The sequence below is a fragment of the Aromatoleum evansii genome (genome assembly GCF_012910805.1).
In the GTDB taxonomy this organism is placed as follows: Bacteria; Pseudomonadota; Gammaproteobacteria; order Burkholderiales; family Rhodocyclaceae; genus Aromatoleum; species Aromatoleum evansii.
The window spans coordinates 1-57,179 of sequence record NZ_WTVK01000026.1 but is presented as its reverse complement, the minus strand read 5'-3'; the positions used below and the strand labels follow the sequence as shown (position 1 = coordinate 57,179).

Here is a 57,179-nt window from a genome sequence, read left to right as displayed (position 1 = left end):
GAGCGGACCTCCAGCGGCCGCTCCGCCGTGCGCGTCGTGCACATCGTCGGCGCACGTGCCCCGCTGCACACCACCGCCACCGGCAAGCTCTTCCTCGTCGAGGACGGCTCCGAGCGCGTGCGCGAGTATGCTCGGCGCACCGGCCTGCCCGGCTCGACGCCGGCCTCGATCACCGAGATCGGCATGCTCGAGAAGGAGCTCGACAAGGTCCGGCGCCACGGCGTGGCCTTCGACCTGGAAGAAGTGGAGATCGGGGTGCGCTGCATCGCAGCGGGCGTGCGCGACGACAGTGGCGAACTGATCGCCGGCCTGTCGGTGTCCACCCCCTCGGAGCGCTTCAGCCCCGACCGCGCCCCGCTCGTGCGCGAGGCCGCGGACGAGATTTCCCGTGCGCTGGGCTACGTCAAACGCCCCGCGCGCTGAGCGCCGCCCCGGCACTGCCGGGGGAGGCGCGTTCACGCAAGCTCAGATGTTTTCCTTGCCGGCCGCCGTCGCCACGCGCTGCGGGCCGGCGGCCTCGAGCCATTTCTTGATGCGCACCGCGTCCGCGGTGCGCGAGTAGCGGCCGTCGGAGTCCATCAGCACGATGATCACCGGCTGCTTCAACAGCCAAGCCTGCATCACGAGGCAGCGGCCCGCCTCGCGAATGTAGCCCGTCTTCTGGACGCCGATTTCCCAATCGGGGTTGCGCACGAGCGAATTGGTGTTGCCGAAGCGGTGCATGCGCGAACCGATCTGCACGTAACGCTCGGAAGTCGTCGAGAACTCGCGGATCAGCGGATACGTCGACGCCGCCGACACCATGCGCGCGAGGTCGTGCGGGCTCGACACGTTTTCCGGGGTAAGGCCGGTCGGATCGGCGAAATGCGTTTCGGTCAGGCCGATCATGCGCGCCTTGACGTTCATCGCCGCGATGAAGGCCGCCTCGCCCCCGGGATAGTGGCGCGCGAGTGCCGACGCAGCGCGGTTCTCCGACGACATCAGCGCGAGATGCAGCATCTCCTCGCGCGTCAGGCGGGTGCCCAGCGCGAGGCGCGAGCCCGTGCCCTTGAGCGTGTCGATGTCGCCTTCGGAAATCGTGATCTCCTCCGACAGGCTCTGGCCGGCATCGAGCACGACCATCGCCGTCATCAGCTTCGTGATCGACGCGATCGGCAGCACGGAATCACTCTTCCTCTCGAGGATCACATGGCCGGTGTTCTGGTTCATGACGAGGAAGGCCGAGGAGCGCAGATGCGGCAGGCCGGCGGCATCAAGCTGCAGCGGCGCACTGTCGATCGCCGCTTCGGGGATCACGGCATCACGACGCAACGACACCTTGACGCGGCGTGCTTCCTGACGCGCGACCGCCTTGCGGCTCACGCGCTTCTTCACCGTCTTCTTGGCCGGCGCGCTGACCGAGCGCTTCGCGGACTTCTTGACGGACTTCGTCACGGTTCCAGTCGAATCGGACCCGGCCGCCCGCGTGGCGGCGGAAGCGGGGAGAGTCCAGCCCGCCTGCATCATCGCGAGACTGACCATCGCGATCGCCAGATTACGGAATTTCATGTTGTGGCCTGAAACAAAAGTAACACGGAAGGGAACAACATCCGTCTCATTACTATTCTTATGCAAATTAAGCAGATATCAAGTCTTTTTGAAGTATTCCGCGAAAAATTTCTTACATCGCGTCACACGTCCGTCCAAACTAACAGTTTAGATGACCCTGCGCCGTACATGGCGAACGTTACACACGGAGGAAAGCCGCCACTTCGCTGCGCCGGTCCATCGTGTCCTTGTAACCGAGCTCGATGAGCGCCTGCGTGAAGGGCGGTTCGAACAGCAGGTAGGACAGCAGCGTCGATCCGTCGCGGCGCATCGCGCCGATGCCGCGCAGCACCGTGCGCAGCGCGAGCGGCAGGCTTTCGCGGTGGCGCCCGGCGATCGCATCGAGCCGCTGCGACGGTGAAATCACGAGGGTTTCGATCGGCCGCAGGTTGACGCCGGCTGCGGCGCGCTGTTCCGGACTCATCGCCCCGGCCGTGATGTTGATGCGCTGGAGCCGCTCGAGGTCCACGGACAGGCTGTCGAGGAAGATGCTCGACAGGGCATGGCCGGCGATCTGCGCGAGCGAAGGGTAGCCTTCGGAGCGCTGGCGCCCCTCCTCCGCCAGCCGCCCTGAGCCGATCACGAGGATGCGGTCGGCCCCTAGATGGATCGCGGGACTGACCGGCGCGAGCTGGCGCATGGAGCCGTCGCCGAACCATTCGCGGTTGATGCGCACCGGCGGAAACACGAATGGAATCGCGCTCGTCGCCAGCAGATGATCGACGCCGATCGACGCCCGCATGCCAAGCCGCTGCATGCGCCGCCACGCCTGCACCTCGGGCACGGCCTCGAAGAAGGTGAGGCTCTCGCCCGAGGAATAGCCCGATGCCGCCACGCTCACCGCGTGCAGGTGACCCTGCTCGATGCTGCGGCCGATGGCCGAGAAGTCCAGCACTTCGGTGAGCAGACGACGCAGCGGGGAATTGTCGAGCAGGGAGCGCGGCGTCTGGTGTATCGCCCAGCCCAGCGTCAGCGCCGACGCCCAGCGCAGGCCGTTCGCAAGCAGTGCCGCGGCGTCCGCACGATACACCTGGTCGACGTGGAACTGGCGCCAGATGCGCGCGAGCATGCGCACGCCGCGGGTGAAATCGCTGGAAAAGACCGCCAGCGCGACGGCGTTGATGCCGCCCGCCGAGGTGCCGCACAGGATTGGAAACGGATTGCCCGCCTGCCGCCCGCGGATCTCGCGGATCGCCGACAGCACCCCTACCTGGTAGGCGGCGCGCGCGCCGCCTCCCGTCAGTACCAGCGCAGCCTTGCCTTCAGCCATCGAGCCTCCGGTCGCTTGCGGACACTACCGGGAAAATCTTGCCACGCGGGTGCCGGCCGGGGAAGGCCCGCACCCGCGTTTTCACGGCCAGGTGCGTCAGATTTGACGCTGCGCCGCTTCGACGGCCGTCAGTGCGGTCATGTTGACGATCCGGCGCACGGTCGCCGAAGGCGTGAGGATATGCACCGGACGTGCCGCACCGAGCAGGATCGGGCCGACCGTCATGCCTTCACCCGCCGCCGTCTTGAGCAGGTTGAAGGCGATGTTGGCGGCGTCCAGCGTCGGGAAGATCAGCAGGTTGGCAGCATCGCGCATGCGCGCATTGGGGAAGATGCGCAGGCGCAGCTCGGCGTCGAGCGCCGCGTCGCCATGCATCTCGCCCTCGACCTCGAGCTCGGGGTGACGCTCGTGCAGCAGACGCAGCGCGGCGCGCATCTTCTCGGCAGTCGGCGAGTCGGCGCTACCGAAGGACGAGTGCGACAGCAGCGCGACCTTGGGCGAAATGCCGAAGCGCGCCATCTCCTCGGCCGCCAGCAAGGTCATCTCCACGATCTGTTCCGGCGACGGGTCATAGTTGATGTAGGTGTCGGCGAGGAACAGCGTGCGCTCGGGCAGGTTCACGACGTTGAGCGCATAGCAGTGCTTCACGCCCTCGCGCCGGCCGATGACCTTCTCGATGAAGTCGAGGTGCAGCCGGTGCATGCCGTAGGTGCCGCAGATCAGGCCGTCGCCATAGCCCTGCTTGAGCAGCAACGCGCCGATGAGCGTGGTGCGGCGGCGCACTTCCTTCTTCGCGTACTCGACCGAGACGCCCTCTCGCTCCATCAGGCCGTGGTAGTAGGTCCACAGCTCCTTGAAGCGCGGATCGGAATCCGGGTTTACGAGCTCGAAGTCATGGTCGGCGCGCATGCGCAGGCCGAAGCGCTCGATGTTCGCATTCACGACATCGGGGCGGCCGATCAGGATCGGGCGCGCGAGGCCTTCATCGACGACGGTCTGCACCGCGCGCAGCACGCGCTCGGACTCGCCTTCGGCGAAGATGATGCGCTGGTTCTGGCCGCGCGCTGCGGCGAACACGGGCTTCATGATGAGGCCCGAATGCCACACGAAGTTGTTGAGCTGGGTGCGGTAGGCATCCCAGTCGGTGATCGGGCGCGTCGCCACGCCCGAGGCCATGCCGGCCTCGGCCACCGCCGGGGCGATCTTGACGATCAGGCGCGGATCGAAGGGGCGCGGGATGATGTATTCGGGACCGAAGCCCGACACCTTCTCGCCGTAGGCGGCGGCGACGATGTCGCTCTGCTCGGCGCGCGCGAGCTCGGCAATCGCCTTCACCGCGGCGAGCTGCATCTCGTCGGTGATCGTCGTCGCGCCGACGTCGAGCGCGCCGCGGAAGATGAAGGGGAAGCACAGGACGTTATTGACCTGGTTCGGATAATCCGAACGGCCGGTGGCGATGATCGCGTCGTCGCGCACCGACTTCACCAGTTCCGGCAGGATCTCCGGGGTCGGATTCGCGAGCGCGAGGATCAGCGGCTTCGCCGCCATCTTCGCGACCATCTCGGGCTTGAGCACGCCGCCCGCCGACAGGCCCAGGAACACGTCCGCGCCCTCGATGACCTCGGCGAGCTTTCTCGCCTCGGTCTTCTTCGCGTAGCGCGCCTTGATCGGATCCATCAGGGCAGTGCGGCCTTCATACACGACGCCTTCGAGGTCGGTGACCCAGATGTTCTCGACCGGGATGCCGAGCTTCTCGAGCAGGCCCAGGCAGGCGAGCGCCGCAGCGCCCGCGCCGGAAGTGACGAGCTTGACCTTCTTCAGGTCCTTGCCCAGCAGGTGCAGGCCATTGAGGATCGCCGCGCCGACGACGATCGCCGTGCCGTGCTGGTCGTCGTGGAAGACCGGGATCTTCATGCGCTCGCGCAAGCGCGACTCGATGTAGAAGCACTCGGGGGCCTTGATGTCCTCGAGGTTGATGCCGCCGAAGGTGGGCTCGAGCGCAGCGATCATGTCGATCAGCTTGTCGGGGTCGTTCTCGGCGATCTCGAGGTCGAAGACGTCGATGCCGGCGAACTTCTTGAACAGCACCCCCTTGCCTTCCATGACCGGCTTGGCGGCGAGCGGGCCGATGTTGCCGAGACCGAGCACTGCCGTGCCGTTGGTGACCACGCCGATCAGGTTGCTGCGCGCGGTCAGGTTCGCGGCTTCCGCCGGTTCTTCCACGATCGCGTCGCACGCGGCGGCAACGCCGGGCGAATAGGCCAGCGACAGGTCGCGCTGGTTGGAAAGCACCTTCGTGGGGGTAACCGAGATCTTGCCCGGCCGCGGATAGCGGTGATAGTCGAGCGCCGCAGCGCGGATCAGTTCGTCCATGTGATGTCCCGTCATTGTTGTAATCAATCTCTCGCGGTCGTCGCCGACCGTCTCCCGAACCTGCAATGATGCCGCGGATTGCAGCCGGGAGACAGCCCCGCCGGAATGCGGCGGAACGACCGAACGCCGGGGAGCGAAGAAGCTGTTTTCCGTCGGCCCCGCTGGCGTGGCATAATATTAGGCTTTCGCCGACTGCGGTTTACCCTAGTAGTTTCCGCAAGGCCGGCACCACAAGAAGGTCCGAAGACCCGTTCAAAACCCCGCCAGGACGCGTGGCTGCGAGCTCCAGGTGGGTTACCGCTTTTGCTTCTGCAATCTGGAGAGCTTTTCACCATGACTCAACGCTTGTCCGCCGAGACCATCCTGGCCGGCGCGCCCGCTTACATCCGCCACGCCGGCCTGAAGAAGTGGGTCGCCGAAATCGCCGCACTGACCGAGCCCGACCGGGTCTACTGGTGCGACGGATCGGTCGAGGAATACGACCGCCTGTGCGCCGAAATGGTGGACGCGGGCATGCTGATCAAGCTCAATCCGGAAAAGCGCAAGAATTCCTACCTCGCGTGGTCCGACCCCTCGGACGTCGCGCGCGTCGAAGATCGCACCTACATCTGCTCGAAGAACAAGGACGACGCCGGTCCGACCAACAACTGGGAAGACCCGGCCACCATGCGCGAGACCCTCAACGGCCTGTTCAAGGGCTGCATGCGGGGTCGCACGCTGTACGTGGTGCCGTTCTCGATGGGCCCGCTCGGTTCGCCGATCGCGCACATCGGCGTGGAGATCTCCGACAGCCCCTACGTCGTCACCAACATGCGCACGATGACGCGCATGGGCAAGGCCGTGTATGACGTGCTCGGCACCGACGGCGAGTTCGTGCCCTGCATCCACTCGGTCGGCGCCCCGCTCGGGCCGGGCGAGAAGGATTCGCGCTGGCCGTGCAACCCGGACACCAAGTACATCGTCCATTACCCCGAGACGCGCGAGATCTGGTCCTACGGCTCGGGCTACGGCGGCAACGCGCTGCTGGGCAAGAAGTGCTTCGCGCTGCGCATCGCCTCGACGATGGCGCGCGACGAAGGCTGGCTCGCCGAGCACATGCTGATCCTCGGCGTCGAGTCGCCCGAAGGCGAGAAGACCTACGTCGCGGCGGCCTTCCCGTCGGCCTGCGGCAAGACCAACTTCGCCATGCTGATCCCGCCGAAGTCCTTCAACGGCTGGAAGATCTACACCGTCGGCGACGACATCGCATGGATCAAGCCGGGCAAGGACGGCAAGTTCTACGCCATCAACCCCGAAGCGGGCTTCTTCGGCGTCGCCCCGGGCACGTCGGAAAAGACCAACTACAACGCGATGGCGACGCTGAAGGAGAACATCATCTTCACCAACGTCGCGCTGACCGACGACGGCGATGTGTGGTGGGAAGGCATGAGCAAGGAAGCCCCCGCACACCTGATCGACTGGCAGGGCAAGGACTGGACGCCGGAGCTGGCCAAGGAAACCGGCCGCAAGGCGGCGCACCCGAACTCGCGCTTCACCGCGCCGGCAAGCCAGTGCCCGTCGATCGACCCCGCTTGGGAAGACCCCGCCGGCGTGCCGATCTCGGCCTTCATCTTCGGCGGTCGCCGCGCGACCACCGTGCCGCTGGCCTACCAGGCCTTCAACTGGAACTTCGGCGTGTACATGGCGGCGACCCTCGGCTCGGAGACCACCGCTGCCGCGTTCGGCGCGCAGGGCGTGGTGCGCCGCGACCCGTTCGCGATGCTGCCCTTCTGCGGCTACCACATGGGCGACTACTTCAACCACTGGCTGAAGATGGGCCACGTGGTCGAGAACACGCCGAAGATCTTCTGCGTGAACTGGTTCCGCATCAACGAGAAGGGCGAGTTCATGTGGCCCGGCTTCGGCGAGAACATGCGCGTGCTGAAGTGGATCGTCGACCGCGTGCGCGGCCGCATCGGCGCGAAGGAAACCTCGCTCGGCTGGATGCCCAAGTTCGAGGACATCGACTGGACCGGCTCCGACGTCACGAAGGAGGAGTTCGAGGCCCTGACCCAGGTCGACGCCGACGCCTGGAAGAAGGAACTGGAGCTGCACAAGGAATGGTTCGACAAGTTGCAGGATCGCCTGCCGCGCGCGCTGACGCTCAAGCGCGAGATGTTCGAACTGGCCTTGTCGGTCTGAGTTCTCCGGCCGGCCCAGGCCGGCTGAACGAGCAAAAGCGCCGAGTGTCGGCGCTTTTGTTTTTTCCGTCCCCTACAATTTCACACCGATCGCACCCGAGGATTCCGCATGAGCCCGCATCTCGCCCGCCGCACCGTCGACATCCAGCCGTTCCACGTGATGGAGCTGCTACGACGCGCACGCGAGCTCGAAGCGCAGGGGCGCGACATCATCCACATGGAAGTCGGCGAGCCGGACTTCGCGACGCCGCAGCCGATGATCGATGCGGCGACGCGCTTCCTCGCCGGCGGCGACGTGCATTACACCGCGGCCCTCGGCCTGCCGCCGCTGCGCGAGGCGATCGCACGCTTCTACCAGGAGCGCTTCGGCGCGGACGTCGCACCTGAGCGCATCATCGTGACGCCGGGGGCCTCCGGCGCGCTGATGCTGGCGCTGGCCGCCACGACCGACCCGGGCGACGAGTGGCTGCTGCCCGACCCCGGCTACCCGTCGAACCGCCACCTCGTGCGCAGTTTCGAGGGCGTGCCGCGCGCGCTGCCGGTGGGCGCGGAGACGCGCTACCAGCCGACACCCGACCAGGTGGCCGGCGCGTGGACGGCACGCACGCGCGGGCTGATCGTCGCCAGCCCGTCCAACCCCACCGGCACCCTGCTCGAGCAGGCCGAACTGGCCGCATTGCGGACGGCGGTGCTCGCGCGCGGGGGCACGCTGATCGTCGATGAGATCTACCAGGGCCTGACCTACGGCGTCGACGCGAGCACCGTGCTGAAGAGCATGGACGACGTGTTCGTCGTGAACAGCTTCTCCAAGTATTTCGGCATGACCGGGTGGCGCCTGGGCTGGCTGGTCGCTCCGCAGGCCTACGTGCGCGAGATCGAGAAGCTTGCACAGCACTTTTTCATCTCGCCCTCGACGCCAGCGCAGCACGCCGCGCTGGCCGCCTTCGCGCCCGCGACGATAGAAATCCTGGAGGCGCGCCGGCACGAGTTCGCGCAGCGCCGTGACACGCTGCTGCCAGCCCTGCGCGAACTGGGGTTCGTGGTTGCGGCGGAGCCGCAGGGGGCCTTCTACATCTACGCGGACGTGTCACGCCTCGCCGACGACAGCGAAGCGCTCGCGCAGCGCCTGATCGAGGAAGCCGGAGTGGCGGCGACGCCGGGGCTGGACTTCGGCGACAACCAGCCGCGCCGCCACCTGCGCATCGCCTACACGAACCGCAGTGAGCGCCTGCTGGAAGCGGCCGAACGCATCGCGCGCATGCTGGCCTGAGGAAGATCGGCGCGACGGGGAGACGCTCCCCTCCGCCGCGGATCAGACGCCGGTTTCGGTCTTGGCGCGGGATGCTGCCGCGACCAGGCGCTTCTTCATCGCCAGCACCTTGTTCGCGTAGCTCGCGTTCGGATCGCGGAGCGCGCCGCCGTAGTACTGCAGCGCGGTTTGCAGGGTGCCGAAGCGCTGCATGCCTTCGACGAGCACCATCGTGCCGACGCGGATGTTGAGCGTGGGGTCGAACAGTGCGTCCTCGCCGGCGTTGCGGCCGATCTTGTCCATATGGAAGCGCGGGATCACCTGCATCAGGCCCTGCGCGCCCATGTTGCTCTCGGCGAAGGGATTGAAGCTCGATTCGATCGCCATCACCGCGACGATCAGCAAGGGGTCGATGCCGAGCTTGCGGCCACTGAGTTCGGCTGCCGTAAGCAGCGGCTCGAGCGTGCGCGTCGAAACTTTGTAGCGCTGAGCGACAAAATCGCGCACGCCGCGCATCTCGATGGACAAGCCGCCTGCCGATGCGACGGACTTCGGCCGAGGTGTTTCGGTGGGCGCATGCGCGACCGGCGCCTGTGCCGCGTCGCCTGCTGCGACGGACTCCGACGCCCCCGCGGCGAGGTCAGCGTAGCTGACGGGATCCTTCTGCAGATAAGCCGCTCCGACGAACGCGACGAGCGCGAAGGCGGTGAGCATCAGACTGCCGTGGACGAAATGCACGAAGAACGCGGCCGCGCCGTGAGGCCTGCGGCCAGGACAAGTTGCGTGAGTCATCGGTACCTCCCTGCTGCGACCATGCTCCCCGACCGCGGCGCCAACAGCACGCCCAGGCAGACTTCGCCTGTCAGTCGGATGATCACGTCTTCAGTGGTTGTTCGAGCGCGCGATCGCAACCAGATCTCACGCCCGGCGAGGATGGGATGCGCTCTCCGGCGCTGCCCCAGGGCACCCGATTTCGCTGGAAATCGCGCACCGCCCCGCGTCCAATTATTGAAAAACCACGTTGCTGCACCGCAGCAACGACCCTACTTTATTGATTTGATTGGGCTTGGTCAACCAGGCACACGGCCTGGGAAGTCCCTCCGCCCTCCTCCTGGACGCGAAGTCTTGCACAGGCAGGCATTCGAAGGCTGCGGAAAAATTGTCACAAAAGATGTAACAACATCATTCGGAAGGGCTCAGACCGTCCCTGACGCCGGTCCGCAGGCGAGCTTCGGCAGGTCGAGCGCCAGCCGCAATCGCTGCCAGTCGAAGCACGGACCGGGGTCGGTCTTGCGCCCCGGAGCGATGTCCGAATGGCCGGTGACCGCCTCGACCGGGTAGTGCGCACACAGCACGCGCAGCAGCGCGGCGAGGCGGGTGTACTGCGCCGGCTCGAAGGGCTGGGTGTCGCAGCCTTCCAGCTCGATACCGATCGAGAAGTCGTTGCAGCGCTCGCACCCGTTCCAGCTCGACACGCCGGCATGCCATGCGCGCGCGTCCGTGGGCACGAACTGCATCAGGCGGCCGTCGCGGCGGATGAAGAAGTGCGCCGACACGCGCAGAGGGCTGATCGCAGCGTAGTATGGGTGTTCCGCGGGATCGAGGGCGTTCGTGAACAACTGCTCGACGCCCGGACCGCCGAACTCGTCCGGCGGCAGGCTGATCGCATGCACGACGATCAGCTTCACCTCGTTGCCGGCGGGGCGCGCATCGCAGTTCGGCGACGGACAGTGCTGCGCCCCTTCCAGCCATCCGCCCGCGAGCGGTCCGAGGCCGTCCTCGACCGGCTCGCGGAACATGAGCTCCGTCGTTGGCCTACGCATGGCGCTTGCCCGTGCGGGCGGGCTTGCCGCTCGCGGCCGCAGCGGAACGTGCCGGCGCACGCCCCGCCGGCGCACCACGGTTGCCTGCCGGCGCCGGCCTGCCGCCGGGCTGACGCTTGCCTGCCGGGCCTCCGGACGGCGGGCGCCCCGCGGATGCCGCAGGGCGCTCGGCCGCGCCCAGCGGCACGCCCGGCTGATGGCGCGGCACGAGGCAGTGCGGCCCGTTGCCGATCAGGTCGGCGCGCCCCATGTGCTGCAGCGCCTCGCGGATGAGCGGCCAGTTCTCCGGGTCGTGCCAGCGCAGCAGGGCCTTGTGCAGCTTGCGGACCTTGCCGGAGCGGGCGGTCTCGACGACCTCGGAGTCCGCCGATACCTTGCGCAATGGGTTGCGACGGCTGTGGTACATCGTCGTCGCCATCGCCATCGGCGTGGGCAGGAAGGTCTGCACCTGGTCGGGCCGGAAGCCCTGTTTCTTGAGCCATAGCGCGAGGTTCACCATGTCCTCGTCGGTCGTCCCGGGGTGCGCGGCGATGAAGTAGGGCACGAGGTGCTGCTTCTTGCCCGCCTCCTGCGAGTATTTCTCGAACATCGCGGCGAACTTCTCGTAGGTGCCGATGCCGGGCTTCATCATCTTCGACAGCGGTCCCTCCTCGGTATGCTCGGGCGCGATCTTGAGCAGCCCGCTGACGTGGTGCGTGACGAGCTCCTTCACGTACTCGGGCGATCGCACCGCGAGGTCGTAGCGCAGCCCCGAGCCGATGGTCACGCGCTTGACGCCGGGAATCGCGCGCGCCTTGCGGTACAGCGACACGAGCGGCGCGTGGTCGGTGCCGAGGTTCTCGCAGATGTCCGGGTACACGCAGGACAGGCGCCGGCACGAGGTCTCGATCTTCTTGTCCTTGCACGCGAGGCGGTACATGTTCGCGGTGGGGCCGCCAAGGTCGGTGATGTGACCCTTGAAGTCGGGCGTGCGGTCGCGGATCTCCTCGATCTCGCGCAGGATCGAGCCTTCGGAGCGGCTCTGGATGATGCGGCCCTCGTGCTCGGTGATCGAGCAGAAGGTGCAGCCGCCGAAACAGCCGCGCATGATGTTGATCGAGAACTTGATCATGTCCCAGGCCGGAATGCGCGTGTCGCCGTAGGCGGGGTGCGGGCGGCGCGCGTAGGGCAGGCCGTAGACGAAGTCCATCTCCGGCGTGGAGAGCGGGATCGGCGGCGGGTTGAGCCACACGTCGCGCCGGCCCGGCCCTTCGCCGTGCGCCTGCACGAGCGCCCGCGCGTTGCCCGGGTTGGACTCCAGGTGGAACACGCGCGAAGCGTGCGCGTACATCACCGGGTCGACGCTGACGGTCTCGTAGGAGGGCAGGCGGACGGCGGTCTTGCCGCGGGCGGCGCGGCGCGCGGCGACGCGCTCGGCGGCGGGAACGATGCGCACCGGCTGGGCACCATCGCCCGTGGGCTGCGCGGCCGGCGCAGTGCTCTTCTCCGCCTCCATTGCGTAGGGATCGGGATGCGGTTCGATGCGGCCGGGACGGTCCAGGCTCAGCGAGTCGATCTCGCTCCAGTCCTCCCCCGGCAGCCAGCCTGGCTTCACCATGAAGGCGGTGCCGCGCAGGTCGCGGATCGCTGCAATCGGCTCGCCGGCATCGAGGCGGCGAGCGAGATCGACGAGCGCACGCTCGGCATTGCCGAAAATCAGCAGGTCGGCCTTGGAGTCGGGCAGCACCGAGCGGCGCACCTTGTCGGACCAGTAATCGTAATGCGCGATGCGACGCAGCGAGGCCTCGATGCTGCCGATCACGACGTTCACATCCGGGAAAGCCTCTCGCGCGCGCTGCGCGTAGACGGTCACCGCGCGGTCGGGGCGCTTGCCGGCTTCGGCGCCGGGGGTGTAGGCGTCGTCGGAGCGGATCTTGCGGTCGGAGGTGTAGCGGTTGACCATCGAATCCATGTTGCCGGCGGTGATGCCGAAGAACAGGCGCGGCCGGCCGAGCGCGCGGAAGGGCTCGGCGCTCTTCCAGTCGGGCTGGCTGATGATGCCGACGCGAAAGCCCTGCGCCTCGAGCAGCCGCCCTATCAGGGCCATGCCGAAGCTGGGGTGGTCGATGTAGGCGTCGCCGGTCACGAGGATCACGTCGCACGCGTCCCAGCCGAGCGCCTTCATCTCGGCGCGGGACATCGGCAGGAAGGGCGAGGGACGGGCCGGCGGGCGGGCGCCCGCGGTGATGCTGGGGGGAGAATCGGGGATCATTGTCGCGTGCATTGTACTCGGACGCCCGGAGGCGCCATTCGGTTCAGTTCGACTCAATCGGCGAGCGCGGCCTGCGCATCGGCCAAGCGGATGGCGTCGCGGCGGGCCTCGTCCAGCAGCCAGTCGCGGAACGCGGCGACGTGGGCCCGCGGGGCCACAGCCTGCGGCGTCACGATGTAATAGGCAAAACGGCGCCGCAGGCTGATGCCGAAGGGCACGACGAGGCGGCCGGCGGCGACCTCCGCGGCAACCAGCGGTTTGGACACCAGCGCGACGCCCAACCCGTCGAGCGCCGCAGCGATGGCGAGGCCGGAGTCGCTGAAATGCAGGCCGGCATCGGCGCGCACCGCGGATGCCCCGGCCGCCTGCAACCACTCCGCCCAGGTCGGCCGCTCGCGCGTGTCGGGCACGGTATCGTCGTGGATCAGGCAATGCCGCCGCAGGTCGGACGGCTGGCGCAGCGGAATCTTCGCGCGCAGCAGCGCCGGGCTGCACACCGCGGTGTATTCGGGTTCGAGCAGCAGCTCGCAGCGATAGCCGGGATACGTGCCCGTGCCGAAGCGGATCCACAACTGGCCGCCCTCGGCGCGCGCGGTGAGCGGCTCGATACCCAGCCCCGCGGCGTCGCGGCCGTCGATGGCCTTGGTGGCGCTCGCCAGATGCAGCTCGACCTGCGGGTGCACTTCGGCGAAACGTTGCAGGCGCGGGACCAGCCAGCGCGAGGCGAAGGATGGCGGGGCGACGACCGACAGGCGGCTCAACGGCCGCATCGCGCGGACGGCCTCGACCGACTCGGCGATCGCGCCCATCGCTTCGCGCAGCTTGGGCAGCATCGCCGCCCCCTCCGGGGTCAGTTCGAGCGCGCGCGTCAGGCGTCGGAACAGGGGCACGCCCAGATCCTTCTCGAGGCCGCGGATCTGGTGGCTGACAGCGGTCGGGGTAACGGACAGCTCCTCGGCGGCGCGCTTGAAGCTCAGGTGACGCGCCGCGACCTCGAAGGCGCGCAGGGCGTTGAGCGGCGGGAGACGGACGGCCATACGCGGACGATCACATGGATGAATTTTTCTAAGGCATCACATGATGAACGATCGTTTGTTGCGACGCAACAAGCTCCGTACAGTCGCGTCCATGCCCTCACGAAGGGCTGCAACGTCAAGGAGCCGCACGATGGACAAGGACTATCTCTTCTACCAAGGCCGAATCCGCGAAGCGCAGCGTCTGCGCAACGAAGCCCTGGGCCAGCTCCTGGCCGACGGCTGGCACGGCACGAAACGCGTGGTCACCCGCATTGCACGGGCCGCAGTCGGCCTGCTGCTGGGCGTGCGTTACCCCCAACCCCACTGAAACGCAATGCGCCTCACGAGGGCGCCGGTCACTCGCCCGCCCTGCGCCTCCGACGCAGGGCGACGATGCCGTACACGAGCACGTTGACCACCAGCACCAGCAGGCCGAGCACGAGCTGGACCCGCGGCGTGAGGCCCGCGGGATAGATCAGCGGGATCAGGTAATGCTCGATGAAGCCGCCGCGGTAATCCACACCGCCCGCAGCCAGGCGCAGCGTCTTCTCGAGCGGAGTCAGCGGACAGGTCCAGCCGATCAGTTCGATCGCCGCGCCGTAGGCGGCCACTGGCAGATGTGCCCACTTCGCGCGCGGCCAGCGCAGCGTCAATAGGCCGCCGAACACCACGAAGGCGATGAAGAGCGCGTGCACCAGCACGACGAGATCGGCCGCCATCAGCGCAAGCACGCTTTTCTCCTCAGGATCCGGTTGCGGCCGGCCGGAACACGCGCACCCCGAGCAGGACGCCCGCGACCAGCAGGACGATGCCGACGGCCTCGCCGAGGCCCGGCCAGCGGCCGTACCACAGGAAAGCATAGAGCAAGGCCGCCAGCGTTTCGAACACGATCAGCTGGCCAGCGAACGCCGGCGGCAGCAGGTGGCTTGCGCGGTTCCACAGCAGGGTGCCGAGCCACGATGCGGCAAGGCCCGTGAGCAGCATCAGGCCGACGAAGGCCAGGGGTCGAGGCCCGAACGGCCACTCGAATGCCGCGGCCGACGCAGTCGCGCCTTCCCACAGCGCGAAACCGGCGGCGGCGGCGAGCGCGAGCGGCAGCGTCACCAGACCCTGCGCAGTCGCCCAGGGACGCGCGAGGCCCGCACCGCGGGCACGCAGCCAGCGTGCGTTGCGAATCGGATACCAGGTCCACGACGCGACCGCGACGGCGGCCAGCAGCAGACCGGCCACGTAGCGCAAGCCGCCGCGGGCGCCCTCCTGCCCGCCCGCATCGGTCGCATGCGCGGCAGAGTCGAACTGCACGACCACGAGGCCGGCGAGGATCACCACCAGCGGCAAGGCGAGGCGCCGCCACGCGACGACGTCCGCGGCATTGCCGGCACGGCGCTCGGTGAGGTTCGCACAGATCGCGATCACGACCGGCAACGTGCCGATCATCAGCGTCGGCACCGGGGCGCCCGCGAGCTGGATCGCGCTCGCGAGCGTCGCGTAATAGAGGAGGTTGCCGACCAGCGCGAGCTTGCCGGCCTCGATCCAGTCGGCCCGCGCGAGCCTTGCCAGTGCCGCGCGGTCCATCCACGCGAGGGCGACGGCAAGGACGCCGAAGGCGATGTAGCGGCCGAACGCGAGCACGATGCCGGGGTATTCCCCGAGCATCAGCGGGACGACGAACACGAGCCCCCACAACATCCCCGCGCCGAGCGCCGCGAGCAAACCAGCCAGCATGGATTCCTTCCCCGTATCGAAGGCGCGCAGTGTGCCATGCAATGCCGATCCGGGGGTGCGGGGAAACCCTGAGCGTGCGCGATTCGGGCGCGGCAGCTGCTATGCTGACCAGGACATGAATCGGGCTCATCACAGGGCTGAAAATCCCTCGCTGCGCCCTGGCGCGGAGCTTGTTAACATCGCGCCACCTCGTTCCACACCATTTCCGAACAAGAACCGGAGACCTCCCTCATGACCGAATCGCCCACCCGCGGGCCGCGCGTCGGACTGTTCGCCACCTGCCTGATGAACGTGTTCCGCCCGAACGTCGGCTTCTCGGCGGTGAAACTCCTCGAAGACGCCGGCTGCACCGTCGAGGTGCCCGCAAACCAGACCTGCTGCGGCCAGCCCGGCTACAACAGCGGCGACTACGACGCGGCGCGCGCGCTCGCCCGCCAGGTGATCGAGGCCTTCGAGAACTACGACTACATCGTCGGACCGTCCGGTTCGTGCATGGCGACCATCCGCCACGACTACCCGGTGCTGTTCCAGGACGACCCGGTGTGGCTGCCGCGCGCGCAGGCGCTGTCGGAGAAAAGCTGGGAATTGCTGTCCTTCCTCGCCGACGTGCTGCATGCGGCGCCGTCCGACTCGCGCTACGAAGGCACGGTCACCTACCACGACTCCTGTTCGGGCTTGCGCGGCCTGGGCATCAAGGGCCAGCCGCGCGCGCTGCTCGGCGAGGTCGACGGCCTCAAGCTCAAGGAGATGGAGGACAGCGAGGTGTGCTGCGGCTTCGGCGGCACCTTCTGCGTGAAGTATCCGGAGATCTCCGAGAAGATGGTCGAGGACAAGGTCAGGAACGTCCTCGCGACGGGCGCCGACACGCTCGTCGGCGGCGACCTGGGCTGCCTGATGAACATCGCCGGGCGACTGAAGCGCGTCAATGCGCCGGTGAAGGTCTTCCACACTGCCGAAGTGCTCGCCGGCCTCGCCGACGGCCCCGGTCTCGCCGGCGCCGCGAAGGAGAGCGAGTGATGGAGATCCGTTCCAAGGAATTCAAGCAGCGCTCGGTCTTCGCGATCCACGACGCGAACCTGCAGACCGCGCTCGGCCGCGCGCGCTACGGCTTCGTTGGCAAGCGCGCGCTGCAGGTCGCCGAACTGCCGGAATTCGAGCGCCTGCGCGAGGAAGCGAAGAACACCAAGAATCACATCCTCGACAACCTCGACCATTACCTCGAGCGCTACGAGGCGGCCGTGACGGCCGCCGGCGGCCATGTGCACTGGGCGCGCGACGCCGAGGAGGCGAGGAAGATCATCCTCGACATCTGCAAGCGCGTCGACGCGAAGACCGTCACCAAGGGCAAGTCGATGGTATCCGAGGAGATCGGGCTCAACGAGGCGCTGATCGAGAACGGCATGGAAGTCGTCGAGACCGACCTCGGCGAATACATCATCCAGCTCGCGCACGAACCGCCCTCGCACATCATCGCGCCGGCCGTTCACAAGACCAAGGACCAGGTCTCCGACCTCTTCGAGGCCGCGCACGGCGGCCCGCGCAAGACCGAGGTGCCGGACCTCGTCAATGAGGCGCGCCTGGTGCTGCGCGACAAGTACTTCAAGGCCGACGTCGGCATCACCGGCGGCAACTTCCTCGTCGCCGAGACCGGCTCGTCGATCATCGTGACGAACGAGGGCAACGGCGACCTCACTCAGACGCTCGCGAAGGTGCATATTGTCACCTCCGGCATCGAGCGCGTGGTGCCGACGCTCGACGACGCGACGCTGTTCCTGCGCCTGCTGGCGCGCAGCGCCACCGGCCAGGAGACCGAGACCTACACGACGATCTCGACCGGCCCGCGCCGCGCCGAGGACCTCGACGGCCCCGAGGAGTACCACGTGGTGCTGGTCGACAACGGCCGCTCGAAGATGCTCGCCGGGCGCTTCAAGGAGATGCTGCGCTGCATCCGCTGCGGCGCGTGCATGAACCACTGCCCGGTGTATGGCGCGGTCGGCGGCCACGCCTACGGCTGGGTCTATCCGGGGCCGATGGGCTCGGTGCTCACGCCGCTGATAAAGGGCCTGGACAACGCCTACGACCTGCCCAACGCGTGCACGCTGAACGGCCGCTGCGCCTCGGTGTGCCCGGTGAAGATCCCGTTGCCGGACCTGTTGCGCGAGCTGCGCCACATGCAGCACCAGCAGGACATCACGCCGGTGATGCAGAAACGCGCGCTGAAAGTGTGGCGCTACGTCGCGACGCGGCCGAAGCTCTACCACGCGCTCGAACAGGTCGGCGCCCGCTTCCTGTCGGCGATCGCGAAGAACGGAAGCATCCGCCGCCTGCCGCTCGCGAGCGGCTGGACCGACGTGCGCGACCTGCCGGCACCGGCGGGCCGCACCTTCCTGGAACTGTGGCAAGGCAAGCGAGGCCAGAAATGACTGCAGCAGCGAACGCCCGCGAGGCGATCCTCAATTCCGTCCGCTCCGCGCTGCGGCGCGGACCGCTCGACGACGCACGACGCGCCGAACTCGACGCGCGCCGCCCGCAACACACCCGCCCGGCGCAGGACGAGGAACTCGTCGCGCGCTTCATCCGCAAGTTCGAGAGCCGCGCCGGCACCACCGCGCGCGTCGCGAGCCGTGCCGACGTGCCCGCTGCGGTCGAGGCCTATCGCGCCGACAAGGGCCTTCCCGCGCGCGCCGCGGTCGGCGCCGCACTGAACGACCTGGCGTTCGCGAGCCTCGAGACTCACCACGCCCCGGCCGGCATCGACGAGGCGATGGCCGTGTCTCAGGCCTTGTGCGGCATCGCCGAGCCGGGCAGCCTGATGATGGCCTCCGGTCCGGCGAGCCCGATCACGCACAACTTCGTGCCCGACGACCACATCGTCGTGCTCGACGCGAACGCGATCGTCGGCCACTTCGAGGAGGCCTGGGACATCCTGCGCGCCCGCCCGGAAGGCATGCCGCGCGCGACCAACATCATCTCCGGCCCCTCGCGCACGGCCGACGTCGAGCAGACCATCCAGCTCGGCGCGCACGGCCCGCGCCGCGTGCATGTGATCATCGTCGGCTGAGACCGGCAGGCACGCCCGGGGGCCGTTTCAATGCTCCCGGGCTAACCCGTTTCATGCATATCCGCTTACAACTCGGCGACAACTTCTCCCTTCGATCTCGCGTTTAATGCGCATGGGGACAACGGTACGCGCTGCGTGACGGTGTCCGGTTCGTCAGGAGAAGAATCATGAAATCGAAAACCCTCAAACTGCTTGCCGCAATGATCGCCGGGGGTGCCCTGATCGCTGCCACGCCCGCCCATGCCGACCGCGACCACTGGCGCGACGACGGCTACCGCGAGTGGCGCGACCACGATCGCGGCCACCGGCACGGCCACTACAAGAAATTCCGCGACCGCGAGCGCGTCGTGATCCGCGAACGGATCGTCGAACGCCGCCCGGTGGTGCGCGAATACCGCTATTACGAGCGCCCGATCGGCTACTACGCCCCGGCGCCGGTCTATGCCGCCCCGGTTTACGCGCCGCGCATCTATCCGCGCGATCCGGCGATCACCATCGGCGTCGACATCCCGCCGCTGGTCATTCCGTTGCGCTGACGCAACACTTCACAACGCCCGCTCGCCGGGTCCGCGCAGGGCCCGGCGCTCCGCGGCGAACGCTTCCGCCGCGCCGATGAACTCGAGGAAATCCGCCTCGAAGCCGGCATAGTCGGCGAGGAGTTCCGCGCCGCTGCCGGTCAGCGGATTCGCTCGGCGCAGCCTCAGCGCCATGCGGTCGAGCGCCATCGCGATGACATCCGCCGAGCGATAACTCCCCAGCCAGTCCGATTCGCGCATGCGCGGCAGGATCGCCGCGAGCCGTGGCGGCAGCAGCGCGCCGTTGGCGTCCAGCAGCGCGTACATCGCCGCGCTGAAGCGCTCGAGCGGCTCGTCGTGGTAGCGCTCCCAGTGCAGCGCGAGGAAGTGGTCGTAGAACATGTCGACCATCACCCCGGCGACGCGACGCCGCTCCGGCGAGACCCGCGCACGGCTGCGCAGGAAGGCGGGATGGGTTTCGGCGAAGAGGTCGATCTGGCGATGCAGGCGCACGCCTGCGGCGAGGTCGGGCGGCAGGCCGGCCGGCAACGGCCCTTTCACGAAGTCGCCCATCAGCCCGCCGAGGCGGTCCGCGGGGGCTTCGCCGGCGAGCCAGGCGTGCGCGAGGAAATTCATGTCGGGTTTGCCTAGGCGAACGCGGCCGCGAGCCAGTCGATGAATCCCTGCACCACCGCACGCTTGCTCTGCGCCGGCGTGCTCACCGCGTAGTAGGTGAACGGGGCCGGCGCGGACACACCGAAGAGCGGCACCAGCCGGCCCGTCTCCACCCACGCCGCCGACAGGCGCCGCGTACCCACCGCCGCGCCCAGACCGGCCGCGGCGATCTCCATCAGCATGCCGAGATCGTTGAACACGGCACCGCGCTCGGGCTCCGCCCAGTCGAGACCGGCCGCGAGGAAGCACGGCCGCCATGGCAGCAGCGGCGAGCGCAGTAATTCCAGGCCGGCAAGATCGGCCATGCCGGCGGGCGCATGCGCGGCCACCCATGACGGCGCGGCGAGCGGCACCATGATGTCGTCGAAGAGCTTGCGCACGACCCGCTCCGGGTATTCGCCGCGCCCCCAGCGCACCTCGACGTCGGCCGCCTCGGCCGTCACGTCCTGCAGCGGGATCGACAGGTGCGCCTCCAGTTCCACCTCGGGATGCGCGCGCAGGTATTCGGGCAGGCGCGCCATCAGCAACTGCCGCGCGAAGGTCGGCGGCAGCGACACGCGCAGGCGCTCGCGCTCGGGCCGCAGCACGGCGCCCGCCTGCGCGAGCCGGTCGAAAGCCGCGCGCACGCTGTCGAGGTACAGTCGTCCGGCGGTGGTCGGCCGCACGCCGCCGGGCCCGCGCTCGAACAGCGCAGTGCCGAGCTGGGTTTCGAGCTGGCGGATGCGGTGGCTGACGGCACTCGGCGTCACGCACAGTTCCTCGGCCGCCTGCGCGAAGCCGCCCAAGCGCGCGGCCGCCTCGAAGGCCGCGAGCGCGTGCATCGGCGGCACGTGGCGCAGCGGTGCGCTCACGCCGGGCTCCGCAAACGAGCGAGTTCCGCGACTTCGCGGTGGCGCGGGCAGGTGACGACATGGTCGTTCGTCATCCCCGCGGCCTGCATCAGCGCGTAGCAGATCGTGCTGCCGACGAACTTGAAGCCGCGCGCCTTGAGCGCCTTGCTCATCGCGTCGGACTGCGGCGTGGTCGCGGGGATCTCGGCGAGCGCGGCGAACGCATTCTGCACCGGCCGGCCGTCGACGAAGCCCCACAGCCAGGCGGCCGGGTCGATGCCGGCGTCCCGCAGGTCGAGCCACGCGCGCGCATTGAGGATCGCCGCGTCGATCTTCGCACGGTTGCGGATGATGCCGGGGTCGGCGAGCAGGTCCGCCTTCTTCGCGTCGTCGTAGCGCACGATGCGCTCGGGGTCGAAGCCGTCGAACACGGCACGGTAGCGCTCGCGCTTCCGCAGCACCGTGATCCACGACAGCCCCGCCTGCGCGCCTTCGAGGACGAGGAATTCGAACAGCGTGCGCGCATCGTCGGTCGGCACGCCCCATTCGGTGTCGTGGTAATGGACGTAGAGCGGGTCATTGCCCGCCCAGGCGCAGCGCTCGGTCATGGGGTTTCTCCGGTGGGCGCATCCGCGGCCCGGCTCACGCTGAAGTTTATTGAACCAGCCATCAAACGCAATCGTTGGCGCCCGATGCGTCGATGAGGATCGTGGGAGTCGATTCTCCTGTGGGAGCGGCTTCAGCCGCGAAGCAGCGGTGTTGCGGAGTGATCCGCCGATTCGCGGCTGAAGCCGCTCCCACAGTTGCTCCCACACTGCAGCCCCCACGCTCCGCGCTCCATGCCCCGAGTTCAGCCAAAGATCCGCGCCACCGCCTCCGCATCCGACGGGAAATAGAAATGCACGTAGGAGGCCGTCAGCCGCCCCTGGCGGTAGATCGCCTCGCCCTCACGTCCGTCGGGCGTCTGGGCGCGCACGAGGGGCGCGAGCGGGGTGTCGCTCTTCGAATAATGGAAGGTGTGACCGCGCAAGCGCCCTTCGGGCAGTTCCGCCACCTGCATCCCGAGCGCCGCGAGCCGTTGCTGCATCACTGCGCGCCCCGGCAACAGACCGGCGAAGGCGTGCTCCCGCCCGGCCTTGTCGACGACGGTTTCGAACAGGCTCATCATCCCGCCGCACTCGGCGAGCAGCGGCTTGCCTGCCGCCGCGTGCGCACGCAGAGCGGGAAAGAAATGCGGATTGGCGGCGAGCGTTTCGCCATGCAGCTCAGGGTAGCCGCCCGGCAGCCACACGGCGTCGCAGTCGGGCAACGCGTCGCCGGCAAGCGGCGAGAAGAATTCGAGCCGCGCGCCCAGCTCGCGCAAGGTGTCGAGGTTCGCCGGGTAGATGAAGCCGTAGGCCGCATCGCGCGCGATCGCGATCGTGCGCCCGGCCAGCAGCGGCGTCAGTTGCGGCGGCAGCGTGGCGGGGAATTCGACCGGCTCCGGCAGATCGGCCGCGCCGGTCGCCGCGATGCCGTCGGCGAAGCGGTCCAGCCGCGCTTCGAGGTCGGCGATCTCGGCCGCCTGCAGCAGCCCCAGGTGGCGCTCCGGTAGCCCCGCCTGCGCGTCGCGCGACAGCGCGCCGTACCAGCGCATGCCCGCCGGCAAGGCGTCGCGCAGCATCTCCGCATGGCGCGCGCTGCCGACATGGTTCGCGAGCACGCCGGAAAACGGCAGGCCGGGCTGGTAGTGCGCGAGCCCGTAGGCCACCGCACCGAAGGTCTGCGCCATCGCGCGCGCATCGATCACCGCCATCACCGGCAGGCCGAAGCGGCGTGCGATGTCCGCCCCCGAGGGATTGCCATCGTAGAGGCCCATCACCCCTTCGACGAGGATCAGGTCGGCCTCGCGCGCGGCCGCATGCAGGCGCCACGCCGCGTCCGCCTCGCCACACATGCCCAGGTCGAGGTTGTACACCGGCGCGCCGCTCGCAACCGCGTGGATCTGCGGATCGAGGAAGTCCGGCCCACACTTGAACACGCGCACGCGCCGCCCCTGCCGCGCGTGCAGGCGTGCGAGGGCCGCGGTGACGGTGGTCTTGCCCTGGCCGGAAGCGGGCGCAGCGACGAAGAGCGCGGGGCAGCGTGCAGTCTCGCTCATCGCTCCTCCTCTCCGCGATGCACCGCAGTGCAGCCCGCGTGCGGCGGATGGGCCGCCGGCGCGCTGTCTGGAGTGAACCACGCGAGGCGTGGATACAGGCCGACGACGTCGCCGACGATGGTCAGCGCCGGCGGGCGGATGCCCTCGTCCGCGACCACTTGTGGCAGCGTCGCAAGCGTGCCGACGGCGACGCGCTGCGCCGGCGTCGTGCCGCGCTCGACGACGCCTGCCGGCGTTTCCGCCGGCAGGCCGTGGGCGACGAGTTCGCGGCAGATGTCGGGCAGGCGCGAGATACCCATGTAGATCACCAGTGTCTGGCCGCGCCGCGCGAGCATCGGCCAGTCGAGATCGAGTGCGCCGTCCTTGAGGAAGCCGGTCGTGAACACGACCGAGCGGGCGTGGTCGCGGTGCGTGAGCGGGATGCCCGCATAGGCGGCGACGCCCGCTGCGGCGGTGACGCCGGGCACGATCTCGACGGTGATGCCGGCTGCGACCAGCACCTCCATCTCCTCGCCGCCGCGGCCGAAGATGAAGGGGTCGCCCCCCTTCAGGCGCACGACGCGCTTGCCCGCCTGCGCAAGGCGCACGAGCAGCTGGTTGATGTCGTCCTGCGGCAGCGTGTGGTCGGCGGCCTTCTTGCCGACGTAATGGCGCTCGGCGGTCGCGGGCGCGAGGTCCACGATCGCCGGGCTGACGAGGTTGTCGTAGACGATGGCGTCCGCGCCGGCGACCAGGCGCGCGCCGCGCAGGGTCAGCAGCTCGGGGTCGCCCGGGCCGGCGCCGACGAGGTAGACGTGGCCCGCGGCCGGGCCGGGGCGGGGATTCGGGAGGTCGGGAAGGGACATGGGGGTCTCTTCTGTGTTGTCGCGATTTAATTTAGACAGCTGGAGGGTATTGCGGGCTGCAAGCCGGCGGCATTGTCCAGGACTCGCGGCGGCTTGTCCCCCAGCCCTTCGACGGGCAAGGGACGACGCAATTTTCCCCCTGCGTTGCTTGCGGAGCGAACCCGTGGGAGCGGCTTTAGCCGCGAAATCGGCGCCGATTCGCGGCTGCAGCCGCTCCCACTGTCATTACCCTTGCTTCCGAAGGCCGACATGAGCCCGGCCGCACGTAGTTCCGCGATCGCCCTGACTCAGAACTCCAGCCCCGGCATCGCCCTCACGCCGGCCGCGAACGCATGTTTCACGAGCCCCATGTCGGTCACCGTATCGGCCGCCTCGACGAGCTCCGGCGGCGCCGCACGGCCGGTCACGATCACGTGCTGGTGCCCAGGCCGCGCGTGCAGGTCGGCGACGACGGTGTTCACATCAAGATAGCGGTACTTCAGCGCGATGTTCAGTTCGTCGAGCACGACGAGGCCGATCGCGGGATCGCGCAGCAGCGTGCGCGCCTGTTCCCACGCGGCCTCGGCAGCCGCGACGTCGCGCGCGCGGTCCTGCGTGTCCCAAGTAAAGCCCTCGCCCATCACGTGCCACACGACACCCGGCTGGCGGCGGAAGAAGGCCTCCTCGCCGGTGTCCGAGCGCCCCTTGATGAACTGCACGACGCCCACCTGCATGCCGTGGCCGAGCGCGCGCGCGACGACGCCGAAGGCGGCGCTCGACTTGCCCTTGCCGTTGCCGGTATTGACCAGCAGCACGCCGCGCTCGATCTGCGCGGCGGCGATCTTTTCGTCCACCACCGCCTTCTTGCGCTGCATGCGCTCGGCGTGACGGATGTTCTTCTCGTTGTCCTGTTCGTTCATGCTCAATCGGGGATGAAGAGGATCCGCTCGCCCACGTCGAGGCGGCGGATCGGGTGGTCGAAGGCGCGACTGAGGTGATCCGCCTGCAGGACCTCCTCGCGCGCACCGGCAAGCACGCCGCCCTTGCCGTCAAGCAGGATCACGTGGTCGGCGAAGCGCGTCGCGAGATTGATGTCATGCAGCACCATCACCACACCGCACCCGTTGCGCTTGAGGCGCGCAAACAGCTCCAGTACGGCGATCTGGTAATGCAGGTCGAGGTGGTTGGTCGGCTCGTCGAGGAGGAAGAGCCGCGGCGCCTGTGTCAGCAGCGTCGCGATCGCCACGCGCTGGCGCTCGCCGCCGGACAGGCTGAGAACGTCCCGCCCGGCGAACTCTGCGAGGCCCACTTCAGCCAGCGCCGCCTGCGCGATGGCGATGTCGGCGGCCGTCTCCCAGCCCCAGCGGCCGAGATGCGGATGGCGGCCGACCAGCGTCGTCTGCAGCACCGAGGCGGAAAAGTGGTCCGGCTGCTGCTGCGCGAGCAGGCCGCGGAAACGCGCCGCCGCGAGGCTGTCCCAGTCCGCGTAGGAGCGTCCGCCGAGGCGCACGCTGCCCACCGTCACCGCGCGCAGGCCGGCAAGGGTGTGCAGCAGCGTGGTCTTGCCGGCCCCGTTGGGACCGAGCAGCACGAGACACTCGCCCGCGGCAAGCCGCAGGCTGAACTCGCAGCACAGCCAGCGCTCGCCGACCTGCAGCGCGAGGCGCTCGGCCTCGAGCAGGACGGACGGATCGCCGACCCCCGTCATCGTGAACTCCGCGACAGCAGGAACAGGAACACCGGCACGCCGATCAGCGCGGTGAGCACGCCGACGGGCAGCTGGACAGGCGCCATGACCGTGCGCGCAGCCGTGTCGGCGAGCGTGAGCAGCGTGCCACCTGCGAGCAGCGCCGCCGGCAGCAGCAGGCGCTGGTCGTTGCCGATGGCGAAGCGCACCAGATGCGGCACGACCAGGCCGACGAAGCCCACGGAGCCGACCAGCGTCACGGCCGCCGCAGTGAGCAGCGACGCGAGCACATAGAGCAGGTAGCGCAGCCGCCGCACGCGCACGCCCAGAGCGGAGGCCGTCGTCTCGCCGCGCGCGAGCACGTTGAGGTCGCGCGCGACCGGCAGCACCACCGCGAGTCCGGCGACGAGCACCACCAGCGCCGGCCACGGCCGGCTCGCGCCGCTGGCGTCGCCCATCAGCCAGAACAGCATCGACTGCAGGCGAGTGTCCGTCGCCAGCGACAGCATCAGCGTCACCGCCGCGCCGCAGCCGGCCGCGACGATGACGCCGGTGAGCAGCAGCCGTGTCTGCGTCCACGAGCCGTCGCCGTGCGCGAGCCCGAACACCACCAGCATCGCCGCCAGCGCGCCGCCGAAGGCCGCCCCGTCGACGACCCAGGACGACGCGCCGACCAGCATCGCCGCCAACGCCCCGACCGCGGCACCACCGGAGACGCCCAGCACATAGGGATCGGCCAGGGGGTTGCGCAGCAGCACCTGCATCAGCGCGCCGGCCAGCGCCAGCAGCCCGCCGCACACGAACACCGCCACCGCACGCGGCAGGCGCAGCTCGCGCACGACGTCGGCCGCCATGCCTTCGGCGCCGCGAAACAGCGCGCCGAAGACGTCGGCGAGGCCGATGGGCAGATCACCGGCGGACAGGGCCCACGTCAACGCGCACACGCCCACGAGCATGAGCCCCGCGATCACGAAGCCTGGTGATGTGCGTCCCGGCATGGGTCTCCTGTCATTCGTTCAAGACGGCCGCGCCCCCTCACTTGGGCGCGTACCGCACGCCCACGAAGACCGTGGCGCCGAGCGTATTGAACCCTTTCGCCAGCTCGTAATCACGATCGAGCACGTTGTTCGCCCTTGCCTCGATCGCCCAGTCGCGATTGACGGCATACCGCGCAAATAGGTTCAGCAGCGAATAGCCCGACAGCTCATTGACCTCGCCCGCACGGTCGAATCGCTTGCCGACGCCGATGAGCTCACCGCCGAAGCGGAACGGCCCCACTTCGCGCGAAATCGCCAGCCGTCCCTGCTCCCGCGCACGCCGATGCAGGCGCTTTCCGGTCTCGAGGTTCTTCGCATCCATCAGATCGATACTTGTCGAAACGTCGAAACCATAAAGCTTTGCGGCGTATGCGAACTCCCAGCCCTCGATCCGGGCATCATCGGTCTGCTCCGGCACAAACGCGAAGGTGGGGGGTGCGGCATTCCATTCGATGAGGTTGGATATCCTGTTGTTGAAATAGGTCACGGACGCGCTATGGCTCCCGTCGTCGTACTTCAACGCCGCCTCGCGATTGCGTGAGCGTTCCGGCTTCAGTGACGGATCACCGTGGTTTCCGAAGGAGTCCACGTAATAGAGGTCGTTCAGCGTCGGCGCCTTGAACGCGGTTCCGAGGGCTCCCGAAACTGACCACAGGGGCGTCAACTTGTATCCGTAAGACGCGAGATAGGTCGTCTCGTCACCGAACTGGCTGTTCTGGTCCTGGCGTACGTTGAGTTGCCACTGATGCCGGCCGAGGGTGGCACTCCAGCCGGCAAGCAGCGACTCGATCCAACGCCCCTTCTTCGCGAAGGCGGTGGTGCTGTCTACGCGCTGGTCCAGATACTCGTAGGCGAGAAGCGCCGACCCGAGCGGCAGCTTGACGTCGTTCTGCCACACCGCCTGGCTCTGAAGCGTATCGAACTGGAATGAATCGCGGAAGCCGCTCGACTCGTCCTTCGACTGCGCGATCCGGACGGTGCTCGTCCAGTTCGACGTCAGCCGGTTGCGGCTCGCCAGGCCGATCGACTCCGCCACGTCGTCATTGCCCACGTCCGCGCCGCCGCGGGAATTGAAGCCGTTCCCGTCATACCAGTTGCGCGTTTGTGCATGCAGGACATTCAGTTCGAGATCGTGGTCGTTGTTGAACTTGAACCCCAGGCTGCCCGAGGCCGTCGTGGCACGGAAGCCGTCGCGGTCCGCGTCGAGGGCCGGATCGTAATCGTGAAAAAACTGGCGGGCAGCGAAAGGTCCCTTCTTGGCTGACACGCCGTCGGTCTCGTACTGCCCTGCCCGGAAGGCGTACGACCACGCGCCGGCAGCGCCCGAGACGCCGGCGCTCACATCGGTCGTCTCGTAAGTGCCCGCACCAACGAAGAGTTCGGGCCGAAAACCGCCCTCCCCCTTCTTCGTGAACACCTGCACCACGCCGCCGACAGCGTCCGCGCCATACAGGGCAGAGGCCGGTCCGCGCAGAATCTCAACACGTTCGATCTGGTCGAGCGAAATGTTTTGGAACGGCGCCTGTCCGGTCGTCGCCGAACCGAGGCGCACGCCGTCGACGAACAGCACCGTGTGGTTCGAGTTCGTGCCACGCATGAACAAGGAGGATGTCTTTCCGGGCCCACCATTGCTCGAGATCTGCACACCGGCCCTGTTGCCGAGCAGTTCGAGCAGCGAGGATTGTCCGGATTGCTCGATTTCGTCCCGCTCGATGACGTCGACGCTGGCGAGGACTTCGGACGCGCGCTGAGGCTGACGGGTTGCGGTCACGACGACGGTTTCACCGGTTTTCTCTTCGGCGGCCACAGCGGCGGAAGCAAACGGCAATGCGGCAGCCACCGCGACGGCGGTGGCGGACAGGCGGATGTTCATCTGGGTTATTCTCCCTGCGCCGGCAGTCGCGTCCCCGCGCCACCGGTCATCTTCACAATGGAAGCACCGCTCGGGGAAATCACGCCTTGAGCCGCTGCAATGCACGCCCGTCGCCGCCTCCCCGCGGCACTTCCGCCTTCTCGTGTCCGGGCCGGTATCCGGGCTCGTGGGCTGGGCGGCGCTCCCTTGCGGGGCCCACTCCGGGCGCATCGCCTTCCCGGACTCTCGTCCAGTGGCGGTTGGATGCGCCTTGCGTCCACTTACCGTTGCGGGGGCAGCACAGGCATTGCAAGGGCGGCTCGGGGAGCCGTTCGCGCACCTGTTTCCCGTTTAACCCTCGGGCGGGAATCGCCGTCGGGCACCTGCAACACGTCGCACCCGAAATCGGGCGCGGGGCGGATAATAACGCGTTCCGCAACTTTGCGCAGCGCGAAAAAACGCGTAATTCCAAAGACATGCCCGCACACCTCATCCTCGGCGGCGCGCGCTCGGGCAAGAGCCGCCACGCCGAAAACCTCGCCGTCGCGAGCGGCCTGCCCGTGACCGTGATCGCCACTGCCGAAGCCCTCGACGACGAGATGACGGCCCGCATCCGCCGCCACCGGGAAGACCGCCCCACTGGCTGGCGCACGGTCGAGACGCCGGTCGCACTCGCGGCGGCGCTGGCGCGCGAGGCCGGCGACGGCCGCTGCGTGATCGTCGACTGCCTGACCCTGTGGCTCTCCAACCTGATGGCAGGCGCCGGCAAACCGGCCAGCACCGACTTGCCGCCGGCGCTCGAAACAGAGCGCGCGGCGCTGCTGGAGATCCTGCCGACGCTGCGCGGCGAGGTGCTGCTCGTCGCCAACGAGGTCGGCCTCGGCCTCGTCCCCGACACCCCCCTCGGTCGCGTCTTCCGCGACGAGGCGGGCCGGCTGAACCAGATGACGGCCGCTGCCTGCGCGCGCGTCACCTTCGTCGCGGCGGGCCTGCCGCTGACACTCAAGGGCAGCGCCTGAGGGCAAACCGCAACAATGCGCCACGCCGCTACCCATGCCGGGGCGGATTTCTTGTACGCAGAACGCGTTTGCCTCCTAGAATTACAGATTCGTAACAAGATCTATTCGACAGGGCAGTCATGGACGTTGTCGCGCAACCGGCTAACGCGATGAACGAACGCCACACGGCGTTCGATGCCGCACACCTGCGCCTCGCCGTTCTGATCCCGCTGGCCCTGCCCTTCGCAGCGTTCGCGCAGGCCGATGTCCAACCGGCAGCCGGGAACATCCTCGCCACCCTGCTGGCCACCGTCTGCTATGCCGGCTTCGCCGCCGCGCTGCTGCTCAACAACCTGCTGCAGTATCTCGCCAACCGCGACCGCTGCTACCTCGTTTACGCGGGATTCGCGCTGGGCACGGGCATCAGCCTGCTCGCCGTCGGACTGCTCCACGGTATCGAGCCCGGCGGGTCCGACGGCGGCTGGACCGGAACCGCAGAGCCCTTCGGCCTGGCACTCGCCGGAGTGTCCGCAGCCCTGTTCAACCGCGAATACCTGCGCACCGCAACCCTCTCGCCGCGCCTCGACCTTGCGCTCAAGGTATTCACTGCGCTGTTCGGCATCGCACTGGCAGGCGTCTTCGTGCTGCCGGGCGACTACCCGAACACCCTGATCGCCGGCATCAGCCCGGCCTTTGCACTGCTGGCGATCGCGTGCGCGGCACATGGCCTCCGGCAAAGACTGCCGGGAGCGCGGCTGCTCATTGCCGGCTGGACGGCGATGCTCATAGGAGCGATTCTGTTCCTCGCCACCCACACCGGACTTCTGCGCGCGGAAGGCTGGCCGATCCACGCGATCCAGTTCGTCTGGAGCTTCGGCGCGCTGACGATGTCCCTCGCGCTGGCCGAGCGCACCGGCTCGAACTGGCGCGAAGGCGCCGCACGTCACGCTGACGAACTCGCCAGCCTGGAGCATTCGATCGAGACCCTGCAGGCGTCGGAACAACTCCTCACGCAAGGCATGGCGCAACGCAGCCAGGAGATCGAATCCCTGACCCATCGCCTGCAGGAAAGCGAGCGACGCTTCCAGGAGATGGCGCATCACGACGCGCTCACCGGCCTGGCCAACCAGCTGCTGCTCACCGACCGCATCGACCAAGGCATCATCCGCGCCAAGCGTCACAACACCCGCATCGGCGTCGTGATGCTCGACCTCGACGAGTTCAGCTCGATCAACGACAGCTACGGGCAGCACGTCGGCGACGAGATCCTCAAGATCGTCGCGCAGCGGCTGCGCAGCATCGTGCGCGAACAGGACACCGTCGCACGCCCGGAGAACGACCAGTTCGTGATCGTGCTGGAGGAAGTGTTCGACATGGATGACCTGCAGCGTGTCGCGAACGCGGTCACCACGGTGGCTGGAGAGTCGATCCAGATCGAAGGGCAGACCTTCATGCTCGACGTCTCGATGGGCAGCGCGATCTCGAGCAACGAAGGCGCCAATGCCGTCACGCTGCTCAAGCAGGCCGGCAAGCTCATGCGCCGCGCCAAGGAAGGCAAGCGCCTCAACCGCCAGCACGGCACCGCCCGCAGCATCGCCCAGGCATGAAGCTTGCGGCGCAGGCCGCGTGCCACCGCGGCACAGGCTGCGTGCTACCATCGCAGCCCTTTCAGGGCACATGCATACCGCAATCATGACATTCCAGATCTGCGCGCCCGACCGCGCGCTCGCAGCCGGCCTCCAGCACCGCATCGACAACAAGACCAAGCCGCAGGGCGCCCTGGGCCGCCTGGAGCCGCTGGCGCTGCAACTGGGGCTGATCCAGCAGACCCTCACCCCGGAACTGCGCCAGCCCCACATCATGGTGTTCGCCGGCGACCACGGCGCGGCGCGCGCGGGCATTTCCGCCTTCCCGCAGGACGTCACCTGGCAGATGGTCGAGAACTTCCTCGCCGGCGGCGCGGCGATCAACGTCTTCAGCCGCCAGATGGGGTTGGGCCTGACGGTCATCGACTGCGGCGTGAATCACGAGTTCGGGACCCGTCCGGGCCTCGTCAACGCGAAGCTCGGGCCGGGCACCGCCAACTATCTGGAACAAGCGGCGATGAGCGCCGAGCAGTGCGAGGCGGCACTCGCCCGCGGCCGCGAGCTCGCCCACGCGCTGGCCGCGAACGGCTGCAACGTGGTCGGCTTCGGTGAAATGGGCATCGGCAACACCGCCGCGGCCTCGCTGCTCACGCATTGCCTGATCGGAGACGCCGGCGGCGCCGATCTCGTCACCGTGACGGGCCGCGGCACGGGCCTCGACGACGCCGGCCTCGTGCGCAAGCGCGAACTGCTGGGACAGGCGCTCGCGCGCGGCGGCCGCCCGAGCGATCCGCGCAAGGCGCTCGCCGAGTACGGCGGCTTCGAGATCGCGGTGATGGCCGGCGCGATGCTGGGGGCCGCGGAAAAGCGCATGACGCTGCTGATCGACGGCTTCATCGTCACCTCGGCCTTGCTCGTGGCGCAAGCGATCGCCCCGGAGATCCTGCCCTACTGCGTCTTCGCCCACCGTTCGAAGGAGCCCGGCCACACGGCGCAGCTCAAGCACTTCGGCGTCGATCCGCTGATGGAGCTCGACCTGCGCCTCGGCGAAGGCACCGGCGCCGCGCTCGCCTTCCCGCTGGTGCAGGCGGCGGCGAACTTCCTCAACGAGATGGCGAGCTTCGATTCGGCCGGCGTCAGCGACAAGAGCGCCTGACGGCCCGGATGCGCTACCAGCTCGAGCTCTTCTTCACCGCGCTGGGCTTCTTCACGCGCCTGCCGGTGCCCGCATGGGTGCCGTGGTCGCCCGAGCGGCTCAACCACGCCGCGCGCTACTTCCCGCTCGTCGGCTGGGTGGTCGGCGGCATCGGCGCTGCGAGCTGGCTGGCGCTCGCGCAGCTCTTCCCGCCCACCGTCGCCGTGCTGCTGTCGATGGCGGTGACGATCCGCGCGACCGGCGCCTTCCACGAGGACGGCTGGGCCGACGCCTGCGACGGGCTGGGCGGCGGCTGGGACAAGTCCCAGGTGCTGACGATCATGAAGGACTCGCGCATCGGCAGCTACGGCACCGTGGGCCTCGTGCTGATGCTGCTGGCAAAGGCGGCGGCGCTGATCGAACTGGCCGCTGCGGGCGAGGCCGCGGTCGCCGTCGCGCTGCTCGTCGCGCATCCGCTGTCGCGCCTCGCCTCGACCAGCCTGATCCACACCCTCGAATACGTGCGCGAGGACGAGACGGCGAAGGCGAAGCCGCTCGCGCGCCGGCTCTCGGCCGCGGAACTCGCGATCGCGACGACCTTCGGCGTCCTGCCGCTCGCGCTGCTGGCGCCGCAGGAAGCGGCCACCGCGCTGATCGCAGCCGTCGCCGTGACCGGGTGGGCCGCGCGCTACTTCGTGCGCCGCCTCGGCGGCTACACCGGCGACCTGCTCGGGGCGACGCAGCAGGCGTCCGAGCTGGCGGTCTATCTGGGCATCCTCGCGGCATGGAACTTCACCTGATCCGCCACCCCCGGCCGGACGTGCCGCCGGGCGTGTGCTACGGACAGGCGGACGTCGGCCTCGCCGAATCCGCCGCGGAGGTCGCGACGCGCCTGCGTCCGCTGCTGCCGGCAGACTTTCTGCTGCACGCGAGCCCGCTCGCGCGCGCGCGCCTACTCGCCGCCGAACTGGGCGCCCCGGTGCTCGACGATCGCCTCAAGGAGATGCACTTCGGCGAATGGGAGTTGCGCCCCTATGCCGAACTCGGCCCGGCGATCGACACCTGGGCGACGGACCCACTGGGGTTTCGCGCCCCCGGAGGCGAATCGGCGCGCGACATGAGCGCACGCGTGCTGCAGTGGCTCGACGCCCTGCTCGCCAGCCCGCCTGCCCCCCCGGTCGTGGTGGTCGCCCACGGCGGCCCGCTGCGTGCGATCGCCGGCCACCTGCTGGGCCTGCCGCCCGAACGCTGGCTGGGCCTCGATTTCGCCTGCGGCCACGTCACCCGCCTCGACGTCGAGGACTGGGGCGTCGTCTTGAAGTGGTTCAACCGCTGAATCGTCGCGTCACCCCCGGTTCGTGGGATAATTGCCGACTTTTCAACGCACTGCCTGCCTTCGCCCCATGCATCCGCCCCTGCCCGATTTCTCTGCCGGTCGCGTCCTCGTCGTCGGCGACGTGATGCTCGACCGCTACTGGCACGGCTCGACAACGCGCATCTCGCCGGAAGCCCCCGTGCCCGTCGTGAAGGTGGAAGGGGACGAGTTCCGCGCCGGCGGCGCGGGCAACGTCGCGCTCAATGCGGCCTCGCTCGGCGCAAGCGCCGAGCTCGTCGGCCTGGTGGGCCGCGACGAGGCGGCGCGTCTGCTGCGCGAGCGGCTCGAAGCAGGCGGCGTCGCATGCCATCTGCTCGAGGCGCCGCAGCACCCGACGATTACCAAGCTGCGCATCATCAGCCGCCACCAGCAGTTGATCCGCCTCGATTTCGAGGACAACTTCGCGGTGCTTGAGAGCGCCGGCATCGAGCAGGCTTTCGAGAGTGCCGTCGGTGCGAGCGGTGCGGTGGTGCTGTCCGACTACGGCAAGGGCACGCTGGCGCAGGTCGGCAGCCTGATCCGCGTCGCGCGCGAACGCCAGGTGCCGGTGGTGGTCGATCCCAAGGGCACGGACTTCGGCCGCTATTGCGGCGCGACCGTGATCACGCCGAACCAGTCCGAATTCGAGGCGGTCGTAGGCCATTGCGCCGACGAGGCGACCCTGCGCCAGCGCGGCGAGGCATTGCGCGAGGCGCTGGATCTCGAGGCCCTGCTCGTCACCCGTTCCGAGCGCGGAATGACGCTGCTGCAGAAAGGCCAGGCGCCGCTCGACCTGCCGACCCGCGCACGCGACGTGTTCGACGTCACCGGCGCCGGCGACACCGTTGTCGCGGTGCTGGGTGCGGGGCTCGCCTGCGGCCTGTCGCTGCCCGAAGCAACCGCGCTCGCCAACGTCGCCGCCGGCGTCGTCGTCGGCAAGCTCGGCACCGCGACCGTCAGCTGCGAGGAACTGCGCGAGGCGCTCGGCGCCGCGCACTGATCAAGGAGTCATCATGTACATCGTCACCGGCGGCGCCGGCTTCATCGGCAGCAATATCGTGCAGGGCCTCAACGCCCGCGGCATCACCGACATCCTGGTCGTCGACGACCTCACCGACGGGCGCAAGTGCCTCAACCTCGCCGACGCACACATCCGCGACTACGCCGACAAGGACGACTTCCTGCGCCGCCTCCAGGCCGGCGAGGACTTCGGCCGCGTCGAGGCGGTGTTCCACGAGGGCGCCTGCTCCTCGACCACGGAGTGGGACGGCCGCTTCGTCATGACGGTGAACTACGAATACACCAAGACCCTGTTCGCCTGGTGCGTCGAGCGCGGCATCCCCTTCCTGTACGCGTCCTCGGCCTCGGTCTATGGCATGGGCCCGACCTTCCGCGAGGCGCGCGAATTCGAGCGTCCGCTGAACATGTACGCGTACTCGAAGTTCCTCTTCGACTGCCACCTGCGCCCCCTGCTGCCGAACATCAAGAGCCAGGTCGCCGGCCTGCGCTACTTCAACGTCTATGGCCCGCGCGAGCAGCACAAGGGCAGCATGGCGAGCGTCGCCTACCACTTCAAGAACCAGCTCGCGGAAAGCGGCCGCCTGCGCCTCTTCGAAGGCTCGGACGGCTACGGCCCGGGCGAGCAGCGGCGCGATTTCATCCACGTCGATGACGTCGTCGCGGTGAACCTGTGGCTGCTCGACAACCCGCAGGTGTCGGGCATCTTCAACGTCGGCACCGGCCGCGCCCAGAGCTTCAACGAGGTCGCCCGCGCCGCGATCAACTGGAGCAAGGCGGGCGGTGGGGGCGGCGGCATCGACTACATCGCCTTTCCCGAGCACCTCAAGGGCCGCTACCAGAGCTTCACCGAGGCCGACATGGGCGCCCTGCGCGCAGCCGGCTACGCGGAGGAATTCATGCCGGTCGAGATCGGCGTGACGAAATACATGGAATGGCTGGCGCAGAACCTGGGATGACGCGACCGCGGCAGATCCTGGTGGTCGGCCCCTCGTGGGTCGGGGACATGGTGATGGCGCAGAGCCTCTTCATGACCCTCAAGGCGGAGGGCCCGTGCGAGATCGACGTGCTCGCGCCGGGCTGGTCGCTGGCAATCCTCGAGCGCATGCCCGAGGTGCGCGGCGGCATCGCGATGCCGCTCGGCCACGGCCAGCTGGGACTCAAGGAGCGCTGGCGGCTCGGACGCGAACTGGCGAAGCGCCGCTACGACCAGGCCATCGTGCTGCCCGGCTCGCTGAAGTCCGCGCTGGCCCCCTTCTTCGCCGGCATCCCGCGGCGCACCGCATTCCGCGGCGAGATGCGCTACGGCCTCGTCAACGACATGCGCCGCCTCGACAAGGCCGCGCTGCCGATGACGGTGCAGCGCTTCGTCGCGCTCGGCCGCGCCGCCGGCAAGCCCCTGCCGCTGTCTTTCCCGCGCCCGCGCCTGGTCGCCAACCCGGCCAACCAGGCGCGCCTGCGCAGCGAACTGGGCCTCGACGCGATGCGCCCCGCGATCGCCTTCATGCCCGGCGCCGAGTACGGCCCCGCCAAGCAGTGGCCGCTCGCGCACTACGGCGCGCTCGCGGCAAAGCTCGTCGCGCGCGGTTACCAAGTCTGGGTACTGGGCTCCGCCAAGGATGCGCCGGCCGGCGAGGAGATCGCCGCGCACGCGACCGAGGGTGTGCATAACCTGTGCGGCCGCACCCAGCTCGGCGATGCCGTCGACCTGCTGGGACTGTGCGCCGCAGCCGTCACCAACGACTCCGGGCTGATGCACGTCGCTGCGGCCCTCGACCGCCCGCTCGTCGCCGTGTACGGCTCCTCGACGCCTGACCACACGCCGCCGCTCTCCGACCGCGTCGCGGTGCGCTACCTACGCCTCGAATGCTCGCCGTGCTTCGAGCGGGTGTGCCCGCTCGGCCACACCCGCTGCCTGCACGAGATCACGCCCGACAGCGTGCTCGCCGCCCTCGCGACGCTGGGCGTCGCGGCGCAGGACGCGCGCGGAGCCGCCTGATGCGCGTACTGGTCGTCAAGACCTCGTCGCTCGGCGACGTCATCCACACGCTGCCGGCGCTCACCGATGCCGCGCGTGCGATCCCCGGCATCCGCTTCGACTGGGTGGTCGAGGAAGCCTTCGCCGAGATCCCGTCCTGGCACCCGGCCGTCGACGAGGTGATCCCGGTTGCGGTGCGGCGCTGGCGCAAGTCACCGCTGGCGGCGCTGCGCAGCGGCGAATGGCGGCGCTTCACCCGCCGCCTGAAACAGGTCCGCTACGACGCCACGATCGACGCGCAGGGCCTGATCAAGAGCGCCTTCCTGACGCGCTACGCCAGCCGTCCCGTGCACGGCCTGGACCGCAACTCGGCGCGCGAGCCCTTCGCGACGCGCTTCTACACCCACACCCACGCCGTACCCGTCGGCCGCCACGCGGTCGAGCGCGTGCGCGAACTGTTCGCCCGCGCGCTCGGCTATCCGCTGCCCGAAGGCCCTGGCGAATACGGCCTCGACCGCCGCCGCGTGCTGCCGCCCGGCCGCGACGCCGACGACTACCTGCTGTTCCTGCACGGCACGACGTGGACGACCAAGCACTGGCCCGAAGTCTATTGGCGGCGCCTGCTCGAACTCGCCCGCGACGGCGGCTGGGCCGTGCGCCTTCCCTGGGGCAACGACGAGGAACGCGCACGCGCCGAACGCCTCGCGCGCGACCTCCCCAACGTCACCGTGCTGCCGCGCCTCAAGCTCGCCGGCATCGCCGCCCAGCTTGCCGGCGCGCGCGCCTGCGTCGCCGTCGACACCGGCCTCGGCCACCTCGCGGCGGCCTTCGACGTGCCGACCCTGTCGCTGTTCGGCCCGACCAACCCCGGATTCACCGGCGCCTGGGGGCACAACCAGTTCCATTTCGCCTCGAACATGGCCTGCGCCCCCTGCCTGCAGCGCCGCTGCACGCACGAGCCGAGCGCCGATGAACGTGCCCGCTTCGACCTCGCCACCGAGCAGCCGCTGTGCTTCACGCGCCTCGCCCCGGATCGCGTGTGGCGGGCGCTGCAATCGGTGATCGCCGACGGCGCGCCGTGCGCGGAAGCCCTGTGCGCCACGGCGGAACAGGACGACGGCCGTCCGGTGCTGCGCCCTGTTTTCGACCGCAAGGCCCGCTGATGCAGCTCGCTTTCTGCCTGTACAAGTATTTCCCCTTCGGCGGCCTGCAGCGCGACTTCCTGCGCATCGCGCTGACCTGCCAGGCGCGCGGCCACGACATCCGCGTGTACGCCCTCGAATGGGACGGCGAAGTGCCGCCGGGCTTCGAGCTCGTGCGCGTGCCGGTGAAAGCCTTCGCCAACCACCGCCGCTACGCCAAATTCACCGACTGGGTGCAGGCCGACCTCGCACGCCGCCCCGCAGACCGCGTCGTCGGCTTCAACAAGATGCCGGGCCTCGACGTGTATTACGCCGCCGATCCGTGCTTCGAGGACAAGGCGCGTCGCCTGCGCAAGCCGCTGTATCGCTACAGCCCGCGCTACCGCCATTTCTCGGCCTACGAGCGCGCGGTGTTCGCGCCCGAGGTGCATACCGAGATCCTCACCATCTCGCCCGCGCAGCAAGCCCTGTTCGCGCACCACTACGGCACGCCGCAGCGCCGCTTCCACCCGCTGCCGCCGGGCATCGCCCCCGACCGCCGCGCCCCGGCGAACGCCGCCGAGATCCGCGCCGCCTTCCGGCGCGAATTCCGCCTCGACGACGGCGACCTCTTGGTCGTGCAGATCGGCTCCGACTTCCCGCGCAAGGGTCTCGACCGCACCCTCGCGGCGATCGGCGCCCTGCCCGAAGCGCTCAAGCGGCGCACGCATCTGTTCGCGCTCGGCGCCGACGACCCCAAGCCCTTTCTCGAGCAGGCACGCACGTTGGGCATCGCAGAGCGCGTGTCGCTGCCCGGCGGGCGCAGCGACGTGCCACGCTTCCTGCTCGGCGCGGATCTCTTCACCCACCCGGCGCGCCACGAGAACACCGGCACGGTGCTGCTCGAAGCGCTCGTCGCGGGGCTGCCCGCGCTGGTCAGCGGCGCCTGCGGCTACGCGCACTACATCGCGGACGCCGATGCCGGCCATGTCATCGCCGAACCCTTCGACCAGGCCGCGATGAACGCCGCCCTAACGCGCATGCTCGGCGACGACGCGGCGCGCGCGCAGTGGCAGCGCAACGCCCTCGCGTATGCGGACAGCCACGACCTCTACAGCCTGCCCGAGCGCGCCGCCGACGTGATCCTCGGCACACGCGGATGAGCACGGTCGTCCTCACGGAACCCTTCGCCACCCTGTGGGCGGACCGCGACCCCTTCGAGGCCGCCGCCGCGCTCACCGGCACGGTGGTGCGCGAACTTGAAGGCCGGCGCACCTTCCGCTTCGAGATCGACGGGCGCGGCTACTACGCCAAGCTGCACCGCGGTATCGGCTGGGGCGAGATCCTCGAAAACCTCGTGCGCCTGCGCCGCCCGGTGCTCGGCGCCGAGAACGAATGGCGCGCGATCCAGGCCTTCCACGCGCACGGCCTGGGCACGATGACCGCCGTGGCCTACGGCGACCGCGGCCACGGGCCGGCGCGACGCGAATCCTTCCTGATCACCGAGGCGCTGGAACCGACGGCGGACCTCGACACCTACACCCGCGGCTGGGCCGACACCCCGCCGCCAGTCGCGCTCAAGCGCGCGCTGCTCAGGGAGGTCACGCGCATCGCGCGCGGCATGCACGAGGCCGGCATCAACCACCGCGACTTCTACCTCGTACACTTCCTGCTCGACCTCGACCCGCCGCCCGCCCCCGATCGCCTGCGCCTGTCGGTGATCGACCTGCACCGCGCCCAGCTGCGCGAACGCACGCCGCGACGCTGGCGCGACAAGGACCTCGCCGCGCTGTACTTCTCGGCGCTCGACATCGGCCTCACGCAACGCGACAAGCTGCGCTTCCTGCGCGACTATTTCCCCGGCCCGCTGCGCGACACGCTCAAGCGCGAGGCACGCCTCCTCGCCCATCTCGAGCGCGAGGCCGCGCGCCTCAAGCGCCGCTACGAGCGCAAGTTCGCCCACCGGCCGGCCTTGCAGCGATGAGCGGTTGGAAACTGAACGCCGATTACCTGCGCACCAGCGGCAGTGAAGCCGCATTGCGCACCGCCTTCGGCTCGCTCGACGCGGTGTTCGCGCTCGCTGGCCAGCGCGTCGCACGCGATCCGCTCTCCGAAGTGCTGAAGGTCGAGGTCGCCGGCCGCCACTACTACGTCAAGCGCTACCACGGCGCCGGCAAGCACCTGCGGCGCTGGCTCGGCCGGCCGCGCGTGAAGGCGGAATGGCAGAACCTGCGCCACTTCGCCGCCTGGGGCATCCCCACCGCGACGGTCGTCGCCTGGGGGATGGAGCGGCAGCTCGGCGCCTTCGACCGCGGCGCGATGATCACCGCCGAGCTGCCGCGCACGACCGACCTCGCCAGGCTCGCGCTGGACGATGATCCGCGCCTCAAGGACCGTCACTGGGTCGCCGGCATCTCCCGCCAGCTCGCGAATATCACGCGCACGCTGCACGCGCACCGCTTCGCGCACAACGACCTGAAGTGGCGCAACCTGCTCGTCGACGAGGGCAGCGAAGGTGTCGGACCACGCCTCTACCTCATCGACTGCCCCGGCGGCACCTTCTGGTGGGGCCCCTTCCTCGCCTATCGCGTGATCAAGGATCTGGCCTGCCTCGACAAGCTCGCCAAATACCATCTCACGCGCACGCAGCGCCTGCGCTTCTACCTCGACTACGCCGCCAAGCACCGCCTCGACGCCGCCGACAAGGCACGCATCCGGCGCATCACCGCCTTCTTCGAAGGACGCGAGTAAGGTGACGGACGACTACCTCGCCGACTCCGCCCGCGCGCTCTTCGCGCAGCACGGCCTCGACCGCTTCGACGCCCTGTGGGCACTCGAACTCGACAGCGTCGACACCCCCAACACCGGCCGCGGCGGCTGGAGCAGCGTGAGCCGGCTGGAACTTGCGGACGCCGACGGCCGCTCGCAGGCCTTCTACCTCAAGCGCCAGATCGACCACCTCAGCCGCAGCCTGCGCCACCCGCTCGGCGAAGCCACTTTCGCACGCGAATTCCGCAACATCCGCCGCTACCAGCACGACGACGTGCCCGCGCTCGAGGCGGTGTTCTTCGGCCAGCGCCGCATCGCCGGCAAGGTCTGCGCGCTGCTCGTCACGCGCGCGCTCGACGACCACCGCCCGCTCGACCGCTGGCTCGCCGACTGGCCGACGCTGCCGCGCGCGACCCGCCGCGCAATCGTCGACGCCGTGGCCGGCCTCGCGCGCACGCTGCACGGCGCCGGCCACCTGCACAACTGCCTGTACCCGAAGCACGTCTTCGTGCGCGTCGATGGCCCGCTCGCCAGCGCCCGCCTGATCGACCTCGAGAAGACGCGCCGCATCGTCCTCGGCACACGCGACCGCGCGCGCGACCTCGACGCGCTGAACCGCCACACCAGGGGGCCCGCCGCCACCGAGCGCCTGCGCTTCCTGCTGCGCTACCTGGGGCGCGACGCCCTCGACGACGACGCCGCACGCCTCGTGGCCCGCATCCTGCGCCGCCACCACCGCAAGGCCGCCCGCCGATGACCGACCATCTTCAACCTGCGCTAATCGCGACCGACGCTCCGCTCGCCGACGCGGCCACGCTACGCGCCGCCGGACGCACGCCCGCCGTACCTTTCCGCGTCGCCCTCGGCGGGAGGAGCGAACTTGTCACGACGCGCCTCCTGCGCGTACTGCCCGGCCGACGCGTCGTCGGCGACAGCCTGCTCGACGGCCGCCGCGTGCTCGCCAAGCTCTTCATCGACAAGGACAGCGCCCGCCGCGCCGAACGCGAACGCAGGGGCATCGCGGCGCTCGCCGCGGCCGGCATTCCGACCCCGGCCCTCATCGCCGCGGCCGCGCTGCCCGGCGGCGGCCACCTGCTGACCACCGAATTCCTCGACGGCGCGACGACGCTGCTCGAACACTGGCGTCCCCTCGCCGACCGCCTACCCGGCGACGCCGATGCGTGCGCGCTGCTCGTGCCCGCCTTCCGCCTGCTCGGGCAACTGCACCGCGCCGGCCTCGCCCACGACGACCTGCACTTCGGCAACTTCCTGCTGCACGACGGACATCTTTACCTCATCGACGGCGACGCCGTGACGAGCGCAACTGCCCCGCTCGCCGCCAAGCCCGCTGCACGCGACCTCGCGATGCTCATCGCACAGTTGCCGCGCACCTGGGATGGCGCGCTCGCGCCGCTGCTCGCCGCCTACCGCGACGGCGGCGCGCAATCCCTAGACGACGCCGTGCTTGCCCGCGCGCTGCGCCACGAACGCGCCTGGCGCCTGCGCGACTACCTCGCCAAGACCGGGCGCGACTGCACGCTGTTCCGCGTGCAGCGCAGCCTGCACCGCTTCGAGGCCGTGGTGCGCACGGAGGCCGACGCCCTCGCCCCCCTGCTCGCCGACCCCGACCACTGGGTCGAGACCGGCCACCCGCTCAAGCGCGGCAACACCTGCACCGTCTCGCTCGTCGAACTCGGCCAGCGCCGCTTCGTCATCAAGCGCTACAACCTCAAGCACTTCGGTCACGCGCTCTCGCGCGCCTGGCGCCCGACGCGAGCCTGGCACTCGTGGCGCGAAGGGCACCGGCTTGCCCTGTTCGGCATCCCGACACCCACGCCACTGGCACTGATCGAGGAGCGCTGGGGCCCGCTGCGCGCCCGCGCCTGGCTCGTCACCGAATACTGCGGCGGCCCCGACATGCTCACGCAACTGCGTGCCGACGAGGTACCCGCCCCCGCGGAAGCCGCGTCCCTCAAGACGCTCTTCGCCACCCTGTATCGGGAACGCATAAGCCATGGTGATTTGAAGGCCACCAACCTGCTGTGGGACGGTAACAAGGCCTTGCTGATCGACCTTGATGCGGTCCGCCAGCACGCTACAATCGGCGGCTTCCACCGTGCCTGGCGCCGCGATTGCGCCCGCTTCCTGCGCAACTGGCCCGCGGATTCGCCACTCCATCGCTGGCTGGCCGCGATGCTGCCCGGCCGCCCCTGAGCGCTCATATACAACCTGAAGTCGAACTTCCGTTCGCCCTGAGCTTGTCGAAGCCCTGCAAATGCCCTTCGACAAGCTCAGGGCGAACGAGAATTAACTGATAACCGCACACCCATGCTCCTGACCGATTGGCTCCACTCCCGCCGCGTGCGCTACCTCCTCGGCGGCACGGCCCTGCTCTTCGCCGTCTTCGCGCTGCTGCGCGGCGCCTTCCTGATCGGCTTCGCCGATTTCGACGCCATGGGCGGCATCGACCGCGAGCGCATTGTCGAGGCGGTCGGCATCGGCCTGCGCTTCGACCTGCGCCTGGCGATCCTGATGATGCTGCCGGTCGCGCTGCTGGCCTTCCTGCCGCGCGCGAACCTCGTGCGCTGCGGCCTCGTGCGCGGCCTCTCGCGGCTGTACCTGGGCCTCGCAATCCTTTTCGTGCTGCTCGTCTACGTACTCGACTTCGGCCACTACGACTACCTCGGCCTGCGCATCAATTCGACCATCCTGCGCTTCCTCGGCAACAAGGACATCTCGGCGGGCATGCTGTGGCAGAGCTACCCGGTATTGCAGATCACCGCCGGCTGGCTCGCCGCATCGGTGCTCGTGCTGTGGGCCGCGATCCGCCTCGAACGCCGACTGCTCGACCGGCCCGCACGCGTGAGGCCGACGATCTCACGCGCCGCCGTCGGCGCGTTCGCGCTCGCCATCCTGACCCTGCTCGGCCTGATCGGCCGCCTCACCAGCATCAACCCCTCGAACCCCGTGCCGCTGCGCTGGAGCGATGCCTTCGTGTCGGGCAACTCGGCGGTCGGCGCGTTGGGCCTCAACCCGGTGATCTTCATCTACGACACCATCCGCACGCCGCAGGAAACCTTCGACCGCGCCCAGGTCGCGAAGCACTACGAGCTGATGACGCGCTACCTCGGCGTCACTCAGCCCGACCCCGAGAAGCTCAACGTCACGCGCCACATCGGCCCCCAGCCGCACCGCCTGCAATTCCAGCGCACGCCCAACGTCGTCTTCGTGATGCTCGAATCGCTCGGCGCGAGCCGCGTCGGCAGCTTCGGCAACCCCCTGAACCCGACCCCCAACCTCGACGCGATCGCGCGCGACGGCTGGCTGTTCCGCAATTTCCACGTCCCGGTGTCCGGTACCGCAAAAACCGTGTGGGCCAGCATCACCGGCATCCCCGACGCCGCCCGCGCCGAGAGCGCGACGCGCAACCCCTTCATCAGCAACCAGCACACGGTCATCAACGCACTGAAGGAGCACCGCAAGGTCTACGCGATCGGCGGCAGCGCCGGCTGGGCCAACATGAACGCGCTGATCCAGAGCAGCATCGACGGCATCGAGCTCGTCGAGGAAGGCGGGTGGAAGTCGCCCAACGACGACGTGTGGGGCATCTCCGACCTCAACCTGTTCCGCGAGAGCAGCGCCCTGCTCAAGGACGACGCGAAGAAGCGCCCCTTCTTCGCCTACATCCAGACCGCCGGCAACCACCGGCCCTACACCATCCCCGCCGACAACGAGGGCTTCGAAATCCGCAAGCCCTCGCTGCAGGAAGTGCAGGACGCGAGCTTCCAGGACGTCGACCAGTACAACGCCGTGCGCCTGCTGGACCACAACATCGGCCGCCTGATGGAGATCGCCAAGCGCGACGGCTGGTTCGACAACACCATCTTCGTGCTCTTCGGCGACCACAACGGCCGCATCAGCCGCCTGCCCTTCATGCCGCCGGCCTTCGAGCAGCTGAACCTCGAGAGTACCCACGTCCCGGCGGTGATCTACGCGCCCAAGCTGCTGAAACCGCGGGTATTCGAGGAAGCCGCGAGCCTCGTCGACCTGCTGCCGACCGTCGCCGGCCTGCTCGGCGTCGAATACCGCAATGGCGCGCTCGGCCGCGACGTGCAGCTCCCCGCGCCCGAAGGCGAGCGCGCCGTGCATGTGATCCTGCGCGAAGGCGCCTTCCCGCTGATCGGCGCCGTCACGCGCAACTTCCTGGTGCAGATGAACCACGACGGCAGCCACGCGACGATGCACGACCTCGCGTCGAAGACCCCGACCGACAACGTCGCCGACGCCCACCCCGAGGAATTCGCCCGCCTCGCAGCGCTTGCGCGGGGGCTGCACGAGACCTCGCGCTTCATGATGTACGACAACCGCCGGGCGGCGCAATAAAGCGCAGGAGCCAATTAGGAAGTACCTTCCCCTTCAAGGGGAAGGGCAGGATGGGGATGGGTGTGTTGCGAGCGCCGTCGAGCCCCCCATCCCCACCCCAGCCCGGGAGTCTCCGCTTCGCTCCGCCGTGCCAACCAAAGGGCCACACGGCGTGCAACACTAGCCCTCGACAACCTGCTCCGCGAACTGCATTGCATGCAGCCGCGCGTACGCCCCGTCCCGAGCGAGCAGTTCCGCATGCGAGCCGCGCTCGACGATCCGCCCCTGCTCCATCACCATGATCACGTCAGCCTTCTCGATCGTCGACAACCGATGCGCGATCACCAGCGTCGTGCGGCCCGCCATCACGCGATCGAGCGCCGCCTGGATGTGGCGCTCGGACTCGGTGTCGAGTGCCGAGGTCGCCTCGTCGAGAATCAGTACCGGCGCGTCCTTCAGCAGCGCGCGCGCGATCGCCAGGCGCTGGCGCTGGCCACCGGACAGCATCACGCCGTTCTCGCCGATCTCGGTATCGTAGCCCTGCGGCAGACGCTCGATGAACTCCGCCGCGAAGGCCGCCTGCGCCGCCGCCTCCACAGCTTCGCGCGGCGCATCGGCGAGATCGCCGTAGGCGATGTTGTTCGCCACCGTGTCGTTGAAGAGGGTCACCTGCTGCGTCACCAGCGCGATGTGGCGGCGCAGGTTCTTCAGCGTGTAGTCCTCGACGTCCACGCCGTCGAGCAGGATCTGCCCGCTCTCGTGATGGTAGAAGCGCGGGATCAGGTTCGCGAGTGTCGACTTGCCGCTACCGGAACGCCCCACCAGCGCCACCATCTGCCCAGGCTCGACGGTGAAGTCGATACCGTCGAGCACCAGACGGTTGCTGCCTGGATAGCGGAAGCTCAGGTCGCGGACCTCAAGCCGCCCAGCGACGCGCTCGCGCGCGACCGTGCCGCGATCCTCTTCGGGCGGCGTATCGAGCTGCTCGAAAATGCTCTCGGCCCCCGCTACGCCCTTCTGGATCGTGGAACTCACTTCGGAGAGCTGGCGAATCGGCTTCGGCAACAACCCGGCCGCCGTGATGTAGGCGACAAGGTCGCCCGCCGACGAGTCGCCGCGCAACCACAATACGAGGAACAGCAGCACCGACATCGCCGTGTAGCTCACCAGCTGCAGCATCGGCGTGTAGGTCGCGCCGGTCTTCACCATCCTGAGCTGCTTGCGCGTGTTGTCCTCGCTCGCCGCCTGGAAGCGCCGGGATTCATACGCTTCGCCGCCGAAGCTGCGAACGACGCGGTAGCCCTGGATCGTCTCGGACGCGACATGCGTCACGTCGCCCATCGCGGCCTGGATCTTCTTGCTCTGCTTGCGGAACTTGCGGCTCGCGCTCGCCACCATCACCCCGATCACCGGCAGGATCGCGAGCATCACCAGGGTGAGCTTCCAGTTCATCCACAGCAGGTAGCCGAACAGAAACACGATCGTGAGCCCCTCGCGGATCACGACCTTGATCGCGTCGGTCGCCGCGCCGGTGACCATCGTCACGTTGAAGGTGATGCGCGAGATCAGGTGCCCCGAGTTGGTCTCGTCGAAATAGCGGTTCGGCAGCCGCAGCAGGCTGTCGAACAGCGCCAGCCGCAGATCCTGCACGAGGCCCAGCGAGACCTTGGCAAGGAAGTAGTTGCCCAGGTAGGAGCCGAGGCCCTGCCACACCGCGATCGCGACGATCATCACCGGCACCGCCTTCATCAGCGGCAGCGACTCCAGCAGCGGCACGCCCGCGAACAGCGCCGCATCGGGATTGGAGAGCCCGTCGACGAAGTACTTCAGGATGCCCGCCAGCATCGGCTGGGAGGACGCGAAGATCAGGAAACCGACAATGCTGAGCGCAAACGCCGGCACATAGGGCCGGACATAGCTCAGCAGACGGAGATAGATCTTGAGGCTGGAAGCGGCCTGCGTGTCTTTTTTGCGCTTCAAGTTGTGGGGCTTCCGGAAAGGGGATTCGTGCACTGCCGCAAATTACCGGCCTGCACTGCAACATGCGGGTTAAAATTGTACCTTTGATTCTCGCGGCAGCGCCCAGTGACCCCACTCAACCGTGAAGCCTTTTCCGCCTTGCGCAAGGGCGCGACGGTCATCGAAGCCGACCAGCGCGGCGAAAAGGTCCTGCGCCTGGCCGACGGCTCCTTCCTCAAGCTCTTCCGCCGCAAGCGCTTCCTGTCCTCGGCGCTGTTCTTTCCGCCGGCCGACTGTTTCCGGCGCAACGCCGAAGCGCTCGCCGCACGCGACATCCCCTGCCCACAGGTGCTCGAAACCTACGCCATCGACAGCGAGCGCAAGACGGCGGTGCGCTACTGGCCCCTGCCCGGCGACACCATCCGCAGCCTACTGCCCGGCTTGGGCGCCGAAGAGCGCTCCGCGTTGCTACTGCGCCTCGCCGGCTTCATCGCCCGGCTCCACGACGAAGGCATCTACTTCCGCTCGCTGCATCTGGGCAACGTCCTGCTCATGCCCGACGGCGGCTTCGGCCTGATCGACGTCTCCGACATGAGCGTGCAGCGCGGCCCGATCAGTCGGCACAAGCGCGTGCGCAATTTTCGCCACGTGTTCCGCTACAAGGCCGACACGCGTTTCGTGAATGAGATCGGCGGCTCACACTTTCTTGCTGCGTATAATTTCGACTCCACCATCCATATCGAACCCAAGCACATCGCACGCGTGCCAAATCTCAGTCGGACGAACTAACCCGACTCCGGACAAGGTAATACGCTTCAAGGGCGGGACGTCCCGTCTCCAGTAATGCCATGAAAGTGGGTATCCACACATACACCCATAACGGTCGTGGCTGAACGAAAACTCCTCCAGTCGTCGTCACCACGCCTCCCCAACCGACAAGGGCCACCAGCAACCAGCGCGATCTCGCCCTCCAGGTCGATACGAGAAACGTTGTTCCCATGGCCGCAAACAAGGCGAATCCAATCCCCCCCCCTTGGTAGAGCACGGAGAGATATGCGCTGTGAGGATGTTCGAACGCGCCTAACAGCTTGTGACGATCCCTGCCGCACCCCGTAACGATGCTGCAGTCCTCTAAGATCCGTCGAATTGCGGCTTCCCAAATCGCCGGCCGAAAACTCACGCCTCGTTCCAGCAGGACATCTCCGGCACCTGAAACGAGAAGCCCAAGAAGGAGCAATGCGACCGCAATTAATGCGGGTTTGAGATAATCGCGCTGTATAACGTAAGCCGCGAGAAACAAGAACAGTCCAATCAGTGCAGACCGAGCCTGAAAGACGACTGCGCACGTGATACACAAGCTGACAAAGGCACAGAATCCAAACCACTTGACCCAATCCGCGCGCCTCGCAAGATAGTCCTCGACATGGAACACCCAGAGGAAGGTCATGCCGCAAATGATCATCAAGGCTGCAAAGATCGGATTCTCTGACTGCCCCCACAAAATGATCCTCGGCGCAACATCGGCGACTCGCATCACTTTGATCCACTCGATTATTCCGACAAACAACATCGCAAAACAGACGATCGCGAAAATCAGGAAGGCTCCAACAATCGCACGCCGGTGCTGCTCGAGCATCGCGCAGGCGATGAACATGAGCAAAAGGTAGGACGAACTCTCCAGGAAAGAGAGATCCTTCCAGCCGAGAAAAAAGGAAAGCAAGGCAAAAAAAACGAAAAACGGGACCGAAACACGAAAAACGCTGAAACAGCTGCGGGGATTTCTAAACCACCAGATTAAAGCAGGAACGGCCACTCCAGCATAAAAGATATTATTCGATGCTTTCGACGATATAGGCAAAAAAAACGACACCATGAAACACACCAAAACCGCTGTCGGAACAGCCCGCATGAGGCAGCGTCCGTTGAAACGGTAGCTCTTGTCGCACACTACAACGCTATCCATCGACATACTTAACTCTCGAACTGCATATATTGCTGCAATCTTCAGCAACTGAAATCACTACCGAACGCCAACGACTCCACACGCGAGGCGACAGCTTCATGATCGTCTGTGCCCTATCAAACGCCAAGCGACAAACGTAGCCTTTCAATCCACCGCACTGGCGATTGGGGCCGCAGCGGCGATCGCAAAGCATTCGCGACTTTTTCCCCCAGGCAATCGAAGCGGTATTCCCGCTCGGCCAATGCCTGCCCTGCCGCGGCGATCCGCGCAGCGAGCGCGAGATTGGCGCGCAGCGCTGCGAGCTTCGCGCTCAATTCGTTCGCATCGCGATACAGGACGATGTTCTCCATGTCGCGGAAACCCAGTGCGACGTTCTCCTGCTCGCCTTGGTCGTAGGCGCACAGCACGCAACCGCAGGCCATCGCCTCGAAATTCTTGATCATGTACTCGCCGATGCCGGCATCGGCACTGACGAAGAAACGGATCCGGTTGAGCATCCGCAGGTACTCGTCCCCCGACGCCGTCCGGGTGATCAGGAGTTGCTCGCGGGCGGCGATCTCGTCGAGCATCCGTCTGCGTTCGGTATACACCGAACTCTTCGTGCTGCCGACGAAAGCGAGTTCGATGTCGCGCTCATGGCCCAGGTTACGCAGCATCGCCTGGTCGTACCCCTTGGGCACGAACACCGCATCCGTACCCTCCGCACGCAACCTCTGCGTCACCGTGTATCCGGAACTGATCACCCGCGCCCACGGTAGCTGCGCATAGTGGCGGCTGAACTTTCCCTGATACTTGCCGGGGAAATAGTTCTGACAGGCATCGTGTTCGAGGATCACGAGGTTCGGCACGGTGCGGATGAAGGGCACCTGCCGGATCTCCTGCTTGAAGCGCAGGAAGAACACGATCCGCTCGTAGTCTTCGACGCGCACCTCGCGCCGGAAATAGCGCCGCAGGTTCGCCTGGTCCTCGCGTCCGAGCCAGCGCAGGTCGCAGTCCGTGTGCGCCGCAATGCCCTCGTACAGCCGGTCAAGGACGACACGTTGCTCCTTCTGGACGAGCAACAGGATCTTCATGCCGCGACCTCCCCGAGCGGGTGGAAGCCCTGCGCATCGACGGCCCATCGACCCGAGGCGGCAAGCCTTGCGAGCGCGGCAGGATCCTGAGCCGGCAGGCTCTTCCAGGCGTGCTTCTTCCACACGACGAAATGCAGGTAAGGAAAGACACGCTCCCCGTCGCGGTCATTGGTCAGGCGGCCGTGGTCCCAGCACCAACGCTGCGGGAAGTCGAAGCCGCCATCGACCCAGGCGACCTTCGCATCGGGCGTGCTGAAGGCCTCGACGAATTCCGCGCGCCGATACCACGAATTGAGCAGGCGCGGCAGATGGGCGACCCGGTCGGGCAGGTTCTTGTAACGGATGAAGATCCGGCTGAAGGCGCCTTCGTCCAGCGCATGGTGCTTCTGCTCGCTCATGCGTGACTGCCAGTCACGCATCCGGAAGAAGAGCCCACGCATCTCCTCGGTGTTCCTGACCAGGCAGCAATGCCCCGAGATACGCCGCGCATGGGTCGCAAAAAGGTCCCTGCGCGCCAGGCGCTCCGCGGTGAAATATGCGCGCAGGTCGCCCCAGACGAGATCCAGGTCGCCGAAGGCCCAGAAATCGTAGCCGCGCAACTCCTCGGCATGGATGTGCCCGAACGCCGGCTTCACGTCGCACAGCTTGTAAGGATTCTGCGGCGCGAAGGGGATCCCGAGAGCACCTGCGACGCGAGCGCAATAGTCCGCGTACGAAGTCGCGACGACGCGCACGTTGGGCGGGCAGTCTGGAATCGGACCGCAGTCGGAAAAGAGTAGCCAGTCCACGGTCGGGTTGGCACGACAGCTCTCGACGAAAAACGGCATCCAGAACGGCCAGCGGCCGAAATACGGCACGACGAAGCAGATCGAGGGCTGATGTTCGCTCATCGCAGCCACTCCGGCTCGCCGAGCACCGACGTGACCATGGGCAGCTCGAAAAAGCGGCGGCGCGCGGCCTCGTCGGAGAAGTGCGTGTAAAGGCGGGCCGTGCCCCGCTCGACGAGCAGCTCGCGCTCGGCCGCGGGCCGGCGCGCTGCCTTGACGATCAGGCCGGCGAGGGCCGCCGCGCCGCCCAGCGGGAAAAGCTCGCCGGCATCGCCGACGACTTCCGGCGCCCCGCCGCAGTCGGTCGCAACCACCGGCACGCGGGCGGCCATGGCCTCGAGCAGCACCATGCCGAAGGGCTCATGGTCGGAACTCAGTGCGAACAGGTCGAAGGCCGAGAAGGCGCGGCGGGCATTCGGCACCTGCCCGAGGAAGCGCACCCGCGCAGCGATGCCCAGTTCGGCGGCGAGCTTGCGCAGGTCGTCCTCGAGCCGCCCTTGGCCGAGGATCGCCAGCATCGCTTCCCCAGGCAGTTCCGGCAGGGCGCGGGCAAAGCCGCGCAGCAAGGTCGCCTGGTCCTTGTCCGGGTGCAGACGCCCGACGTTGCCGACGACGAAGGCATTGCGCGGCAAGCCCAGCAGCTCGCGTGCGGCCTCGCGCGGCAGCACTTCGGCCCGCACGGCATCGACGTCGATACGATTATGCAGCGTCTCGATGCGATCGGGCGCCCACGACGGCACGCCGCGGCGGATGTCGTCGCGGATCGCGTCCGACACGCCCAGCAGGCCGAGGCGCTTGCCGAACCAGCGCGCGAAGAGCTTGTGTGTGAGCCGCTCGTAGTCGCCGAAGGCGTGGTGCACGCCGATCACGGGGAGGCTGGTCCCCCAGCACGAGATGTGGATCGGCTTGAAGCGATGCGCGAGGATCAGCGCGAAGTCGCGTCCGGCGATGATTTCACGCACGCGGCGCATCGCGTCAAGCTTGAGCCCGCGCACGTCGCCACCATCGTAGTCGAGATAGATCACCTCGTCGGACGCCGACAGGGCGGTGATTTCGTCGCTCGGCGGATCGGTCAGGTAGACCGTCGTCACCTTGTACGGCGAATCCTTGAACAGCACGGCATACTGCCGCGCGACGTCGCCGAAGGGGCCGTAGTGGCAATGGCAGAACTGCAGAATCTCAGATTTTGATATCTGCATCAGTCAGGTACCCGCCGATGGCGAACAGATCGTGACCAATTGATCGACACACATAATAGGCGAAGGCTCCTCTGCGCAGCCTCCTGCACATCCATAATACGAAGTCGTAGACATGCGGGCACCATCCGAGACACAAGCAATGAAAGATACGACACCCAACATCCACGTTCTCGGTATATCAAGCCGGGTATCACGTCTCGGATAACGCAATTAATCTTCAATTAGCCGCAAGTATTCGCCCGCGACAATCTCAGGACGCATTTTTTCGAACGTACCCGGCCGCACACCACCAAAGCAGGCTCCTGTAATAGTTGCGTCGATCCTCTCAGCCAGCCGACACACAAAACCCTCCTCCGGCTGAAGCGGAACGACGGCATCATCTGAAAAGAACTCGAATGCAGCATCAAACCCCCCCACCACAATCGGGATGTCGAGAGCGGCCGCCTCCATCGATACGTAGGACATCGCCTCACTCTTGGACGGAAGGACTAGCACCCTTGCACCGCGAATATATGGATAGGGATTCTCCCTGAACCCGAGAAAATGAACCCGCGTCTCCACTTTTAGACGGCAAGCCCCCTCCTCAAGGGCAGCCTGCTCTTCGCCTCTTCCGACGAACACCAGATCAACATCGCTTGAAAGTTTTGAAAAGGCTGCAAGCAAGTCATGAACCCCCTTCGCGGAGCTCAGCCGTCCGACATATACGATGTAGGGCTTGCGCACTGCGGACTCAAACTCCACGGCTCTCTCTGCAAGCCAGTCGCGGTCCAGCGGATTGTAAATCGGATCCAGAACGGCAACCCCAAGCCCCTGTGCATCGGCACCTACAACCTTGCTCACAGGAACAAAAAACCGCGCATGCTGCCCTGCAGCTTTACTGAGAGCATCTCCCCACGATTGAGATAGCATTTGATGCACGACAGCAACGACCGGAAATCGCGCAATCGAACTCGGAAGATGGGACGTAAAATCCTTTATCACCAAGTCAACCCGACTCTCCCAGCCCAATTTCCTCAGCACCGCATCAACTCGAGCGGAGCACTCTCTTTCGAGCAGCGCTTCGTAAGCACCGGGCAATAATCGGTGCAACTGCGCCCACCGCCAAATGCGTAACAAAAAACTCGCTCGAGCCCGCCCCGTATAAACGGTGCACCCGAAATCCGGGACAATTTCGGATGCATCACTCAAAACAATATGCACCACATCAACATGATGGCGCAATAAGCCCTTGTGGAGATTCAAGATCCAGGTGGTCGAACCCGACAACCTCAAAGCACCCGACAACAGTACTACACGCTTCAATTCGACATCCAATTCATCAACTTCCGTTAGACATCCACCATTTTTTGCATGGACCGCTCACCACGGGCACTCATTTCGCCTTGAGCCTCAACCAATACCGGCTCGTACGCCGAATTACCTTCCACTTCATCCGGAATGCATTTTTAAGCCCCTCCCGTTCGCTGATTACACTCAGCGCATCCTGATCATTCGCCGGAGGCAATATTTCTGTCCATTTAGTGCTCTGTTCATATCCATAGCGAATCAGGACGTCATTCGCAGCGGGAAATTTTCTCAATTGAGCGGAAACTCTCGGCAAATGATTACGCCATCCGCCGATGCTTTTAGCATCAGGCGGCCGAACCCCGTTAAGTGCCTGAGACGAATCCTGCGACACTTTGGCGTGAAGATGGAACTCCGAAAAGCGGTGTAACCGCTCGAGAAATGGCAGGCGTCTCTCCAGAAACTCCTGAACAGAATCTGGCGACCTGACCAGATCTTCGTAGCGAACAACGATAAACCGAGGGTGATCGGCCAGCCTGGACGCGCATCGTTCCGCCCGCAGATAGAAATCCAGTCCGGTAAAGTACGCCCCTGGAAAATTCGCGTGCCGACTGACCACGACGTCGCGCGGATCGCGCACCATATAAATGAAATAGAGATTCTTGTTCGCCCGCAGCGCACCTCCCGCATACTGAACCTCATGCGGATGTTTTGTGCACGTTACACCTCCGAAGCGGATTTTTTCCTTAAAAAGACTACGCTCGTGCTCACAATGGTGATCGATCCGATAACACGCCACCATCATTTCCTGCATCAGCGTCGTACCGCTGCGCGGAGAACAGCCAACAATATGAATATGTATTCCAGAATTCTTAAACATTCTTGCTTACCAGCACATCTTCCATGATGAGGTACTGCAGATCGGAACCGAAGAACATGTTCAACGCATCGGCCGGTGAGCAGATCATTGGCTCGCCGCGGCGGTTGAGCGAGGTGTTGAGCACGACACCGTTGCCGGTGAGCTTCTCCAGTTCCAGCATCAGGTCGTAGTAACGCGGATTGAATTCGCGCTTGAGCACCTGCGCGCGCGAGGTGCCGTCCTCGTGCACGACCTCGGGCACGCGGCTCTTCCATTCCTCCGCGACCTCGAAGGTGAAGGTCATGAAGGGCGCGGGGTGGTCGGTCTGCAGCATCTGCGGGCCGACGGTGTCGAGCATGCTGGGGCAGAACGGCCGCCAGCGCTCGCGGAACTTGATCTGCTCGTTGATGCGGTCGGCTACGCCCGCCGCGCTCGGGCAGCCGAGGATGGAGCGGCCGCCCAACGCGCGCGGACCGAACTCCATGCGCCCCTGGAACCAGGCCACCGGGTTGCCGTCGGCGAGGATCTGCGCGATGCGTGCAGGCATGTCGTCGATCTTCTGCCAACTCGGCTGCGCCGGGTGCTTCGCGCAGGCCGCGATGACGTCCTCGTTGGTGTAGCGCGGGCCGAGGTAGACGTGCTCCATCTTCTCCACCGGCACGCCGCGCGCGACCGAAACGTAGGCCGCCGCACCGACCGCCGTGCCGGAGTCGCCCGAGGCCGGCTGCACGAAGAGTTCGCGCAGGTCGGGGCGCGCGATGATCTTCTGATTTAGCTTGACGTTGAGCGCACCGCCGCCCGCAAACGCCAGTCGCCCGGTGTCGCGCAGGATGTCGCCGAGGTAGTAGTCGATCATCTTGAGCGACAGATCCTCGAACAGCTTCTGCATGCTCGCGGCGTAGTGGATGTAGGGCTCGTCGGCGATGTCGCCGGCGCGCTTGGGGCCCAGCCAGTCGATCAGCTTGGGCGAGAAGTAGTAGCCCTTGCCCTTTTCCTTGTAGCGGCGGAAGCCGATCACGTTGGCGTAGTCGGTGTCGACGACGAGCTCGCCGTTCTCGAACTTCGCCAGGCGCGAGAAATCATACTTGTCCGGGTCGCCGTAGGGCGCCATGCCCATGACCTTGTATTCGCCGTCGAGCATCTCGAAGCCGAGGTACTCGGTGATCGCGCCGTACAGCCCGCCGAGCGAATCCGGATCGTAGAACTCCTTGATCTTGTGGATCTTGCCGTTCTCGCCGTAGCCGAAGAAGGTCGTCGCATACTCGCCCTTGCCGTCGATGCCGAGGATCGCGGTCTTCTCGGTGAAGCCGGAACAATGGTAGGCGCTCGAGGCATGCGCGAGGTGGTGCTCGACCGGCACGATCTCAGTCTCCCTGACGTCGAAACCGAGCTGCGCGAGGCACCATTCAATGCGTTTCTTGTAGCGATGGAAGCGCCGATTGCCGGTCAGGATCGCATCGAGGCCGCGGTCCGGGGCGTACCAGTAGCGCTTCGCGTAGTGCCAGCGCGCCGGCTCCATGATGCTGATCGGCGCGAACGGGATCGCCACCGCATCGACGTCCTGCGGCTTGACGCCGGCAAAGTCGAGACAGAACTTCGCCGCCTCGTAGGGCATGCGGTTCTTGGCGTGCTTGTCGCGCACGAAGCGCTCTTCTTCCGCCGCGGCGACGAGCTTGCCGTCGATGTAGAGGGCGGCAGAGGGGTCGTGCGTCAGGGCGCCGGACAGGCCGAGAATGGTCAGAGCCAAGGGTGAAGCCTCAATAGTCGTCGCGCCGATTCCCGGAGGTCCATTGGCGCATGCGTAACGAAAAATCTTTGAAGTATACCCTCCTGCGGCGCGCCCCTAACAGGACTATCGTCCGGATCTGTAACACATCGCGTATGATTCGCGCCTCGCGATTTCCACTTGCTACGGCTCACCAAAGCCAACGCAACCTCCTCCACACCCTGGAGAACGGCACAGCGCCGTCAAGGAACCGGGAGATCGCATCCCACAAGGAGGCAAGTCAATGGATGCACTCATTTCAACCATCAACGGCTACGTCTGGAGCCCGGCACTCGTGTACCTGTGCCTCGGCGTGGGCCTGTATTTCTCGATCCGCACGCGCTTCATGCAGGTGCGCGGCTTCAACGAGATGATCCGCCTGATGTTCCAGGGCAAGAGCTCGGACGCCGGCGTCTCGTCCTTCCAGGCGCTGGCAATGGCGCTGTCGGGCCGCGTCGGCACCGGCAACATCGCTGGCGTCGCCACCGCGATCACCTTCGGCGGCCCCGGTGCGGTGTTCTGGATGTGGATGACGGCCTTCCTGGGCGCCTCGACCGCCTACATCGAATCGACGCTCGCCCAGATCTACAAGGAAAAGGACGATAACGGCCAGTACCGCGGCGGCCCCGCTTACTACATCGAGAAGGCGATGGGGCAGAAGTGGTACGCGTGGATCTTCGCCGTGTCGACGGCGATCGCGATGGGCCTGCTGCTGCCCGGCGTACAGGCCAACAGCATCGCCGCCGGCGTGTACAACGCATGGGGCATCGACCACGCGGTCAGCGCGGCGCTGATCGTGATCACGCTGGGCTTCATCATCTTCGGCGGCGTCAAGCGCATCGCGCACTTCGCCGAGTTCGTCGTGCCCTTCATGGCGCTCGCCTACATCCTGATGGCGCTCGTGATCGTGTTCCTGCACATTGATCAAGTGCCGGCGATGATCGCGCTGATTTTCAAGAGCGCCTTCGGCCTCGAGGCGGGATTCGGGGCGGTACTGGGCCTCGCAGTGCAGTGGGGTGTGAAGCGCGGCGTGTATTCGAACGAGGCGGGCCAGGGCTCGGGCCCACACCCGGCGGCGGCGGCGGAAGTGTCGCATCCGGCCAAGCAGGGCTATGTGCAGGCCTTCTCGGTGTATATCGACACGCTCCTGGTGTGCTCGGCGACTGCGTTCATGCTGCTCGCCACCGGCAAGTACAACGTCAAGCACCCGGACGGTTCGATGATCCTCGACCACCTGCCGGGCGTCGAAACCGGCCCCGCCTACACGCAGGCCGCGGTCGAGTCGGTGATGCCCGGCTTCGGCGCGAGCTTCGTCGCGCTGGCCCTGATGTTCTTCGCCTTCACGACCATCGTCGCGTACTACTACATGGCCGAAACCAATCTCGCCTACATCAACCGCAAGGTGCATCGCCCGTGGCTGGTGTTCGTGCTGCGCATCGTGATGATGGCGGCAGTGACCTACGGCTCGGTACGTAGCGCCGGCGCAGCATGGGACCTCGGCGACATCGGCGTGGGCATCATGGCGTGGCTCAACATCATCGCCATCCTGATCCTGCAGAAGCCGGCGCTCATCGCGCTGCGCGATTACGAGCGGCAGAAGAAGGAAGGCAAGGATCCGGTCTTCGAACCGGAGAAGCTGGGGATCCGCAACGCCGATTTCTGGACGACGCGCCGATAGGGCCGATGCAGGCGGCGGCTGACCGGCGAGTCAAGGGCAGCCTCCTGAATCGGTGGGAGCGGCTTCAGCCGCGAAGGGACGTTCTCGCATGCGTTGCGGCCCATTCGCGGCTGAAGCCGCTCCCACAGGAAGCTTCGCCCTAGTTCCCGGGCAGGGG

Annotated in this window: 51 protein-coding genes and 1 riboswitch (1 of these 52 running past the window's edge); of the genes, 25 read left to right on the top strand and 26 right to left on the bottom strand. The window is 67.3% G+C overall.

Features of this window, described 5'->3' with window-relative positions; translation table 11 throughout:
- Positions 1-423: the 3' portion of an IclR family transcriptional regulator gene (locus GO615_RS14605; protein ID WP_211167126.1), read on the top strand. Its footprint begins 309 nt before the window's first position; 423 of the gene's 732 nt are visible here — the last part of the coding sequence; its start codon lies beyond the left edge, outside the window; the stop codon is at positions 421-423.
- Between the two features lie 42 nt (positions 424-465).
- Here GO615_RS14605 and pbpG read toward each other — a convergent pair whose 3' ends face one another.
- The 3 genes from pbpG to GO615_RS14590 all read right to left on the bottom strand — a co-directional run bounded on the left by pbpG (position 466) and on the right by GO615_RS14590 (position 5,230).
- Positions 466-1,548, bottom strand: a complete 1,083-nt coding sequence (gene pbpG / locus GO615_RS14600) for a D-alanyl-D-alanine endopeptidase (RefSeq protein WP_169129279.1) — start codon at positions 1,546-1,548, stop codon at positions 466-468.
- Between the two features lie 178 nt (positions 1,549-1,726).
- Complete coding sequence (locus tag GO615_RS14595) at positions 1,727-2,857, bottom strand: patatin-like phospholipase family protein (RefSeq protein WP_169129277.1); 1,131 nt, start codon at positions 2,855-2,857, stop codon at positions 1,727-1,729.
- A gap of 96 nt (positions 2,858-2,953) precedes the next feature.
- Entirely contained in the window at positions 2,954-5,230 is a 2,277-nt protein-coding gene (locus GO615_RS14590; RefSeq protein WP_169129275.1) for an NADP-dependent malic enzyme, read from the bottom strand.
- A 333-nt stretch (positions 5,231-5,563) separates the two neighbouring features.
- On the opposite strand from GO615_RS14590, the gene GO615_RS14585 reads away from it, so the two are divergent.
- Together GO615_RS14585 and GO615_RS14580 are read left to right on the top strand one after the other, a co-directional pair.
- Positions 5,564-7,411, top strand: a complete 1,848-nt coding sequence (locus tag GO615_RS14585; RefSeq protein ID WP_169129255.1) for a phosphoenolpyruvate carboxykinase (GTP) — start codon at positions 5,564-5,566, stop codon at positions 7,409-7,411.
- 108 nt (positions 7,412-7,519) lie between these two features.
- The gene (locus tag GO615_RS14580; RefSeq protein WP_169129253.1) at positions 7,520-8,680 is read left to right on the top strand and encodes a pyridoxal phosphate-dependent aminotransferase; all 1,161 of its coding nucleotides are present in this window, start codon (positions 7,520-7,522) and stop codon (positions 8,678-8,680) included.
- Positions 8,681-8,722: 42 nt separating this feature from the next.
- Here the strand turns inward: GO615_RS14580 and GO615_RS14575 are convergent, their stop codons facing one another.
- From GO615_RS14575 to gcvA, 4 genes are all read right to left on the bottom strand, one after another.
- The gene (locus GO615_RS14575) at positions 8,723-9,451 is read right to left on the bottom strand and encodes a transglycosylase SLT domain-containing protein (RefSeq protein WP_246262294.1); all 729 of its coding nucleotides are present in this window, start codon (positions 9,449-9,451) and stop codon (positions 8,723-8,725) included.
- Between the two features lie 404 nt (positions 9,452-9,855).
- A complete protein-coding gene (ampD, locus tag GO615_RS14570; RefSeq protein WP_211167122.1) occupies positions 9,856-10,482 on the bottom strand; it encodes a 1,6-anhydro-N-acetylmuramyl-L-alanine amidase AmpD in 627 nt (208 codons plus the stop codon).
- Positions 10,475-12,733, bottom strand: a complete 2,259-nt coding sequence (locus tag GO615_RS14565) for a YgiQ family radical SAM protein (protein ID WP_169129251.1) — start codon at positions 12,731-12,733, stop codon at positions 10,475-10,477. The genes ampD and GO615_RS14565 overlap by 8 nt, the downstream gene beginning before the upstream one ends.
- Before the next feature lie 53 nt (positions 12,734-12,786).
- Entirely contained in the window at positions 12,787-13,770 is a 984-nt protein-coding gene (gene gcvA / locus GO615_RS14560) for a transcriptional regulator GcvA (RefSeq protein WP_169129249.1), read from the bottom strand.
- 130 nt (positions 13,771-13,900) lie between these two features.
- Here gcvA and GO615_RS14555 point away from each other — a divergent pair, with 130 nt between their 5' ends.
- Positions 13,901-14,077 carry a hypothetical protein gene (locus GO615_RS14555; protein WP_169129247.1) on the top strand — a complete coding sequence of 59 codons (177 nt, stop codon included), beginning with the start codon at positions 13,901-13,903 and terminating at the stop codon, positions 14,075-14,077.
- Between the two features lie 28 nt (positions 14,078-14,105).
- Here GO615_RS14555 and GO615_RS14550 read toward each other — a convergent pair whose 3' ends face one another.
- Together GO615_RS14550 and GO615_RS14545 are read right to left on the bottom strand one after the other, a co-directional pair.
- Positions 14,106-14,480: a DUF2784 family protein gene (locus GO615_RS14550; protein ID WP_169129245.1), complete on the bottom strand. Its 375-nt coding sequence runs from the start codon at positions 14,478-14,480 to the stop codon at positions 14,106-14,108.
- A gap of 10 nt (positions 14,481-14,490) precedes the next feature.
- Positions 14,491-15,474, bottom strand: a complete 984-nt coding sequence (locus tag GO615_RS14545; protein WP_169129243.1) for a DMT family transporter — start codon at positions 15,472-15,474, stop codon at positions 14,491-14,493.
- A gap of 231 nt (positions 15,475-15,705) precedes the next feature.
- Here GO615_RS14545 and GO615_RS14540 point away from each other — a divergent pair, with 231 nt between their 5' ends.
- From GO615_RS14540 to GO615_RS14525, 4 genes are all read left to right on the top strand, one after another.
- Entirely contained in the window at positions 15,706-16,491 is a 786-nt protein-coding gene (locus tag GO615_RS14540; RefSeq protein ID WP_169129241.1) for a (Fe-S)-binding protein, read from the top strand.
- Complete coding sequence (locus GO615_RS14535; RefSeq protein ID WP_169129240.1) at positions 16,491-17,897, top strand: LutB/LldF family L-lactate oxidation iron-sulfur protein; 1,407 nt, start codon at positions 16,491-16,493, stop codon at positions 17,895-17,897. The genes GO615_RS14540 and GO615_RS14535 overlap by 1 nt, the downstream gene beginning before the upstream one ends.
- Positions 17,894-18,535, top strand: coding sequence for a LutC/YkgG family protein (locus GO615_RS14530; protein WP_169129239.1), 642 nt, complete (start codon positions 17,894-17,896; stop codon positions 18,533-18,535). Before GO615_RS14535 ends, GO615_RS14530 begins: the two co-directional genes overlap by 4 nt.
- Before the next feature lie 167 nt (positions 18,536-18,702).
- The gene (locus tag GO615_RS14525) at positions 18,703-19,071 is read left to right on the top strand and encodes a hypothetical protein (RefSeq protein ID WP_169129237.1); all 369 of its coding nucleotides are present in this window, start codon (positions 18,703-18,705) and stop codon (positions 19,069-19,071) included.
- A 9-nt stretch (positions 19,072-19,080) separates the two neighbouring features.
- Here the strand turns inward: GO615_RS14525 and GO615_RS14520 are convergent, their stop codons facing one another.
- From GO615_RS14520 to GO615_RS14480, 9 genes are all read right to left on the bottom strand, one after another.
- A complete protein-coding gene (locus GO615_RS14520) occupies positions 19,081-19,686 on the bottom strand; it encodes an acyl carrier protein phosphodiesterase (RefSeq protein WP_169129235.1) in 606 nt (201 codons plus the stop codon).
- An 11-nt stretch (positions 19,687-19,697) separates the two neighbouring features.
- Positions 19,698-20,576, bottom strand: a complete 879-nt coding sequence (locus GO615_RS14515; RefSeq protein ID WP_339380036.1) for a LysR substrate-binding domain-containing protein — start codon at positions 20,574-20,576, stop codon at positions 19,698-19,700.
- Entirely contained in the window at positions 20,573-21,163 is a 591-nt protein-coding gene (locus GO615_RS14510) for a DNA-3-methyladenine glycosylase I (protein WP_169129233.1), read from the bottom strand. Before GO615_RS14510 ends, GO615_RS14515 begins: the two co-directional genes overlap by 4 nt.
- 242 nt (positions 21,164-21,405) lie before the next feature.
- Complete coding sequence (locus GO615_RS14505) at positions 21,406-22,695, bottom strand: cobyrinic acid a,c-diamide synthase CobB (RefSeq protein WP_169129232.1); 1,290 nt, start codon at positions 22,693-22,695, stop codon at positions 21,406-21,408.
- Positions 22,692-23,540, bottom strand: a complete 849-nt coding sequence (cobA, locus tag GO615_RS14500; RefSeq protein ID WP_169129230.1) for a uroporphyrinogen-III C-methyltransferase — start codon at positions 23,538-23,540, stop codon at positions 22,692-22,694. Before cobA ends, GO615_RS14505 begins: the two co-directional genes overlap by 4 nt.
- Positions 23,541-23,827: 287 nt before the next feature.
- Positions 23,828-24,439, bottom strand: coding sequence for a cob(I)yrinic acid a,c-diamide adenosyltransferase (cobO, locus tag GO615_RS14495; RefSeq protein ID WP_169129228.1), 612 nt, complete (start codon positions 24,437-24,439; stop codon positions 23,828-23,830).
- 2 nt (positions 24,440-24,441) lie between these two features.
- Positions 24,442-25,227 (bottom strand): ABC transporter ATP-binding protein, encoded by a 786-nt coding sequence (locus GO615_RS14490; RefSeq protein WP_169129226.1) that lies wholly within the window; start codon positions 25,225-25,227, stop codon positions 24,442-24,444.
- Complete coding sequence (locus GO615_RS14485) at positions 25,224-26,204, bottom strand: FecCD family ABC transporter permease (protein WP_169129224.1); 981 nt, start codon at positions 26,202-26,204, stop codon at positions 25,224-25,226. The genes GO615_RS14490 and GO615_RS14485 overlap by 4 nt, the downstream gene beginning before the upstream one ends.
- Positions 26,205-26,241: 37 nt before the next feature.
- The gene (locus GO615_RS14480) at positions 26,242-28,116 is read right to left on the bottom strand and encodes a TonB-dependent receptor domain-containing protein (RefSeq protein ID WP_169129222.1); all 1,875 of its coding nucleotides are present in this window, start codon (positions 28,114-28,116) and stop codon (positions 26,242-26,244) included.
- A 134-nt stretch (positions 28,117-28,250) separates the two neighbouring features.
- Positions 28,251-28,487: riboswitch (cobalamin riboswitch) on the bottom strand.
- 84 nt (positions 28,488-28,571) lie between these two features.
- On the opposite strand from GO615_RS14480, the gene cobU reads away from it, so the two are divergent.
- The 15 genes from cobU (at position 28,572) to GO615_RS14405 (ending at position 44,436) form a co-directional block, all read left to right on the top strand.
- Positions 28,572-29,114 (top strand): bifunctional adenosylcobinamide kinase/adenosylcobinamide-phosphate guanylyltransferase, encoded by a 543-nt coding sequence (gene cobU / locus GO615_RS14475; RefSeq protein ID WP_169129220.1) that lies wholly within the window; start codon positions 28,572-28,574, stop codon positions 29,112-29,114.
- A 149-nt stretch (positions 29,115-29,263) separates the two neighbouring features.
- Entirely contained in the window at positions 29,264-30,700 is a 1,437-nt protein-coding gene (locus GO615_RS14470) for a diguanylate cyclase (RefSeq protein WP_169129218.1), read from the top strand.
- 85 nt (positions 30,701-30,785) lie between these two features.
- Positions 30,786-31,835 carry a nicotinate-nucleotide--dimethylbenzimidazole phosphoribosyltransferase gene (cobT, locus tag GO615_RS14465; RefSeq protein WP_169129210.1) on the top strand — a complete coding sequence of 350 codons (1,050 nt, stop codon included), beginning with the start codon at positions 30,786-30,788 and terminating at the stop codon, positions 31,833-31,835.
- An 8-nt stretch (positions 31,836-31,843) separates the two neighbouring features.
- The gene (locus GO615_RS14460; protein WP_169129209.1) at positions 31,844-32,614 is read left to right on the top strand and encodes an adenosylcobinamide-GDP ribazoletransferase; all 771 of its coding nucleotides are present in this window, start codon (positions 31,844-31,846) and stop codon (positions 32,612-32,614) included.
- A complete protein-coding gene (gene cobC / locus GO615_RS14455) occupies positions 32,599-33,150 on the top strand; it encodes an alpha-ribazole phosphatase family protein (RefSeq protein WP_169129208.1) in 552 nt (183 codons plus the stop codon). Before GO615_RS14460 ends, cobC begins: the two co-directional genes overlap by 16 nt.
- A 67-nt stretch (positions 33,151-33,217) precedes the next feature.
- Positions 33,218-34,168 (top strand): D-glycero-beta-D-manno-heptose-7-phosphate kinase, encoded by a 951-nt coding sequence (gene rfaE1, locus GO615_RS14450; protein WP_169129207.1) that lies wholly within the window; start codon positions 33,218-33,220, stop codon positions 34,166-34,168.
- 13 nt (positions 34,169-34,181) lie between these two features.
- Positions 34,182-35,144: an ADP-glyceromanno-heptose 6-epimerase gene (gene rfaD, locus GO615_RS14445; RefSeq protein ID WP_169129206.1), complete on the top strand. Its 963-nt coding sequence runs from the start codon at positions 34,182-34,184 to the stop codon at positions 35,142-35,144.
- The gene (waaF, locus tag GO615_RS14440; RefSeq protein ID WP_169129205.1) at positions 35,141-36,184 is read left to right on the top strand and encodes a lipopolysaccharide heptosyltransferase II; all 1,044 of its coding nucleotides are present in this window, start codon (positions 35,141-35,143) and stop codon (positions 36,182-36,184) included. The genes rfaD and waaF overlap by 4 nt, the downstream gene beginning before the upstream one ends.
- Positions 36,184-37,326: a lipopolysaccharide heptosyltransferase I gene (gene waaC, locus GO615_RS14435; RefSeq protein ID WP_169129204.1), complete on the top strand. Its 1,143-nt coding sequence runs from the start codon at positions 36,184-36,186 to the stop codon at positions 37,324-37,326. The genes waaF and waaC overlap by 1 nt, the downstream gene beginning before the upstream one ends.
- Positions 37,326-38,447 carry a glycosyltransferase family 4 protein gene (locus tag GO615_RS14430; protein ID WP_169129202.1) on the top strand — a complete coding sequence of 374 codons (1,122 nt, stop codon included), beginning with the start codon at positions 37,326-37,328 and terminating at the stop codon, positions 38,445-38,447. Before waaC ends, GO615_RS14430 begins: the two co-directional genes overlap by 1 nt.
- Complete coding sequence (gene rfaP / locus GO615_RS14425) at positions 38,444-39,268, top strand: lipopolysaccharide core heptose(I) kinase RfaP (RefSeq protein WP_169129200.1); 825 nt, start codon at positions 38,444-38,446, stop codon at positions 39,266-39,268. Before GO615_RS14430 ends, rfaP begins: the two co-directional genes overlap by 4 nt.
- Entirely contained in the window at positions 39,265-40,035 is a 771-nt protein-coding gene (locus GO615_RS14420; protein ID WP_169129198.1) for a lipopolysaccharide kinase InaA family protein, read from the top strand. Before rfaP ends, GO615_RS14420 begins: the two co-directional genes overlap by 4 nt.
- A gap of 1 nt (position 40,036) precedes the next feature.
- Entirely contained in the window at positions 40,037-40,810 is a 774-nt protein-coding gene (locus GO615_RS14415) for a lipopolysaccharide kinase InaA family protein (RefSeq protein ID WP_169129196.1), read from the top strand.
- Positions 40,807-42,267, top strand: coding sequence for a lipopolysaccharide kinase InaA family protein (locus GO615_RS14410; RefSeq protein ID WP_169129194.1), 1,461 nt, complete (start codon positions 40,807-40,809; stop codon positions 42,265-42,267). Before GO615_RS14415 ends, GO615_RS14410 begins: the two co-directional genes overlap by 4 nt.
- Positions 42,268-42,381: 114 nt before the next feature.
- Positions 42,382-44,436 carry an LTA synthase family protein gene (locus tag GO615_RS14405; protein ID WP_169129192.1) on the top strand — a complete coding sequence of 685 codons (2,055 nt, stop codon included), beginning with the start codon at positions 42,382-42,384 and terminating at the stop codon, positions 44,434-44,436.
- Positions 44,437-44,595: 159 nt separating this feature from the next.
- On the opposite strand, the gene msbA is transcribed toward GO615_RS14405, so the two are convergent.
- Positions 44,596-46,395 (bottom strand): lipid A export permease/ATP-binding protein MsbA, encoded by a 1,800-nt coding sequence (msbA, locus tag GO615_RS14400; RefSeq protein WP_169129190.1) that lies wholly within the window; start codon positions 46,393-46,395, stop codon positions 44,596-44,598.
- A 105-nt stretch (positions 46,396-46,500) separates the two neighbouring features.
- Between msbA and GO615_RS14395 the strand changes: the two genes are divergently transcribed.
- Positions 46,501-47,163: a BUD32 family EKC/KEOPS complex subunit gene (locus tag GO615_RS14395; RefSeq protein ID WP_211167121.1), complete on the top strand. Its 663-nt coding sequence runs from the start codon at positions 46,501-46,503 to the stop codon at positions 47,161-47,163.
- Here the strand turns inward: GO615_RS14395 and GO615_RS14390 are convergent.
- From GO615_RS14390 to GO615_RS14360, 7 genes are all read right to left on the bottom strand, one after another.
- Entirely contained in the window at positions 47,147-48,343 is a 1,197-nt protein-coding gene (locus GO615_RS14390; RefSeq protein WP_246262293.1) for an O-antigen ligase family protein, read from the bottom strand. The two genes, GO615_RS14395 and GO615_RS14390, sit on opposite strands and share 17 nt — an antisense overlap.
- 110 nt (positions 48,344-48,453) lie before the next feature.
- Positions 48,454-49,410, bottom strand: coding sequence for a glycosyltransferase family protein (locus tag GO615_RS14385; protein ID WP_169129188.1), 957 nt, complete (start codon positions 49,408-49,410; stop codon positions 48,454-48,456).
- On the bottom strand, positions 49,407-50,300 hold the full coding sequence (locus tag GO615_RS14380) for a DUF6625 family protein (RefSeq protein ID WP_169129186.1): 894 nt from the start codon (positions 50,298-50,300) through the stop codon (positions 49,407-49,409). Before GO615_RS14380 ends, GO615_RS14385 begins: the two co-directional genes overlap by 4 nt.
- Positions 50,297-51,436, bottom strand: a complete 1,140-nt coding sequence (locus GO615_RS14375; RefSeq protein ID WP_211167120.1) for a glycosyltransferase — start codon at positions 51,434-51,436, stop codon at positions 50,297-50,299. The genes GO615_RS14380 and GO615_RS14375 overlap by 4 nt, the downstream gene beginning before the upstream one ends.
- 210 nt (positions 51,437-51,646) lie before the next feature.
- Positions 51,647-52,750: a glycosyltransferase gene (locus tag GO615_RS14370; RefSeq protein WP_169129184.1), complete on the bottom strand. Its 1,104-nt coding sequence runs from the start codon at positions 52,748-52,750 to the stop codon at positions 51,647-51,649.
- 58 nt (positions 52,751-52,808) lie between these two features.
- Positions 52,809-53,600, bottom strand: a complete 792-nt coding sequence (locus tag GO615_RS14365; RefSeq protein ID WP_169129182.1) for a sulfotransferase family protein — start codon at positions 53,598-53,600, stop codon at positions 52,809-52,811.
- Entirely contained in the window at positions 53,593-55,326 is a 1,734-nt protein-coding gene (locus tag GO615_RS14360) for a carbamoyltransferase family protein (protein ID WP_169129180.1), read from the bottom strand. Before GO615_RS14360 ends, GO615_RS14365 begins: the two co-directional genes overlap by 8 nt.
- A 262-nt stretch (positions 55,327-55,588) precedes the next feature.
- Between GO615_RS14360 and GO615_RS14355 the strand changes: the two genes are divergently transcribed.
- Entirely contained in the window at positions 55,589-57,022 is a 1,434-nt protein-coding gene (locus GO615_RS14355; protein ID WP_169129178.1) for an alanine/glycine:cation symporter family protein, read from the top strand.
- Positions 57,023-57,179 lie beyond the last annotated feature (157 nt).

Excerpts from the sequence above, each read along its gene's own strand:
- pbpG (WP_169129279.1), bottom strand. The coding sequence starts at position 1,548 with ATGAAATTCCGTAATCTGGCGATCGCGATGGTCAGTCTCGCGATGATG.
- GO615_RS14595 (WP_169129277.1), bottom strand. The coding sequence starts at position 2,857 with ATGGCTGAAGGCAAGGCTGCGCTGGTACTGACGGGAGGCGGCGCGCGC.
- GO615_RS14590 (WP_169129275.1), bottom strand. The coding sequence starts at position 5,230 with ATGGACGAACTGATCCGCGCTGCGGCGCTCGACTATCACCGCTATCCG.
- GO615_RS14585 (WP_169129255.1), top strand. The coding sequence starts at position 5,564 with ATGACTCAACGCTTGTCCGCCGAGACCATCCTGGCCGGCGCGCCCGCT.
- GO615_RS14580 (WP_169129253.1), top strand. The coding sequence starts at position 7,520 with ATGAGCCCGCATCTCGCCCGCCGCACCGTCGACATCCAGCCGTTCCAC.
- GO615_RS14575 (WP_246262294.1), bottom strand. The coding sequence starts at position 9,451 with ATGACTCACGCAACTTGTCCTGGCCGCAGGCCTCACGGCGCGGCCGCG.
- ampD (WP_211167122.1), bottom strand. The coding sequence starts at position 10,482 with ATGCGTAGGCCAACGACGGAGCTCATGTTCCGCGAGCCGGTCGAGGAC.
- GO615_RS14565 (WP_169129251.1), bottom strand. The coding sequence starts at position 12,733 with ATGATCCCCGATTCTCCCCCCAGCATCACCGCGGGCGCCCGCCCGCCG.
- gcvA (WP_169129249.1), bottom strand. The coding sequence starts at position 13,770 with ATGGCCGTCCGTCTCCCGCCGCTCAACGCCCTGCGCGCCTTCGAGGTC.
- GO615_RS14555 (WP_169129247.1), top strand. The coding sequence starts at position 13,901 with ATGGACAAGGACTATCTCTTCTACCAAGGCCGAATCCGCGAAGCGCAG.
- GO615_RS14545 (WP_169129243.1), bottom strand. The coding sequence starts at position 15,474 with ATGCTGGCTGGTTTGCTCGCGGCGCTCGGCGCGGGGATGTTGTGGGGG.
- GO615_RS14540 (WP_169129241.1), top strand. The coding sequence starts at position 15,706 with ATGACCGAATCGCCCACCCGCGGGCCGCGCGTCGGACTGTTCGCCACC.
- GO615_RS14535 (WP_169129240.1), top strand. The coding sequence starts at position 16,491 with ATGGAGATCCGTTCCAAGGAATTCAAGCAGCGCTCGGTCTTCGCGATC.
- GO615_RS14530 (WP_169129239.1), top strand. The coding sequence starts at position 17,894 with ATGACTGCAGCAGCGAACGCCCGCGAGGCGATCCTCAATTCCGTCCGC.
- GO615_RS14525 (WP_169129237.1), top strand. The coding sequence starts at position 18,703 with ATGAAATCGAAAACCCTCAAACTGCTTGCCGCAATGATCGCCGGGGGT.
- GO615_RS14520 (WP_169129235.1), bottom strand. The coding sequence starts at position 19,686 with ATGAATTTCCTCGCGCACGCCTGGCTCGCCGGCGAAGCCCCCGCGGAC.
- GO615_RS14510 (WP_169129233.1), bottom strand. The coding sequence starts at position 21,163 with ATGACCGAGCGCTGCGCCTGGGCGGGCAATGACCCGCTCTACGTCCAT.
- GO615_RS14505 (WP_169129232.1), bottom strand. The coding sequence starts at position 22,695 with ATGAGCGAGACTGCACGCTGCCCCGCGCTCTTCGTCGCTGCGCCCGCT.
- cobA (WP_169129230.1), bottom strand. The coding sequence starts at position 23,540 with ATGTCCCTTCCCGACCTCCCGAATCCCCGCCCCGGCCCGGCCGCGGGC.
- cobO (WP_169129228.1), bottom strand. The coding sequence starts at position 24,439 with ATGAACGAACAGGACAACGAGAAGAACATCCGTCACGCCGAGCGCATG.
- GO615_RS14490 (WP_169129226.1), bottom strand. The coding sequence starts at position 25,227 with ATGACGGGGGTCGGCGATCCGTCCGTCCTGCTCGAGGCCGAGCGCCTC.
- GO615_RS14485 (WP_169129224.1), bottom strand. The coding sequence starts at position 26,204 with ATGCCGGGACGCACATCACCAGGCTTCGTGATCGCGGGGCTCATGCTC.
- GO615_RS14480 (WP_169129222.1), bottom strand. The coding sequence starts at position 28,116 with ATGAACATCCGCCTGTCCGCCACCGCCGTCGCGGTGGCTGCCGCATTG.
- cobU (WP_169129220.1), top strand. The coding sequence starts at position 28,572 with ATGCCCGCACACCTCATCCTCGGCGGCGCGCGCTCGGGCAAGAGCCGC.
- GO615_RS14470 (WP_169129218.1), top strand. The coding sequence starts at position 29,264 with ATGAACGAACGCCACACGGCGTTCGATGCCGCACACCTGCGCCTCGCC.
- cobT (WP_169129210.1), top strand. The coding sequence starts at position 30,786 with ATGACATTCCAGATCTGCGCGCCCGACCGCGCGCTCGCAGCCGGCCTC.
- GO615_RS14460 (WP_169129209.1), top strand. The coding sequence starts at position 31,844 with ATGCGCTACCAGCTCGAGCTCTTCTTCACCGCGCTGGGCTTCTTCACG.
- cobC (WP_169129208.1), top strand. The coding sequence starts at position 32,599 with ATGGAACTTCACCTGATCCGCCACCCCCGGCCGGACGTGCCGCCGGGC.
- rfaE1 (WP_169129207.1), top strand. The coding sequence starts at position 33,218 with ATGCATCCGCCCCTGCCCGATTTCTCTGCCGGTCGCGTCCTCGTCGTC.
- rfaD (WP_169129206.1), top strand. The coding sequence starts at position 34,182 with ATGTACATCGTCACCGGCGGCGCCGGCTTCATCGGCAGCAATATCGTG.
- waaF (WP_169129205.1), top strand. The coding sequence starts at position 35,141 with ATGACGCGACCGCGGCAGATCCTGGTGGTCGGCCCCTCGTGGGTCGGG.
- waaC (WP_169129204.1), top strand. The coding sequence starts at position 36,184 with ATGCGCGTACTGGTCGTCAAGACCTCGTCGCTCGGCGACGTCATCCAC.
- GO615_RS14430 (WP_169129202.1), top strand. The coding sequence starts at position 37,326 with ATGCAGCTCGCTTTCTGCCTGTACAAGTATTTCCCCTTCGGCGGCCTG.
- rfaP (WP_169129200.1), top strand. The coding sequence starts at position 38,444 with ATGAGCACGGTCGTCCTCACGGAACCCTTCGCCACCCTGTGGGCGGAC.
- GO615_RS14420 (WP_169129198.1), top strand. The coding sequence starts at position 39,265 with ATGAGCGGTTGGAAACTGAACGCCGATTACCTGCGCACCAGCGGCAGT.
- GO615_RS14410 (WP_169129194.1), top strand. The coding sequence starts at position 40,807 with ATGACCGACCATCTTCAACCTGCGCTAATCGCGACCGACGCTCCGCTC.
- GO615_RS14405 (WP_169129192.1), top strand. The coding sequence starts at position 42,382 with ATGCTCCTGACCGATTGGCTCCACTCCCGCCGCGTGCGCTACCTCCTC.
- GO615_RS14390 (WP_246262293.1), bottom strand. The coding sequence starts at position 48,343 with ATGTCGATGGATAGCGTTGTAGTGTGCGACAAGAGCTACCGTTTCAAC.
- GO615_RS14385 (WP_169129188.1), bottom strand. The coding sequence starts at position 49,410 with ATGAAGATCCTGTTGCTCGTCCAGAAGGAGCAACGTGTCGTCCTTGAC.
- GO615_RS14380 (WP_169129186.1), bottom strand. The coding sequence starts at position 50,300 with ATGAGCGAACATCAGCCCTCGATCTGCTTCGTCGTGCCGTATTTCGGC.
- GO615_RS14375 (WP_211167120.1), bottom strand. The coding sequence starts at position 51,436 with ATGCAGATATCAAAATCTGAGATTCTGCAGTTCTGCCATTGCCACTAC.
- GO615_RS14365 (WP_169129182.1), bottom strand. The coding sequence starts at position 53,600 with ATGTTTAAGAATTCTGGAATACATATTCATATTGTTGGCTGTTCTCCG.
- GO615_RS14355 (WP_169129178.1), top strand. The coding sequence starts at position 55,589 with ATGGATGCACTCATTTCAACCATCAACGGCTACGTCTGGAGCCCGGCA.